Source organism: Nocardia altamirensis NBRC 108246 (genome assembly GCF_001612685.1).
Taxonomy (GTDB): Bacteria; Actinomycetota; Actinomycetes; order Mycobacteriales; family Mycobacteriaceae; genus Nocardia; species Nocardia altamirensis.
This window is the reverse complement of the sequence record NZ_BDAY01000006.1, coordinates 1-46296: the sequence shown is the minus strand read 5'-3', so window position 1 is coordinate 46296 and position 46296 is coordinate 1. Positions and strand designations below refer to the sequence as shown.

At 66.7% G+C, this 46296-nt stretch carries 46 protein-coding genes and 1 tRNA gene; 26 read left to right on the top strand and 21 right to left on the bottom strand.

Annotated features, from left to right (window positions below):
• Nucleotides 1-670: 670 nt before the first annotated feature.
• The 3 genes from NA11_RS03515 to NA11_RS03505 all read right to left on the bottom strand — a co-directional run bounded on the left by NA11_RS03515 (nucleotide 671) and on the right by NA11_RS03505 (nucleotide 2944).
• A complete protein-coding gene (locus NA11_RS03515; protein WP_439957041.1) occupies nucleotides 671-1135 on the bottom strand; it encodes a VOC family protein in 465 nt (154 codons plus the stop codon).
• A 73-nt stretch (nucleotides 1136-1208) separates the two neighbouring features.
• Complete coding sequence (locus NA11_RS03510; protein ID WP_069160262.1) at nucleotides 1209-2291, bottom strand: sensor histidine kinase; 1083 nt, start codon at nucleotides 2289-2291, stop codon at nucleotides 1209-1211.
• Nucleotides 2288-2944 carry a response regulator gene (locus NA11_RS03505; protein WP_069160261.1) on the bottom strand — a complete coding sequence of 219 codons (657 nt, stop codon included), beginning with the start codon at nucleotides 2942-2944 and terminating at the stop codon, nucleotides 2288-2290. Before NA11_RS03505 ends, NA11_RS03510 begins: the two co-directional genes overlap by 4 nt.
• Nucleotides 2945-3146: 202 nt before the next feature.
• Here NA11_RS03505 and NA11_RS03500 point away from each other — a divergent pair, with 202 nt between their 5' ends.
• The 3 genes from NA11_RS03500 to NA11_RS03495 all read left to right on the top strand — a co-directional run bounded on the left by NA11_RS03500 (nucleotide 3147) and on the right by NA11_RS03495 (nucleotide 5835).
• Complete coding sequence (locus NA11_RS03500) at nucleotides 3147-4367, top strand: DUF418 domain-containing protein (RefSeq protein ID WP_069160260.1); 1221 nt, start codon at nucleotides 3147-3149, stop codon at nucleotides 4365-4367.
• Nucleotides 4364-4645, top strand: coding sequence for a hypothetical protein (locus NA11_RS44615; protein ID WP_141717382.1), 282 nt, complete (start codon nucleotides 4364-4366; stop codon nucleotides 4643-4645). Before NA11_RS03500 ends, NA11_RS44615 begins: the two co-directional genes overlap by 4 nt.
• A gap of 77 nt (nucleotides 4646-4722) precedes the next feature.
• Nucleotides 4723-5835 carry an alcohol dehydrogenase catalytic domain-containing protein gene (locus NA11_RS03495; protein WP_069160259.1) on the top strand — a complete coding sequence of 371 codons (1113 nt, stop codon included), beginning with the start codon at nucleotides 4723-4725 and terminating at the stop codon, nucleotides 5833-5835.
• A gap of 11 nt (nucleotides 5836-5846) precedes the next feature.
• Here the strand turns inward: NA11_RS03495 and NA11_RS03490 are convergent, their stop codons facing one another.
• Nucleotides 5847-6293, bottom strand: coding sequence for a MarR family winged helix-turn-helix transcriptional regulator (locus NA11_RS03490; protein WP_069160271.1), 447 nt, complete (start codon nucleotides 6291-6293; stop codon nucleotides 5847-5849).
• Nucleotides 6294-6385: 92 nt separating this feature from the next.
• On the opposite strand from NA11_RS03490, the gene NA11_RS03485 reads away from it, so the two are divergent.
• On the top strand, nucleotides 6386-6826 hold the full coding sequence (locus NA11_RS03485; RefSeq protein WP_069160258.1) for a winged helix DNA-binding protein: 441 nt from the start codon (nucleotides 6386-6388) through the stop codon (nucleotides 6824-6826).
• Here NA11_RS03485 and NA11_RS03480 read toward each other — a convergent pair.
• Nucleotides 6813-7634, bottom strand: a complete 822-nt coding sequence (locus NA11_RS03480; RefSeq protein ID WP_084654039.1) for an alpha/beta fold hydrolase — start codon at nucleotides 7632-7634, stop codon at nucleotides 6813-6815. The two genes, NA11_RS03485 and NA11_RS03480, sit on opposite strands and share 14 nt — an antisense overlap.
• Nucleotides 7635-7786: 152 nt before the next feature.
• On the opposite strand from NA11_RS03480, the gene dapB reads away from it, so the two are divergent.
• The 8 genes from dapB (at nucleotide 7787) to NA11_RS03440 (ending at nucleotide 14791) form a co-directional block, all read left to right on the top strand.
• A complete protein-coding gene (gene dapB, locus NA11_RS03475; RefSeq protein WP_069160256.1) occupies nucleotides 7787-8533 on the top strand; it encodes a 4-hydroxy-tetrahydrodipicolinate reductase in 747 nt (248 codons plus the stop codon).
• A gap of 46 nt (nucleotides 8534-8579) precedes the next feature.
• Nucleotides 8580-9083: a hypothetical protein gene (locus NA11_RS03470; RefSeq protein ID WP_069160270.1), complete on the top strand. Its 504-nt coding sequence runs from the start codon at nucleotides 8580-8582 to the stop codon at nucleotides 9081-9083.
• A gap of 50 nt (nucleotides 9084-9133) precedes the next feature.
• A complete protein-coding gene (locus tag NA11_RS03465) occupies nucleotides 9134-9694 on the top strand; it encodes a hypothetical protein (protein ID WP_069160255.1) in 561 nt (186 codons plus the stop codon).
• Between the two features lie 137 nt (nucleotides 9695-9831).
• A complete protein-coding gene (locus tag NA11_RS03460) occupies nucleotides 9832-10233 on the top strand; it encodes a flavodoxin family protein (RefSeq protein ID WP_069160269.1) in 402 nt (133 codons plus the stop codon).
• 157 nt (nucleotides 10234-10390) lie between these two features.
• Nucleotides 10391-11089 carry a response regulator transcription factor gene (locus tag NA11_RS03455; RefSeq protein ID WP_141717381.1) on the top strand — a complete coding sequence of 233 codons (699 nt, stop codon included), beginning with the start codon at nucleotides 10391-10393 and terminating at the stop codon, nucleotides 11087-11089.
• Nucleotides 11090-11153: 64 nt separating this feature from the next.
• Nucleotides 11154-12443 carry a sensor histidine kinase gene (locus tag NA11_RS03450; RefSeq protein WP_069160254.1) on the top strand — a complete coding sequence of 430 codons (1290 nt, stop codon included), beginning with the start codon at nucleotides 11154-11156 and terminating at the stop codon, nucleotides 12441-12443.
• Nucleotides 12436-13455, top strand: a complete 1020-nt coding sequence (locus NA11_RS03445; RefSeq protein ID WP_069160253.1) for a DUF8320 family protein — start codon at nucleotides 12436-12438, stop codon at nucleotides 13453-13455. The genes NA11_RS03450 and NA11_RS03445 overlap by 8 nt, the downstream gene beginning before the upstream one ends.
• Nucleotides 13456-13591: 136 nt before the next feature.
• Nucleotides 13592-14791, top strand: a complete 1200-nt coding sequence (locus NA11_RS03440) for a winged helix-turn-helix domain-containing protein (protein WP_069160252.1) — start codon at nucleotides 13592-13594, stop codon at nucleotides 14789-14791.
• Between the two features lie 51 nt (nucleotides 14792-14842).
• Here the strand turns inward: NA11_RS03440 and NA11_RS03435 are convergent, their stop codons facing one another.
• On the bottom strand, nucleotides 14843-15289 hold the full coding sequence (locus NA11_RS03435; protein ID WP_069160251.1) for a toxin-antitoxin system HicB family antitoxin: 447 nt from the start codon (nucleotides 15287-15289) through the stop codon (nucleotides 14843-14845).
• A gap of 148 nt (nucleotides 15290-15437) precedes the next feature.
• Here NA11_RS03435 and dapA point away from each other — a divergent pair, with 148 nt between their 5' ends.
• Both dapA and NA11_RS03425 read left to right on the top strand, forming a co-directional pair.
• The gene (gene dapA, locus NA11_RS03430; protein ID WP_069160250.1) at nucleotides 15438-16346 is read left to right on the top strand and encodes a 4-hydroxy-tetrahydrodipicolinate synthase; all 909 of its coding nucleotides are present in this window, start codon (nucleotides 15438-15440) and stop codon (nucleotides 16344-16346) included.
• A 256-nt stretch (nucleotides 16347-16602) separates the two neighbouring features.
• A complete protein-coding gene (locus NA11_RS03425) occupies nucleotides 16603-18456 on the top strand; it encodes a ribonuclease J (protein ID WP_439957040.1) in 1854 nt (617 codons plus the stop codon).
• 60 nt (nucleotides 18457-18516) lie between these two features.
• On the opposite strand, the gene NA11_RS03420 is transcribed toward NA11_RS03425, so the two are convergent.
• Complete coding sequence (locus NA11_RS03420) at nucleotides 18517-19080, bottom strand: WKL family lipoprotein (RefSeq protein WP_069160267.1); 564 nt, start codon at nucleotides 19078-19080, stop codon at nucleotides 18517-18519.
• Nucleotides 19081-19109: 29 nt separating this feature from the next.
• Nucleotides 19110-19514: a DUF4189 domain-containing protein gene (locus tag NA11_RS03415; protein WP_167837553.1), complete on the bottom strand. Its 405-nt coding sequence runs from the start codon at nucleotides 19512-19514 to the stop codon at nucleotides 19110-19112.
• Between the two features lie 249 nt (nucleotides 19515-19763).
• On the opposite strand from NA11_RS03415, the gene NA11_RS03410 reads away from it, so the two are divergent.
• The 3 genes from NA11_RS03410 (at nucleotide 19764) to NA11_RS03400 (ending at nucleotide 25279) form a co-directional block, all read left to right on the top strand.
• Nucleotides 19764-20387, top strand: coding sequence for a TIGR03085 family metal-binding protein (locus NA11_RS03410; RefSeq protein ID WP_069160248.1), 624 nt, complete (start codon nucleotides 19764-19766; stop codon nucleotides 20385-20387).
• A 353-nt stretch (nucleotides 20388-20740) separates the two neighbouring features.
• Nucleotides 20741-23320 (top strand): DNA translocase FtsK, encoded by a 2580-nt coding sequence (locus tag NA11_RS03405; protein ID WP_069160247.1) that lies wholly within the window; start codon nucleotides 20741-20743, stop codon nucleotides 23318-23320.
• 63 nt (nucleotides 23321-23383) lie between these two features.
• A complete protein-coding gene (locus NA11_RS03400; protein WP_069160246.1) occupies nucleotides 23384-25279 on the top strand; it encodes an ABC transporter ATP-binding protein in 1896 nt (631 codons plus the stop codon).
• A gap of 28 nt (nucleotides 25280-25307) precedes the next feature.
• Here NA11_RS03400 and NA11_RS03395 read toward each other — a convergent pair whose 3' ends face one another.
• Nucleotides 25308-25940 (bottom strand): MBL fold metallo-hydrolase, encoded by a 633-nt coding sequence (locus tag NA11_RS03395; protein WP_069160245.1) that lies wholly within the window; start codon nucleotides 25938-25940, stop codon nucleotides 25308-25310.
• Nucleotides 25941-26015: 75 nt separating this feature from the next.
• The gene (locus NA11_RS03390) at nucleotides 26016-29126 is read right to left on the bottom strand and encodes an ATP-binding protein (RefSeq protein WP_167837552.1); all 3111 of its coding nucleotides are present in this window, start codon (nucleotides 29124-29126) and stop codon (nucleotides 26016-26018) included.
• A gap of 109 nt (nucleotides 29127-29235) precedes the next feature.
• Between NA11_RS03390 and NA11_RS03385 the strand changes: the two genes are divergently transcribed.
• Complete coding sequence (locus NA11_RS03385) at nucleotides 29236-29814, top strand: hypothetical protein (protein WP_069160244.1); 579 nt, start codon at nucleotides 29236-29238, stop codon at nucleotides 29812-29814.
• A 14-nt stretch (nucleotides 29815-29828) separates the two neighbouring features.
• Here the strand turns inward: NA11_RS03385 and NA11_RS03380 are convergent, their stop codons facing one another.
• Both NA11_RS03380 and NA11_RS03375 read right to left on the bottom strand, forming a co-directional pair.
• On the bottom strand, nucleotides 29829-30344 hold the full coding sequence (locus NA11_RS03380; RefSeq protein ID WP_069160243.1) for a DUF2165 domain-containing protein: 516 nt from the start codon (nucleotides 30342-30344) through the stop codon (nucleotides 29829-29831).
• A 173-nt stretch (nucleotides 30345-30517) separates the two neighbouring features.
• A complete protein-coding gene (locus NA11_RS03375; RefSeq protein ID WP_141717378.1) occupies nucleotides 30518-31681 on the bottom strand; it encodes an SAM-dependent methyltransferase in 1164 nt (387 codons plus the stop codon).
• 18 nt (nucleotides 31682-31699) lie between these two features.
• On the opposite strand from NA11_RS03375, the gene NA11_RS03370 reads away from it, so the two are divergent.
• Nucleotides 31700-32938, top strand: a complete 1239-nt coding sequence (locus NA11_RS03370; RefSeq protein WP_069160241.1) for an ATP-grasp domain-containing protein — start codon at nucleotides 31700-31702, stop codon at nucleotides 32936-32938.
• A 21-nt stretch (nucleotides 32939-32959) separates the two neighbouring features.
• Here the strand turns inward: NA11_RS03370 and NA11_RS03365 are convergent, their stop codons facing one another.
• From NA11_RS03365 to NA11_RS03345, 6 genes are all read right to left on the bottom strand, one after another.
• Nucleotides 32960-33922: an aldo/keto reductase gene (locus NA11_RS03365; protein ID WP_069160264.1), complete on the bottom strand. Its 963-nt coding sequence runs from the start codon at nucleotides 33920-33922 to the stop codon at nucleotides 32960-32962.
• 209 nt (nucleotides 33923-34131) lie between these two features.
• Entirely contained in the window at nucleotides 34132-34305 is a 174-nt protein-coding gene (locus tag NA11_RS45470; RefSeq protein WP_167837551.1) for a hypothetical protein, read from the bottom strand.
• A gap of 247 nt (nucleotides 34306-34552) precedes the next feature.
• Nucleotides 34553-36463 carry a M61 family metallopeptidase gene (locus NA11_RS03360; RefSeq protein ID WP_069160240.1) on the bottom strand — a complete coding sequence of 637 codons (1911 nt, stop codon included), beginning with the start codon at nucleotides 36461-36463 and terminating at the stop codon, nucleotides 34553-34555.
• A 224-nt stretch (nucleotides 36464-36687) separates the two neighbouring features.
• Nucleotides 36688-36765: transfer RNA gene (locus NA11_RS03355), tRNA-Leu, on the bottom strand.
• A gap of 281 nt (nucleotides 36766-37046) precedes the next feature.
• Complete coding sequence (locus NA11_RS45465; protein ID WP_167837550.1) at nucleotides 37047-37661, bottom strand: hypothetical protein; 615 nt, start codon at nucleotides 37659-37661, stop codon at nucleotides 37047-37049.
• A gap of 35 nt (nucleotides 37662-37696) precedes the next feature.
• Nucleotides 37697-38533, bottom strand: a complete 837-nt coding sequence (locus NA11_RS03345) for a class I SAM-dependent methyltransferase (RefSeq protein ID WP_069160238.1) — start codon at nucleotides 38531-38533, stop codon at nucleotides 37697-37699.
• Between the two features lie 133 nt (nucleotides 38534-38666).
• On the opposite strand from NA11_RS03345, the gene NA11_RS03340 reads away from it, so the two are divergent.
• The gene (locus NA11_RS03340; protein ID WP_069160237.1) at nucleotides 38667-39650 is read left to right on the top strand and encodes a TerC family protein; all 984 of its coding nucleotides are present in this window, start codon (nucleotides 38667-38669) and stop codon (nucleotides 39648-39650) included.
• Between the two features lie 11 nt (nucleotides 39651-39661).
• On the opposite strand, the gene NA11_RS03335 is transcribed toward NA11_RS03340, so the two are convergent.
• From NA11_RS03335 to NA11_RS03325, 3 genes are all read right to left on the bottom strand, one after another.
• Complete coding sequence (locus NA11_RS03335; RefSeq protein WP_141717374.1) at nucleotides 39662-40216, bottom strand: hypothetical protein; 555 nt, start codon at nucleotides 40214-40216, stop codon at nucleotides 39662-39664.
• 157 nt (nucleotides 40217-40373) lie between these two features.
• Nucleotides 40374-40658, bottom strand: coding sequence for a YciI family protein (locus NA11_RS03330; protein ID WP_069160235.1), 285 nt, complete (start codon nucleotides 40656-40658; stop codon nucleotides 40374-40376).
• Nucleotides 40659-40715: 57 nt separating this feature from the next.
• Nucleotides 40716-41282, bottom strand: coding sequence for an amino-acid N-acetyltransferase (locus NA11_RS03325; RefSeq protein WP_218023233.1), 567 nt, complete (start codon nucleotides 41280-41282; stop codon nucleotides 40716-40718).
• 235 nt (nucleotides 41283-41517) lie between these two features.
• On the opposite strand from NA11_RS03325, the gene pgsA reads away from it, so the two are divergent.
• The 6 genes from pgsA to NA11_RS03295 all read left to right on the top strand — a co-directional run bounded on the left by pgsA (nucleotide 41518) and on the right by NA11_RS03295 (nucleotide 45878).
• Nucleotides 41518-42180 (top strand): CDP-diacylglycerol--glycerol-3-phosphate 3-phosphatidyltransferase, encoded by a 663-nt coding sequence (gene pgsA, locus NA11_RS03320; RefSeq protein ID WP_069160233.1) that lies wholly within the window; start codon nucleotides 41518-41520, stop codon nucleotides 42178-42180.
• A gap of 16 nt (nucleotides 42181-42196) precedes the next feature.
• Nucleotides 42197-42739: a CinA family protein gene (locus tag NA11_RS03315; RefSeq protein ID WP_069160232.1), complete on the top strand. Its 543-nt coding sequence runs from the start codon at nucleotides 42197-42199 to the stop codon at nucleotides 42737-42739.
• 123 nt (nucleotides 42740-42862) lie between these two features.
• Nucleotides 42863-43345, top strand: coding sequence for a helix-turn-helix domain-containing protein (locus NA11_RS03310; protein WP_069160231.1), 483 nt, complete (start codon nucleotides 42863-42865; stop codon nucleotides 43343-43345).
• Nucleotides 43346-43546: 201 nt separating this feature from the next.
• Nucleotides 43547-44362, top strand: a complete 816-nt coding sequence (gene pspA, locus NA11_RS03305; protein WP_069160230.1) for a phage shock protein PspA — start codon at nucleotides 43547-43549, stop codon at nucleotides 44360-44362.
• 146 nt (nucleotides 44363-44508) lie between these two features.
• Nucleotides 44509-45399, top strand: a complete 891-nt coding sequence (gene pspM / locus NA11_RS03300) for a phage shock envelope stress response protein PspM (RefSeq protein ID WP_084654035.1) — start codon at nucleotides 44509-44511, stop codon at nucleotides 45397-45399.
• Nucleotides 45400-45602: 203 nt separating this feature from the next.
• The gene (locus NA11_RS03295) at nucleotides 45603-45878 is read left to right on the top strand and encodes a hypothetical protein (RefSeq protein WP_141717373.1); all 276 of its coding nucleotides are present in this window, start codon (nucleotides 45603-45605) and stop codon (nucleotides 45876-45878) included.
• Nucleotides 45879-46296: the final 418 nt, after the last annotated feature.

The following is a 46296-nucleotide window of genomic DNA, read 5'->3' as shown; positions in this document are numbered from 1 at the left end:
GATGTTGAGCGGAGAGAAATGGTGCGTGTCGCGCGGCGTGTTGCAACCATAAGACTCCGGTCAACGGTTGTCAGCAACCATTTCTCTCCGCTCAACGGGTAGCAACCATTTCTCTCCCGTCAACGGGGCGACAACCATCTCTCTCCCGTCAACAGGGCGACAACCATTTTTCTCCCGTCAATGGGGTCGCAACTGCCTCCGGGGCATCGGCCGGTGGTTCGGCTCGGGGACCTTCAAAGCGATCTTGAAGTGTTGGCGTGAGAGGAATGGTGCGTGTCGCGACACGCGTCGCAACCACTTCACTCACGCCAATCAGGTTCAGCAACCATTTCTCTCACGCCAACGAGCCTCTGCAACCACTTCTCTCACGCCAATGACGGTCGGCAACCATTTCTCTCACGCCGAATTGGGATGGCAGTTGATCCAGGGCTCGGGTGTGCGGGTGGGTCGAGAGTTGGTGCAGGTGTGGGCTGTTCGGGGGTGGTCAGCGCTCGAACGGACCACGGTTGCAGGTTGTGGGAGGGGAGAGGCGGCGCCGGGTGGGCACCGCCTCTCGTCCGATACCTGGTCGGCCAGTTGATGTCACCTGGTCTGCCAACCCGTGTCACCTGGTCGGCCACCTGTGTCATCCCGGTCGGCCAGCCTGTTTCGCCTGGTCGGCCAGCCTGGACTACTTACTCGGCCAACCGCCGTACGGGACGGTGATCAACTCCAGGAAGTGACCGTTCGGGTCGAGGAAATAGACGCCGCGGCCGCCATCGTTGTGGTTGATCTCGTTGACGCCTTGTTGGCGCGGGTCGGCCCAATGCTCCAGCTTGTAGCGCTGGATCTTGGCGTATGCCGCGTCGAAGACGTCGTCGGAGACCAGGAAGGCGTAGTGCTGCGGTGCGATTTCGGTGACGTGCGGGGGGATTTTCGCGAAGTCGAAGGTGACTGCGTTATCCATTGGGAGCGGGATGAATGGACCCCACTCCGCCCCGATTTCCGAACCGAGGATGTCCGCCCAGAATTCGGCGGTCACCCGATTGTCGTGACAACCGACAATGGTGTGATTGAACTGTACTGACAGGGGATTTCTCCTTGTGCCGTGACGGTCCCGACCCCGGGCTCGGTACAAGGCGGCCAACGGGAGCACCGTCACGTCGGACGACGCTAGCAAACCTCCGACGGATTTCGCCAGTGCCCCGTGACCGACACCACGATCGACATCATCGCGGCAAGCGCAGTTCGGCGCGGTATCCCCGATCAAGAGTCGGCCCGGATCGGAAAGTGCCGCCGAGCAATTCGGCGCGTTCGGCCAAACCGACCAGGCCGTGGCGCGAACTCGGCAACGCCACCGCAGGCCGGGTCGGCTCGGTATTGGTCACGGTGACACCGAAATGCTCTGTGTCGTGCCACAACTGGACCGTCGCGGTCGCGCCAGGCGCGTGCTTGCGGACGTTGGTGAGCGCTTCCTGCACGGTTCGATAGATCGTGCGCTGCCCGGGCGCACCGAGATCGTCGGGCAACGTGCCGCTGAATTCGACCTCGATTCCGCTGGAGTCGAGCAGCTTTCGCAGGTCGGCGAGCGTCGGTTGCGGGGTGAGCTCCGTGCTCTGCCCGCCTGCCGCACGCAGCAACGTCACCATGTGGCGTAGTTCGTCGAGGGTGTCGACGCTGAGTCGGCGGATGGTGCGGGCGGCGTCGATCGCGTCCGCATCGGCGGCCGCGACCTGCAGTGCGCCCGCGCGCACCGCGATCAGGCTGACCTGATGGGCGACGACATCGTGCATTTCGCGGCCGATCTGGGCGCGTTCGCGGGCCAGCACTGCCTGGGCGTGCAACTGCCGCTCGTGGTCGCGTGCCTCTTCGATCTCGACCAACCTGGCCTTCAGATCACGGCGGGTCTGCATGAGTTGGCCGAGCAGCACCGGGGCACCCGCCCAGGCGAGCGAATAGGCGAAGCTGACGACGGTGCCTGGCCGGTCGTCGACCGCCCCGAGCGGAAACGGCGCGGCGGCGGCGATCGAGGTGGCCAGCACGGCCGCCACCAGCAGTGCGCGGTTCTTGGTTCGCTCCGCGAGCGTGTAGAGCGCGATCGCCGGGGCGGCGAGGTTGGCGAGGATCCAACTCCCCGGCAGCGTCAGCAGATAGGCAGGCAGTGGAAAACGCCTGCGCAGCAACAGCGCCGCGCACGCTATGCCGCCGACGGTGCGTTCGATCAGCGATGTTTCGCCGGTGTCGGCGATCAGGTCCAGCACGGCCACCGCGATCAGCGCGAGGTCGATCAGCCACGGGGTGAACCTGGTCATGGTTGTCCGTCCAGCAGGCCTGCGCGTTGCGCGAGCAGTGCCGCCTGCACCCGGCTGGTCACCCGCAATTTGGTGAAAATCGCGCTGACATGGTCTTTCACCGTGCCGACGCTCAGGTGGATGCGCTGCCCGATCTCGGCGTTGGACAGGCCGGCGGCGACCAGCACGAGGACCGCGCGCTCGCGGTCGGTGAGCCGTTGGATGCGTCCGGCATCCGCATCGATGTCGGCGGTGGCGGCCGGTTCGGCATTGCGCAGCAGGGCCGCCGAGACCTTCGGCGACAGCACGACGCCGCCGGCAACCAGGGTGCGGGTCAGCTGCGCCAGCTGCTCGGGTTCGGTGTCTTTCAAGACGAAACCTGCTGCACCCGAACGCAATGCGGACAGGATGTAGTCGTCGGTGTCGAACGTCGTCAGCATCGCCACCACCGGAGCGCCGGGCATGGCGCGGATCTGGCGCAGCACGGTCAGGCCGTCCACGTCGGGCATTCTGATGTCGAGCAGGACGACGTCGGGGCGTTCCCGTTCGACCGCCGCCACCGCCTCCGACCCGGTTGCCGTGGCGACCACCTCGATGTCGGGGGCCGCGTTCAGGATCAGTTGAAAACCGGAACGCACCAGCGCCTCGTCGTCGACGACCACCACCCGGATCACCCGCCGCACCCCTTTCGCTGTTCCGCCAGTTCCGGGTGTGAGCCTAGAGCGGGATTGCCCGCGGAGCCGTCGACGACCCGGGCGATGGCCGATCGGCGGGGGTGGTCCGGCCGATCGGCGGGGTCGAGGCCGCCGGTCTGCGGAGGTGCTCCGGACACGTGCCGGATACCCGCGCCGTCGTGCCTGCTCAACGCTTAAAGTCATGGCATACAACGCACTTTCGGCCGAACCGGATCGGTTGGTTCGAGGGGACGACACGGGCCGCGTGGCGGCCGCGCGGGCGGGCGCCCGGCTGGTCGGCGTCGACCTCGCCCGTGGCATCGCCGTGCTCGGCATGTTCGCCGCGCACGTGGGGCCGGACCCGGTGCATGGCGGCGTCACCGGGTTCGTCATGGAGGTGGCGCATGGCCGGTCGTCGGCGCTGTTCGCGTTCCTCGCGGGTTTCTCGATCGTGTTGCTGACCGGCCGCCGGGCGCCGAAGACGGGCCGCGACGGCAGGCAGGCGGTGGTGCGGGTGCTGATCCGGGCGGGCATTCTGCTCGTGCTCGGCACCCTGTTGACCGCGCTCGGCACCGAGGTCGAGGTGATCCTGGCCTATTACGGTCTGTACTTCGTTCTGGTCCTGCCGTTGTACCGGCTGCGTGCCGTCACCTTGGCGGTGGTCGCGGCGGTGAGCGCCCTGGTGCTTCCGCAGATCTTGTTCCTGCTGACCGGGTCGAATTCCGACTGGACCGCCGCCGCCGATCGCTTCGACCCGCTCGCCTGGCTGAGCGGCCGCGGCGAGCCGATCGGCAGCCCCGGCGGGATCATGGGTTTGCTGTTCACCGGTAGCTATCCGGCGCTGGCCTGGCTTCCGTTCGTTCTCGCCGGGATGGCGGTGGCGCGATTCGATCTGTCCGCCACCGTGATTCGGATCCGGCTGCTCGCGGTCGGTGTCGGCCTCGCAGTGCTCGGCTACGGCGGTTCGGCCCTGGCAATGCATTTGGTGCCCGGCACGACCAAGTGGTCCGGGATCATGAACGCGCCGTGGTGGTCCGACGTGGCCGAGGTGCCGTCGGGCTGGCGGTCTCAGCTGGTTGCGGTGCCGCACAGTGAAACTACGTTGTCGATCCTCGCGAACGCCGGTGTCGCGCTCACGGTCCTGATCGGCTGCTTGGTGGCTTGCGACAGATCCCTGCGGTTCCGGCGGGTGACTGCGCCGCTCATCGCGGTCGGCAGTATGTCGTTGACCGCCTACGTGTTTCACGTCATCGCGATCGCGGTGCTCGGCTTCGACACCCTCCCGGCCGATTCCCTCCCGGTGCTGCTCGGCCTGAGCGCGATCATCCTGATGTTCGCCTACTGCTGGACCCATTTCTTCCGCCGCGGCCCCTTGGAGTGGTTGCTGAACCGGGCGACGGCAGTGGCCGGGCGAGTGCGATGAGCCATCCGATCACCTCGACCAGGGAGGGCGTGGTGATCGGGGCCGTCGCTGCGGCGCTAGTGCTGACCTTGCTCTTCTGCCCTGGCAGGGTTGCTTGTTCGAGCTACTCCGGTGACCGGCCCTGTGTGGACAGCCGCATCCTGCTCGACGGGATCGCGGTTGTCCACGCGGGTCGTCGTGGTCTGTTGCGGGTGGATGGGCCGAGTGGATGCGGTAGGGCCGCGCGGGTCGTCGTGTCCCTCGGGTGGTGTGGTGCGGGCGCACTGCGGATCCGCTGAGTGTGGTGATTCGGACAGGCGACCCGAGGCACCGCGAGCGCTGTGCCTGGGACAGTTGGGGCGGTAGCGTCGGCGGAATGAAGATTCGTGGGGCGGTCCTGGAACGGATCGCGGCGCCCGTGCCGTTCGCCGAGTCGGCGCCGATCAGGGTGGGTGAGCTGGAGCTCGGTGCGCCGGAAGCCGGTGAGCTGCTTGTTCGGATCGAGGCGGCCGGGCTGTGCCATTCGGACCTGTCGGTGGTGGACGGCAATCGGGTCCGGCCGGTGCCGATGCTGCTCGGGCACGAGGCGGCGGGCCGGATCGAGGCGATCGGGCCGGGTGGCAGCGATCTCGCGGTCGGGCAGCGTGTGGTGATGACCTTCCTGCCGCGCTGCGGCGACTGCGCGGGGTGCGCGACCGACGGGCGGACGCCGTGTGTGCCGGGCAGTGCCGCCAACAATGCCGGTGAACTGCTCGGTGGTGGTCGGCGGCTGCATCGCGACGGCGACGAGGTGCACCACCATCTCGGGGTGTCCGCGTTCGCGACGCACGCGGTGGTGGACCGCAGGTCGGTGGTGCCGGTGGACGACGACGTGCCGCCGGAGGTCGCGGCCGTGCTCGGTTGCGCGGTGCTGACCGGTGGTGGGGCACTGCTGAATTCGGCGAAGCCGGCACCGGGGGACCGGATCATGGTGGTCGGGCTCGGTGGCGTCGGGATGGCCGCGGTGCTCGTCGCGGTGTCGTTGGCGGCCGAGGGGCACGAGATGATCGCCGTCGACACGGTGCCGGAAAAGCTCACTCTCGCAAGGGAGTTGGGCGCGACCGCCGCCTACACTCCGGCGCAGGTCGCCGAGCTCGGCGTGCAGGCGGAGATCGTGGTCGAGGCGGCGGGCAACGTCCGCGCCTTCGAAACCGCCGTTGCCGCAACGGCTGCCGGTGGCACCACGGTGACGGTCGGCCTGCCCGCGCCCGAGGCCCGTGCCGCTATCTCACCCCTCGGTCTGGTTGCCCAGGGACGCTCGATTGTGGGTAGCTACCTGGGTTCGGCGGTGCCCGCCCGCGATATCCCGGCGTATGTCCGGATGTGGCGCGAGGGGCGCCTGCCGGTGGAACGGCTGGTCTCGGCGCATATCGGCCTCGACGACATCAATGCGGCAATGGACGAACTCGCGGCAGGGCACGCGCTGCGACAGGTGATCGTCTTCGATTGAGATTGCACCGACTACTGAGGGTGGCCCCGGCCCTCGTCCATCGCGTCGACGAAACGACTGAGTAGGCGGGCGAATTCGGCGCGTTCGGCGGGGGTCCAGTCGGACATCGCCGCGGCCATGGCGGTGCGGCGGCCGGTCTGGGCGGCCGCCACCGCCTGCTGCCCAGCGCCGGTGAGCCGGAGCATGGCGCGGCGGCCGTCCTGCTGGTCGGCTACTCGTTCCAGGAGCTCGAGGGAAACCGCCTGTGCGACAAGGCGGCTCGCTCGGGGCTGGTCGACGCCAAGCGTCGGGGCGATGGTGCTGACGGTGGTGGACTCGTCGGCGGCCACCGCGTCGAGAACCCGGAATACCGCGACGGGGATCGGTGTGTCGCCGCCGAGTGCACCGCGGGTCTGCCTGCGCCGGATGCGGACCATCGCCGCTTCGACGGTTTCGGTGATCGCCTCGTGCTCGTCCATCGGGTCGTGCCTCCTTGCCCTGCACTCTTCCACCTGCCACCAATACATGTCATAGTACATGTAATTGTTGATTGACATGTTGCGGAGGAACGATGGCCCTACAGCGCCGAATCGGATACTGGCTCGTGGAACTCGATCGCCTGATCAACGAACGTTTCGACGAGGACCTCGCCGCGGGCGAGCTGAGCAGGCGGCACTGGCAGATCCTGCACTCGCTCGCGGACGGACCACAGCGGGCGGACGAGGTACGCGCCGCGCTGGACGCATTCCTGCACGACCCGGCGGAATGGGCGGACGAACTGACAGCACTGCTGGCCAGGGGGCTGCTCGTCGCGGACGCGGACCTGCTCGCACTGACCGATGCAGGGCGCGCGGTCCACGACGCGGCGTGGATTCGAATCGGGGCTCGTCGTCGGCAAATGGCCGAAGGAATCTCCGACGAGCAGTTCGCCGAAACCTTGCGGGTGCTCGAGAAGATGGCAGTCAACATGTCTGCCGGCCCGAGCGCCGCCGCGCCGGTCAGGATGCGGTGAGGAAGTCCGTCACCGTGCTGATGTAGTCGGTGGTCCGGCTGATCAACAAGGAATGGCCACCGTCGGGGAAGGTGCGAAAATCGCAGTCCGGGTGCAGAACTCGCAGCCGCTCGGCGTGAGTGGTGGTGATCAGCGGATCGTCGTCCGCCCGGAAGATCAGCGTCGGCCCCTGCCACGCGGGCTGTCGCATCAGGTCATCGACACCTTCGGCGATCTCGAGTAGTAGTCGATAGGAGCTGGCGGCACCCGCGCTACCCGCCGCATCGCCCGCCGCGATCACCTGCTCGATCCAGAACTCCGCGTCATCGGCGCCCGTCCAGGTGTTCCGCAACCTCGTGCGAATCAGCTCCTGCGTCTCCGACCACGGTGTCGCCAATGTGGATTCGACTGCCGACCGCAGCCGATCGACATCCTCCGGCCCGTACAGCCCGGTGCTGGAGAAAGTCAGCGATCGAACCCGCTCCGGCGCCCGCCGCGACAACAGCTCCGCATACATCCCGCCCGCCGACTGCCCGACCACGTGCGCCCGCTCGATGCCCTCCGCGTCGAGCACCGCAACCAGCCCATCGATCAGCTCGTCACACGAACCGACACTCGACGGATAGTCCGGCGCCACCGTCCGGAACCGCGGCACCAACGCCAGCGCCAAATCCACCCACCCGATCCCGATCCCCGCACCCCCGGTCAGCAACAACACCGGCTCCCCGGCCCCACCGCTGTAGTAATGCCAATCATGCTGCCCGACATCAAGTTTCTTGCTGTCGTGCTCTCGGAGAAAAACCGCTGCCCGCTCACGAATCGAAGTCACCCCCGCGACGTTAGGTCAGTTTCCCACAATGCGCAAACATGCGCATGTAGCAATGTATGGCAGCCCTCGCGCAAGATCGGAGAGGTCGAGGGCCGGGGCCGCGGCGCGGTCGATACGCTGGCTGCGACGGGAAGCGGAAAGAGGGAGATGCGGTGACCATTCGGGTCGGTGTGCTTGGAGCGCGCGGCAAAGTGGGGCAGGCGATCTGTGCTGCTGTGGAGGCGGCTGCCGATCTGGAGTTGGTCGCGGCGGTCGACAAGGACGATGCGCTCGACGCGTTCACGGCCGCGAACACGCAGGTGGTTGTCGACTTCACGCACCCGGATGTGGTGATGGGGAACCTGAAGTTCCTGGTGCAGAACGGCATTCATGCGGTCGTCGGCACCACCGGCTTCGACGCCGCCCGCCTCGACGAGGTGCGCGGCTGGCTGGCCGACCGCCCCGAGACCGGCGTGCTGATCGCCCCGAACTTCGCCATCGGCGCGGTGCTGTCCATGCGCTTCGCCGAACAGGCCGCCAGGTTCTTCGAATCGGTGGAGGTCATCGAACTGCACCACCCGAACAAGGCCGACGCGCCCTCCGGCACGGCCTACCGCACCGCCGGACTGATCGCCGCCGCCCGGGAACAGGCAGGTGTCGGCCGCAGCCCCGATGCCACCACGGCCGAACTCGAGGGCGCCCGCGGCGCCGACGTCGACGGCGTCCGCGTGCACTCGGTGCGACTGGCCGGCCTGGTCGCGCACCAGGAGGTGCTGTTCGGCACCCAGGGCGAAACCCTCACCATCCGGCACGATTCCATCGACCGATCGTCGTTCGCCCCCGGCGTGCTCCTCGGCGTCCGCGAGATCGCCGGCCGCCCCGGCCTGACCGTCGGGCTCGACCCGTTCCTCGATCTGTGAACGAGCGCGGGCGAGTGCGCGTGGGCCGCGCCGCCGAGGCGTGGACGTGAGCGACGCCGAGTCGAACGATGCCGGGCAGAACCGGGAAGTCGTCAAGCTCGTAGCCTTCATCGCGGTCTTGGTGTTGGTGCTCGGCTTCTACTTCCTGCTGCTCGGCCGAATCGCGTTCAGCCTCATCGGTTCCGGCGAGGTCACCGGCATCTTGATCGGCATCGGTGTGCTGCTGTTGCCGCTGGTCGGCGTCTGGGTCGTCGTTGCCACCGTCCGCGCCGCGCTCGCCCATCAGCATCTTGCGCGCCGCATGCACGACGAGGGACGGGAACTCGACACCTCCGACCTGCCGCGCCGTCCCTCCGGCCGCATCGAACGCGAAGCCGCCGACGCCTTGTTCGACCGCGTCAAAGCCGAATGGGAAGCCGACCCCGACAATTGGCGGGTCTCCTATCGTCTTGCCCGCGCCTACGACTATGCCGGTGACCGCGCCCGCGCCCGCGAAACCATGCGCCGCGCCGTCGCGCTGGAAAAGCTCGAACGCGACCAAACACGTTAGCGTGCACCTGTCGCACCATTGCCACTACGTCGAACGAGGTAGGGAGCTCGATGAAACTGCGTCTGCCCGCTCTTGTCGCCGGAATTTCCGTCCTGTTCATTACTTTTGCCGTTCCCGCCCACGCCAGCAGCCCGGCCTCGAGGGCCGAGGAACACTCGGACGAGCAGGCCGAAGCGAACACGAAGACCTGGAGCGAGATCGTGGAGGTGTGGTGCGACAACCCGGCGAATCCGCGAGAAGATCTGACGAAGGCGCGGAAGCAGATGAGTGACAAGAGGCTCATCGCTTATTACGAGGCGTACAAGCTCAGCCCGCTCGACTTCGGCACTTATGATCGGATAAATATCGCCCGCAGCAATCTGTTCCGCCATCGGGCAGATTGGGCGCCGCCGGCCGGATCCGCGGAGCCGGACAACATCCGCATGTGGCGATTCCTGACCTGCACTTCCGCCGAGTCCAGTGCCGAGTGGTCGAACTACCGCAAGCAGGCGAACGAGAAATACGGCACGAAGTTGCGGGAGGGGTTCGAGGACGACGACGCGATCCTCGCGTTGTACGACGAGCAAATGATCGCCATGAAGAAGGCGATGCTGGACACGGCCGAGGACTGATCCGCACAACAGTGAGTTCGTCGCCGGCGCGCTGCCGCGGAACCCATCCACGCGATCGCCACACCCCGCACCACTAGGCTCGTCCCGTGGCGCAGCTGCTGATCATCCATCACACGCCGTCCCCGCACCTGCAGGCGATGTTCGAGGCCGTCGTCGCAGGCGCGACCGACCCGGACATCGAGGGCGTCGAGGTCGTCCGCCGCGCGGCCCTCGCCGTCACCGCCCCCGACGTGCTGGCCGCCGACGGCTACCTGCTCGGCACCCCCGCGAACCTCGGCTACATGTCCGGCGCGCTCAAGCACGCCTTCGACACCTTCTACTACCCGGTCCTCGACTCCACTCGCGGCCGACCTTTCGGTTTCTACCTGCACGGCAACGAGGGCACCGAGGGCGCGGAACGGGCCATCGCGAGCGTGACCACCGGCCTCGGTTGGGTGCAGGCCGCGGCGCCGGTCGTCGTGTCGGGCGCGCCGGGCAAGGACGATATCCAGGGTTGCTGGGAGCTCGGCGCGACGCTCGCTGCCCAGCTGATGGGCTGATGAAGCATGTTTTCTCCCTGAGATAGCTGGGGACGAAAACCTTCCGGTTGACAGGTAATCGAGCGGCCCCGATTTCTGGTGTCTGACCTTTCGAAGCGGCGGCCCGGCATACTGGTTGAACGTTGTTGCGGTGGGGACGTGTACGAGTTGCTCGGGAATGGAGATTGAGGTGACGTTGGCCGAAGGGGGCGAAAACGCACCGCGCCGGATCGGAGTGGTCGAAGACCACGAATCAGTAGCGATCGGACTGGCCGCCATGTTGGCGCCGGAACCCGACCTCGACCTGATGACGACCGCTGGCACAGTGCCGGAACTGCTGGCCGCCGCTCAGAACCTGCCGCAACTGGATCTGGTCGTACTCGATCTGCGTCTGGCCGATGGGTCGACGCCCGAAGACAATGTGCGCATGCTGCGTGACCGCGGCATCGAGGTGCTGATCTTCACCGGCGCGGACAACGCGTTCCTGGTGCGATCCGCCGCGCGTGCAGGTGTGCTCGGCGTGGTGCGCAAGTCCGAGGATGTGCAGACCGTGGTCGCGGCGGTCCGCCGCGCTGCGTCCGGCGAGCAGGTGGTGACCACCGACTGGGCCGCTGCCATCGACGGCGATCCGCAATTGTCCGACGTCGGCCTGAGCCCGCGTCAGGAAGAGGTGCTCACGCTGTATGCGTCCGGGGAGAAGGCGTCCCGGGTCGCACGGTTGACCGGCCTGTCCGAACAGACGGTCAACGACTATCTCGGCCGTATCCGGCAAAAGTATGCCGACGCGGGACGTCCCGCGCCGACCAAGACCGACCTGTACAAGCGGGCGGTGGAGGACGGTTGGCTGCCGGTGCCCGAGCGGCATCCGCGCGCATGAACGAGCACACGACATGCACAGTCGACTACGTGGGCATGCCGGAGTCGAGCAGCGAGCCACACGCATGACCGCGTCCAGCATGCTGGACACCTCGCCGAACTCCCACCCGATGTCGCTAGAGCCCGCCGGAGCGAGCCGTTGGCGACGGCGTCTCGTCGCGGCGACCCAGCGCCGCGGTTACGAGGGCGCCGCCGATCGGATTCTGCGACGGTTCGGGTTGGCGATCGGGATCGCCGGGGTGATCGTCGCGGTGGTGGAACTGCCGGAGATCACGGGTCAGCGCGGGATCATCGATGTCGGCTGGACCGTCGCAACGATGGTGCTCGCGTTCGGGTTGTTCCCGGTGCTCGCGGTCGTGTCGGTCACGTTGAGCAGGCAGGCCACTCAGCTGGTCGCGGGTGCGGCGGCGGTGTGCTTCCTGATCTCGATGGTGGTGATCCCGTTCGCGTATCCGGCTCCGGCGCCCCCCGGCACGGCGGTCTGGCTGTATCGGGTGCTGGCGTTGGGTGTGCTCACGGCCGTGCTGGCGTGGCGGCCTGCGCTGGCGGTCGGCTATCTGGTGCTCGGTTCGGCTGTCGCGGCGATGGCGAACAATCGGGTGCACCCGAGCGTGACGCCGTTGGGATCGGCCGGTGACTTCGTGCAGTCGGCCGCACTGTGCGCGTTGTTCCTCTGGTGCGCGGTGTACGCCAAAGCTGCCGCGGATCGGGTGGATCGGGAGTCGGCAATCGAGAGCAGACGGGCCGCCGCCGTCGCGGGTGCCGCAGCCCGCGATCGAGAGCGGGCCCGCTTCGCGGCGTTGATCCACGACGCGGTGCTGTCCACCTTGCTCGACGCGTCCAGGGCAGGCACCGATTCGCCGGTGCTGCGCCGTCAGGCCGAACGGACGCTCGAACAGCTCGATGAGTGCCGGGTCGGGGAGACGGAACCGAATCGTTTGGATGCGCAGTCTGCCACCGGTTTCCTGCGTTCGGCGGTGCACGAGGTCAACACCGATATCCGGTTCACCGCGCGCCGCTGGTCCGGCATCGATGATCTGCGACTGCCGGTGGACGCCGCGGGCACCATCGCCGCCGCGCTCACCGAGGCCGTGCGCAACAGCCTGCGGCACGCCACCGTGCCCGGCCGCGAGGTGCAGCGCACCGTCACGGTGACCATCAGCGCGGGCGGTATCCGGGTGGTATTCCGTGATGACGGTGCGGGTTTCGACCTGAGTCAGGTGTCCGCCGATCGCCTCGGCATCTCGGTCAGCATTCTCGGCCGGATGCGGCAGCTGGCCGGCGGCGCAGGCTTTGTCGAGTCACAGCCGGGCGAAGGCACGACGGTGACCTTGGTGTGGGGCAGTGATGGCTGAGACCAACGTCGAATTCGGGCTGCGCGATCTGCTCGGCCTGCGGGATCCGGCGGCAGGGCTGTTCCTGCTCATTCTCGAGGCCACCATCGTGCTGTACATGGTGCGCAATTTCGGTGAGTCGCCGTTGATTCCGGCGGTGACGGCTTTGGTGCTGCTTGCCGCGGCCGGGGTGCTGGTGTTGGTGATCCCGGTCGATCCGCTGCCGTGGCCCGCGACCGTGTTCGTGGCCGCGTCCGGACCGGCGGCGACGGCGATCACCGCGTTCAACGCCGAGTCGGGCTGGTCGAAGCAGGTGGTGACGGCGTTCGCGGCGTCGTATGTACTTGCGGTGCTTGTGTTGCGCGGCAGGCTCGGTTCGGCCTGGCTCGGTGTCGGCGGTGTCGCGGCGATCATCGCGTTCGTCGGCGTGGTGAGCGGATTGCGCGGCGCGGTGATCGCCGGATCGTTCGTGCCGATCGCGACGGTGGCCGGGGTGTCGCTCTTCGCGGTGATCATGCGGCCCACCCAGCGTTCGCTGCGGCTGCTGCGCGAGGAGTCGGCGATGCGGGCGGCCGCCGAGGCCACCATGGCCGCGGAGAACGGGGAACGGGACCGGCAGCTGGCTCGCCTCGACAAGGTGGCGCGGCCGATCCTGGAACGCATCGCCGACGGGGTCGAACTCACCGCCACCGAGCGTGAGCAGTGCAGGCTGCTGGAAGCCGAGCTCAGGGACGGATTGCGCGCACCGCAACTCGTCACGGACGAACTCAGCAGTGCGGCCCGTGGTGCCCGATCGCGTGGCGTCGAGGTGGTGCTGCTGGACGACGGTGGTTTCGCCGGGGTGCCCCGGTGGGTGCGTCAGCAGGTAATCGAGGCCGCGACAAAGGAATTGGACGCCGCCAACGCCGGCTCGGTGACCGTCAGGGTGCTTCCGATGGGTCGTCGCATTCTGGCGACGGTCCTCGCCAATGCCCCGACTCAGGACCGTCGCACCGAGATCGATGCGGCGGGCACGGTCACCGTCTCTACATAGTCGCTAGCACACGCAATGCCTCCTTGCCCGCGCAGCGGTTCTCCTGCCCCGTGGGGTGGTGACTCGCTGTGCGTCGTGTGGCCTCCGGCTCGAACGGTGTGAAAAGTTTGTCGGTGGGGCATGGCATTGTTCGGGTATGCGGAAGATCAGTGCCGGGGTAGCGCGGCGGGTGGCGGTGGCGGCCCAAGGCTTTGCGGCGCGCAAGCCTGCTCGGACGACGCGCCGGTCGGTGCTCGGGGTTTTGGAGAAAACCCAACTGCTGCAACTGGATTCGGTATCGGCGGTGGTGCGGGCGCACTACGCGCCGGTGTTCAGCCGGATCGGCGCCTACGATCGCACGCTGCTCGACGAGGCGGTGTGGAGCAATGGCGCGCGCAAGCCGCGGCGGCTGGTGGAGTATTGGGCGCACGAGGCCGCGCTGATTCCGGTCGAGGACTGGCCGCTGATGCGCTGGCGGATGGCGCAATACGAGCACGGGCGCTGGTCCGGCATGCGCAAGGTGGTGGAGCGCAACCCGACCCTGGGCCGGGACATCCTGGACGTGATCACCGAGGCCGGTGCGTGCACTGCCGGTGAAGTGGAACGGCACCTGGAACTGGACAAGCCGCGCGGCAAGGGTTCCTGGTGGAACTTGAGCGACACGAAGATGATCTGTGAGCAGCTGTTCGCGGCGGGCGCACTCTCCGTGGACAAGCGGGTCGCCTTCGCCAGGCACTACGACCTGGCCGAGCGGGTGATCCCGCCGGATATCTTGGCGCGCACCGTCTCCGAGGAAGACGCCGTGCGCGAGCTGGTGCTGCGCGCGGCCACCGCGCACGGCATCGGCACCGAAACCGACCTGCGCGACTACTACCGCCTGCACCGCAAGCAAACCGAACCGGCCATCGCCGACCTCGTCGACGCGGAGGAGCTGATCCCGGTCGAGGTCGAGGGCTGGGACAAACCCGGCTACTTGCGGGCCGGCACCCCGATGCCACGCCGCGTCGAAGGCGCGGCGCTGCTGTGCCCGTTCGACCCGCTGGTCTTCTTCCGCGCCCGCACCGAACGACTCTTCGACTTCCACTACCGCATCGAGATCTACACGCCGGAACCCAAACGGGTACACGGCTATTACGTCTTCCCGTTCCTACTCAACGGCGAGCTCGTCGGCCGCGTCGACCTCCGTGCCGAACGCGCCGCAGGCAGGCTCTCCGTGCCGGGCGCCTTTGCCGAACCCGGCTACGACACCCCCGCCACCGCCGACGCCCTCACCGAGGCACTCCGCGACATGGCCGATTGGCTGGAGCTCGACAAGGTGGTCGTCGGCGCGAAGGGTAATCTGGCTCCGCTTCTCTAGCCGGATATCCCGCTGCGGCGAAACGCGAGAAGCCCTGTGTCGCTTATCAACTCACACGTCGCGCTTGGGTCCGTAACCGCGCATCATCTGATCGCGCAACGCACCGGAGACCGCGCCGGACATCCAGGAATTCAGCGACTGACCGCTCTGCGCGGCCGCCTCTTCCGCCTTCGCCTTCAATTGCTCGACGAGACGCAGGGTGACCCGGCTGATATCGCCGGTCATTTCCTCGAAGGTCGGATTGTCGTCCGATGACGTCTTCTTGCGGAGGTCGACCTTGGCCTCGGTGCCGTCGAAGGACAGGTGCACGGCGCGGTCGGTGAGCTCGGCGTTGACCTCGGTGGCCAGCTCGGACAGCGCGGCGAAGAGCACCAGCCGGGCCGAACTTTCCGTCGCCGCGGCCAGCGCCGCAGCGGTGGCCTGGGTTTTTTCGTCGCCGAGGGCGGCGGCTGCGATGAGGTCCGCGCGCAGGCGGTCGGTGTACTTGTTCAGATCCATGACATCAGTGTGATGCCATACTTGATGTCAGGCAAGGGCGGAGATGACATCATGTTGGCGGCAGTAGCAGGTGGATCACTCGACTGGCCGGTGCGTACGGAGGCGACGGTGTCGAGTGCGTTCCTGCGACCGGGTAGCCTTTCTGACCATGACGAACGGTGAATCGACGCCTGCGGAGCTGAAAGCCTCCGGCACGGTCGGTGTCGCGATGGTGACCCCCTTCAGTGCCGACGGCAAGCTCAACGTCGATGCCGGGGTCGCGCTCGCGGCGCGCCTGGTCGATCGCGGCGTCGATCTGCTCGCGATCTCCGGGACCACCGGCGAGTCGCCGACCACCACCGAATCGGAGAAGGCGGACCTGCTCCGCGCCGTCGTCGACGCGGTCGGCACCAGGGCCACCGTGATCGCGGGCGCAGGCACCTACGACACCGCGCACTCCATCGAACTCGCGCGCAACGCCCAGCGTGCGGGCGCGCACGGCCTGCTCGTGGTGACCCCGTACTACTCGCGCCCGTCCCAGGACGGATTGCTCGCGCACTTCACCGCGGTCGCCGATGCCACCGACCTGCCGGTCACCCTCTACGACATTCCGCCGCGCTCGGTGGTGCCGATCGCCACCGACACCATCCGCCGCCTCGCCGAGCACCCGCGCATCGTCGCGGTGAAGGACGCCAAGGGCGACATCAACGCGGGCGCCGACCTGATCGCGAACACCGGATTGGCCTTCTACTCCGGCGACGACACGCTGAACCTGCCGTGGCTTTCGGTCGGCGCGACCGGATTCATCAGCGTGATCGGCCATCTCGTGCCGGAACGGCTTCGGCAGATGCTCGACGCCTACACCGCGGGCGACGTCGTGCGTGCCAGGGACATCAACGCGAGCCTGGTGCCGTTGAACGCCGCGATGTTCCGCCTCGGCGGCGTCGCGATGAGTAAGGGCGCGCTGCGCCTGCTCGGCATCGAGGCGGGTGAGCCACGGTTGCCGCAGTTGATGCCGGCACCGGAACAACTCGACCTCCTTGCCGCCGACCTACGAGCGGCAGGGGTTAACGCATGAGTGAACGAATTGTTTTACAGCGCGTATCGCGCATGACGGAACTGAGCGTCAGCGAGGTGCAGTCATGAGTGAATCGGCAGCACGTCGTCCTCGTCGTACCGCGTCTCGCACCGCGGGACCGCCCGCTCCGGTCGAGCAGCCGGTGCGCACCGAAAAGCCTGCGGCGTCGGCGCAACACGCGCCCGCGGTGCAGCCAGTCGTGGAGCGATCGGGGGTCCAGCCGGTGTCCTCGGTAGCGACCGACCAGCCTGCCGCGATGCGGACCGCGCAGACGAAGTCGAACGCCGCGAACAAGGCGCCGGCGAAGAAGTCGGGTCCGCGTGCCGAGGCAGCCCAGCCGGCACGGAAGTCCGGCCGAGGCCGCCAGCAGTCCGGCCGAGGCCGCGGCGAACAGTCGGCGCCGCAACCGGATCCGCGGGCCGCGGCCGCAGCGCACGATCGGCTCGGTGCCCCGCCGAAGCTCGCCAAGAACGGCCTGCGCGTGTTCGCGCTCGGCGGCATCGGCGAAATCGGCCGCAACATGACCGTTTTCGAGTACGGCGGCAAGCTGCTCATCGTCGACTGCGGCGTGCTGTTCCCTGAGGACCAGCAGCCCGGCGTCGACCTGATCCTGCCCGACTTCCGGCCCATCGAGCACCGGATCAACGACGTCGTCGCGGTCGTGCTCACGCACGGCCATGAGGACCACATCGGCGCGGTGCCGTTCCTGCTGCGACTGCGCTCCGACATCCCGGTCATCGGTTCGAAGTTCACGCTCGCGCTGGTCGCGGCGAAATGCCGGGAGCACCGCCAGCAGCCGAAGCTGCTCGAGGTCATCGAGGGTCAGCACACCACGCACGGCCCCTTCAGCTGTGAGTACTTCGCCGTCAATCACTCCATCCCGGACGCGCTGGCCGTCGCCATCCGCACCCCGGCGGGCGTGGCGCTGCACACCGGCGACATCAAGCTCGACCAGCTGCCGCTCGACGGTCGCCTCACCGACCTCGCCGGTTTCTCCCGGCTCGGCGACGAGGGTGTCGATCTGTTCCTGGTCGACTCGACCAACGCCGAGGTGCCCGGCTTCGTCACGCCGGAGCGGGAGATCGGCGGCGTGCTCGACACGGTGATCGGCAAGGCGCGCAATCGGGTGATCGTCGCCTCGTTCGCCAGCCACGTGCATCGCATCCAGCAGGTGGTCGACGTCGCCCAGAAGTACGGCAGGCGAGTGTGTTTCGTCGGCCGCTCGATGGTCCGCAACATGCAGATCGCGCAGGATCTCGGCTATCTGACGGTGCCGGACAGCGTGGTCGTCGATCTCGACCAGGCCGCGACGCTGCCCGGTGATCGGCTGGTGCTGATCTCCACCGGTTCGCAGGGCGAGCCGCTGTCGGCGCTGTCCAGGATGGCGCGCGGCGATCATCGCCAAATCAACATCCGCCAGGACGATCTCGTGGTGCTGGCCTCCTCGCTCATCCCCGGCAACGAGAACTCGGTGTTCGCGGTGGTGAACGGACTGGCCAGGCTCGGCGCCACCGTGATCACCCAGCAGAACGCCAAGGTGCACGTCTCGGGGCACGCCTCGGCGGGCGAGCTGCTGTACCTGTACAACGCGGTGCGGCCGACCAATGCCATGCCGGTGCACGGTGAATGGCGGCATCTGCGCGCCAATGCCGCGCTGGCCATCGCGACCGGTGTGCCGGAGGACCGGGTCATGCTCGCCGAGGACGGCGTCGTGGTCGATCTGGTCGACGGCATCGCCTCGATCGTCGGACGGGTGCCGGTCGGGCACGTGTATGTCGACGGGCTCTCGGTCGGCGACGTCGGCGAATCGACGCTGTCGGATCGGCTGGTGCTCGGCGAGGGCGGCTTCATCTCGATCACCGTCGCGATCGACGAGACCACCGGCAAGGCGGTCAGCGCGCCGGAGGTCAGCGGGCGCGGCTTCTCCGATGATCCGACGGCGCTCAGTGACGCGGCCGAGTTGGTCGAAGCGGAACTGCTGCGGTTGGCGACCGAGGGCGTCACCGATACGCATCGGATCGCGCAGAGCGTGCGGCGCGTGGTCGGTCGCTGGGTCGCCGATACCTACCGGCGGCGCCCGATGATCGTGCCGACCGTCATCGGCGTCTGATACCGGATACACGAAAGCGCCGGATGCCCTTGGCATCCGGCGCTTGTCGTACGGGCTAGCTCACTCCTGGCAGGCCGCGGATTCGATCTTCGCGCTCTTGACGATGTTGCACGCGAAGGTGTGGTCGACCTTCCACTCGCCGCCCTCGGAGACGAACGAGATGAAGGCGTTCTGCACCGGGGTGCCCGCGATGGTGACGTCGGCGTCGGCCTTCAGCTTGCCGTCCGCCGGGTCGCCGACCTTGGTGACCTTGACCTTGACGTCCTGCTTCTTGGCGGCGTCGACCAGGTTCGCGACCAGGTACGGATCCTGCTCGGCGGCCTGGATCCAGCTGATCTTCTCCTTGTTCGGCACAGCCGGATCGAACGCCTTGCTCAGGCGCTCGTTCAGCTGCTCCACCGAGGGCTTGGCCAGCGAAGGCGAGGACGGAGTGGTCGGCACAGCGCCGGTCTCCTTCTCGCCCTTGTCGCTGCCGCCCTGCAGTTCACCGGGTGCGGTGTCGGCTTTGGCGGTGCTGCTCGGCGAGTCGGTCTTCTTGTCGTCGCCCGAGGCGCAGGCGGTGAGTGTGCACGCGGCGGCGGTCAGGACGACGGCCACGGCGGTCCGGAAAGTGCGGTGTTTCACGATGTTTCCCCTGAATCGAAGCGCGGACATCAGCCGTGGTTGGACGTGCAGTTCCAGTGCACGATGTACGCGTCGGAGTAGTTGTTCGACAGTGCCTTGCTCTGGGCACGGCTACGCGACGCGGCGTACGACCAGCTGTAGGTGCCGGTGCGGCTGGAATACGCCACGGCGCCACAGCCATTGGCGAACCAGACCACCGACTGGCAGTCGCCTGCGCCGCACTGGCGGACGGCACGTGACTGTGCCGCAGCGGAATCCGGGTAATCGTAGGAATAACCGATCAAACCGGTGGAGGTGGAAAGCGCGATGGCGCCGTAGTTGTACGGCGCGGCTTGTGCGGCAGGAGCGCTGAAAGCGAGCGCGCAACCGGCCGCAACCAGAACAGCTGCGCCGGAAACAAACTTCTTCACAGGGAATTTGCCCTTCTTGTTCAAGAGTCCACGACCCGATGGACCGAGTGACAAGGTACATAGCGAACACCCATTGCGCTACCCGACAAATCGGGGCCTGGCGTGTCGACATGTCCTGGTGTCGTCCGGGATTGCGGAAGATCGGCGTTGCATCGGCCGAGTGAACTGGCGTGTCGCTGGGACTGTCAACCCGGGTATTCGCAGCAGTGGGAAGCGTCCGGAATGGGGTGGTCGGTGCGTTCCGCGGAATGGGGTGGTCGGTATGTTCAATGGATGAGCATGGCGCAGCGCGAACGACAGCAACTGGTCGAGGCGATGACGGCCGCCGGCCCGGAGGCGCCGACCCTCTGCGGAGAATGGACGGTGCGAGACCTCGCCGCGCACTTGGTGGTTCGTGAGCGACGGCCCGACGCCTCGCCCGGCATCATGCTGAAGCCGTTCGCCGGCTATCTCGATGGGGTGCAGTCGAAAACGGCCCGCAAGCCGTTCCCTGAGCTGCTCGAGGAAATCCGCACCGGGCCGCCGTGGTGGTCGCCGCTGCGACCGGTCGACGCGATCGTGAACCTGACCGAGATGTTCGTCCACCACGAAGACATCCGCCGCGGCACCCCCGGCTGGGAGCCACGTGAGCTGCCCGCCGCCGACGAAGATGCCCTCTGGTCCTTCGCTCGCCGGATGGGCCGCCGGGCCTACCGCCGCTCGCCGGTGACGGTCGTCCTGGCGACGTCGGACGGCAAACGCGCGGTGGTGCACTCGAAGCCGGGCGGCGAAGTGACGCTCACCGGCAAACCCTCGGAGTTGCTCCTGCACGCGTTCGGCCGGGACGAGGTCCGGCTGGAAACGTCTGGTGACCCGGAAGCAGTGCGTGCCGTTCTCGGCCTCGACCGTTCGGTGTGAACCGGCGCGATCTCGGTGACGAGCGGTCGTTGACCGCCGGCCGCCGATGTCACTGTCTCCGGGCATGAGTCTGGCCAGAAAATACGCGGAGAGGCGGGGCAGCTCGTCGGGCAGTGCCTGCGGTCAGTGTGGCGGTGTGTTGTTCGTCCGCGTGGCGCGGGCGGGGATTGCCCACACCGTTGCGGGCCCCAAAGGCGCTGGCAACACGCGGAAGGTGGCTCTGAGCTCGGCGAGTTCGGGTAAGTGTCGGCATTATCGCCTACCTGGGCGTCTGCATAGTTGAGGCTTGCTGAGGCGCGCGAGACCAGTGTTGCGGATGGTCTGGATGGGGCGTTTGCGGCTAGCCTGGGGGAATGGCAGGTAAGTCCCGCAGCACCTCGACTACTCGGGCGCGGGCGGGATCGGCGCGGGGGAGGACCACCACGGCACGATCCCGTTCGGCGACGCCCCGTGCGACGCCGGCGCCGCGCGGTCGCCGTCAACCCGCGCGCAGGCCGGTTCGGCGCACGTCGAACACCGCGCCGCTCGCGGTATTCAGCCGCGGCATCAGCAGCGGCTGGAACATGCTCGCGCGCGGCCTAGGCGCGACGACGCGGACGCTGAGCCGGGCGGGCGAGATCGAGCACGGCCATCGCCGGGACGGCATTGCGCTGGCCCTGATCGCCCTCAGCGCGGTGATCGCCGCCGCGGTGTGGCTGTCGGCGGGCGGGCCGGTGGGGCACTGGGTCGGCGAGGCCATTCGCGCGGTCGGCGGTTCCGCGTCCGCCGGGCTGCCGTTCGTGGCCACCATGATCGCCGTCATTCTCATGCGCACCGAGCCGCATCCGGAGATCCGGCCGCGGCTGGTGCTCGGCGGGCTATTGGTCGGCCTGCCGATCCTCGGACTCTGGCATATCGCCGCCGGTGCGCCGACCGATCCGCACGGGCGTTCGCGCGCCGCGGGTTTCGTCGGCTTCGTGGTGGGCGGGCCGCTCACCGATGGGCTCACCGCCTGGCTGTCGGTGCCGATTCTGTTGCTGGCCATCATCTTCGGCGTGCTGCTGCTGACCGGAACCACGGTGCGCGAAGTGCCGACCAAACTGCGGGAATACTTCGGCACCGGTAGCCGCGGCGACGAATACGGTGAGTACAACGGCGAATTCGGCGAGTACGACCCCGCTAAGTACGACGCCGACGGCTTCCCGCTGCACGGCTCGGCCCGGTCGAAGCGCCGCGGTCGCACCCCGGCGGAGAACTATCCGCCGGACGAGTTCGGCGACGGCGATGCGGTGACCGAGGTGATCGGCGAGCCGCCGCTGCGCGACGCCAAGCCGATCGCGTCCGAAGAGCCTGCGCCCGCACCGAAGCCGAAGAAGCAGCGCCCGGCGAAGGTGGTCGAGGACCAGACCCCACCGCCGCCCAAGCAGCTCGAGTTCGTCACCGACCGCGAGGTCGAGGGCGACTACGTGCTGCCGCCGATGTCGCTGCTGACCGACGGCGATCCGCCCAAGAAGCGCAGTGCCGCCAACGAATCGATGATCGAGGCGATCACCGAGGTGCTGGTGCAGTTCAAGATCGACGCCGCCGTCACCGGTTTCGTGCGCGGCCCGACGGTCACCCGCTACGAGGTCGAGCTCGGACCCGGCGTCAAGGTCGAGAAGATCACCGCGCTGGCCCGCAACATCGCGTATGCCGTTGCGACGGAGAATGTCCGGCTGCTCGCGCCGATCCCCGGCAAGTCCGCCGTCGGCATCGAGGTGCCCAACGCCGACCGCGAGCTGGTCCGGCTCGCCGACGTGCTCAAGGCGCCGTCGACCCGAAACGACCACCACCCGTTGGTGATCGGGCTCGGCAAGAACATCGAGGGCGACTATCTCGCCGCGAACCTGGCCAAGATGCCGCACCTGCTGGTCGCGGGCTCCACCGGCTCCGGTAAGTCGAGTTTCGTGAACTCGATGCTGGTTTCGCTGCTGCACCGGGCGACACCGGAGGAGGTCAGGATGATCCTGATCGACCCGAAGATGGTGGAACTCACTCCCTACGAGGGCATTCCGCACCTGATCACGCCCATCATCACCCAGCCGAAGAAGGCGGCCGCCGCGCTGGCCTGGCTGGTCGAGGAGATGGAACAGCGCTATCAGGACATGCAGGCCAACAAGGTTCGCCACATCGACGACTTCAACAAGAAGGTCAAGTCGGGCGCGATCACCGCGCCGCTCGGCAGCGAACGGGTGTACCGCCCCTACCCGTACATCCTCGCCATCGTCGACGAGCTCGCCGATCTGATGATGACCGCGCCGCGCGACGTCGAGGACGCGATCGTGCGGATCACCCAGAAGGCCCGTGCCGCAGGCATTCACCTGGTGCTTGCGACGCAGCGTCCGTCCGTCGACGTGGTGACCGGTCTGATCAAGACCAATGTGCCGTCCCGGCTGGCGTTCGCCACGTCGTCGTTGACCGACTCGCGGGTCATCCTGGATCAGCCGGGCGCCGAGAAGTTGATCGGCATGGGCGACGGGCTGTTCCTGCCGATGGGTGCGAACAAGCCGATCCGTCTGCAGGGCGCGTTCATCAGCGACGAAGAGATCCACGCGGTCGTCGATTTCGCCAAGAACCAGGCCGAGCCGGAGTACCAGGAGGGCGTCACCGCCGCCAAAGCGGGGGAGAAGAAGGATGTCGACCCCGACATCGGCGACGACCTCGATGTCTTCATTCAGGCCGTCGAGCTGGTCGTCACCTCGCAATTCGGCTCCACCTCGATGCTGCAGCGCAAACTGCGGGTCGGCTTCGCCAAAGCGGGTCGCCTGATGGACCTGATGGAGACCCGCGGTGTCGTCGGACCCAGCGAGGGCTCCAAGGCGCGCGACGTGCTCATCAAGCCCGATGAGCTGGATGGGTTGCTGTACACGATCCGGGGCGGGGACGATACCGGCCCGACGGACGAGGACGACTGAGCTCGTCACCGGTGTGCCGGAAATCCGGTTTCCTGATCGAGCCGCCGTTCGTACCGTTGGCGGATGCCCCTCGATGACCTAGCGGTAGATCTGGACAAGACGGCAGACCCGTGGACCGCGCACGACGCGACCGTGGCTGCCGCAGGGTTCTGGGCGATGGCGCGTGGGCTGCCTGCCACCTTCACGCGGGTGTTGCGGGAATGCTGGCAGGTCAGCCGCGCCGACACGGCGGCCTTGGTGCTGTGCACCCTGCTCGCCGAACTCGGCACGGCGGTCGGACTGCTCGCCACCACCTCGGTGCTCGAGCGGCTGCTGGCAGCCGGGCCGACGCCGGATCGCATTCGGGCGGCGGCGCCTGCGTTGCTCCTGATCGCCGCCATGGTGGTGGTCCGCGGTGCGCTGCGAGAGGCGGCGGTCTGGGCCAAGTCGCGGATCGATCCGCAGTTGCGGCGCAGCCTGCAGACCGGTCTGCTGCAGCTGACCACCAATGCCGAGCTGGTGGCCTTCGACAACGATGTCTTCCACAACACGCTGCACCGGATCAGGGAGCGCGCGCCACATGCGGTCGCGGCGCTGGTCGACGGCGTGCTGCGGTTGTTGTCGGGGGTGGTCGGACTGCTGGTGGTGGCAGGCGTGCTCGGCGTGCTGCACCCGGTGCTGTTGCCGTTGCTGGTGATCGCGCTGGTCCCGACCTGGTGGGCCGCAGTGCATTCGGCCAGGATGAGCTACGAGATGTACGCGGCGACCAGCGGCGCCGAGCGCCGGATGGAGACACTGACCAATCTGATGGCCGATCGGGTCCCGGCCGCCGAGATCCGCGCGTACACCATGCGTTCGTTTCTGCTCGCCGAGTTCACCAGGTTGTCCGGCTTCGTCCAGGCCAGGGCGTTGCGGCTGGAACGTCGGCAGGCCGTAAGCCGTTCGCTCGGCGCCGCTCTCGCTGGGCTCGGGATCGCCGTGGTCTATCTGGTCCTCGGTCTGCTGCTGTTCACCGCGGTGATGCCGCTGGCCGTCGCCGGAACCGCGGTGGTCGCGTTGCGCACCGCGATGACCGCCTTGAGCGAACTGGTCAACAGCATGAACTGGAGTTATGAGAACGCCCTGTTCTATCAGGACTATCTCGATTTCTGTGCCGATGCCGGGAAGCGTCAGGAGCGAGTCGGTGGTGTCGCTGTGCCCGCCGAGGTGGACCGGATCAGCGCGCGGGATCTCACGTTCACCTATCCGAGCGGGCAGCGTCCGGCCTTGTGCGGGCTCGACATCGACATCGCGCCCGGGGAGATCATCGCCATCGTCGGTGCGAACGGCTCCGGCAAAACAACTCTCGCGAAGGTCCTCAGCGGCCTGTATCAACCCGATTCCGGCACAGTGACTTACGGCGGCGTCCGACTCGAGGACATCGACCTGACCCAGTTGCGTAGTCGAATCGCGGTGGTGGCGCAGGACTTTACTCACTGGCCCTTCTCGGCCAGGCAGAACATCACCATCGGCCGCCACGATCATCCGGAGTCCGACGCCGCGTTCGCCGCGGCCGCTCAGGCGGCGGGAGCAGATCAGGTCCTTGCCGCACTGCCCGCCGGGCCGGACACACTGCTCGACCCCACCTACCGTGGTGGGGTCGAGCTGTCGGGTGGGCAATGGCAGCGCATCGCGGTGGCCCGCGGCCTGTATCGCGATGCGCCGCTACTGATCTGCGACGAGCCGACCGCGGCGCTGGACGCACGTACCGAGCATGCCGTCTTCGAGACGATCCGCAAGCATGCCGCGCAGCGCACCGTCGTGCTGATCACCCATCGGCTGGCCAGCGTCCGCTACGCCGACCGGATCTATGTGCTCGAGCAGGGCCGCGTGGTCGAGCACGGCACCCACGAGGAACTGATGGCCCGCAACGGCCTCTACCGCGAGTTCTACACCCTGCAGGCGCAGGCATATCAAGAACCGGCGGCTGCCGTCGAATAGTGCGTGACGCCGCGGCTGTCGTGCTTGGTCACCCGCCGAGCAAACCTTTGCGCGCCTCCTCGACGCAGTCGGCCCACTTGCGGTCGCCGAGTTCGGTGACGCCGGAGTCGCTCATGAAGGCGCTGGACACGATGACGTCGGGGGTGAGGGTGGCGAGGAAATCCAGTGTGGCGAGCAGGGTTTCGCGGTTGCTGTGGCCCTCGATGTAGCCTGCCCACCACTGCCCGTTGCCGCCGAGAACGAGGGTGTCGCCGGTGAACAGGTGCTGCTTGCCGGAAATGGTGGCGAGATAGACGGCACTGCCCGCGGTGTGGCCGGGCGCCGGGATCACCTCGATGCCGCCGAACGCGGTGTGCCTGGTGTCGAAGGCGTCGTCGACGCTGGTCTGCGTGACCAGTTCCGCGTCGTCGCGATGAATGTGCAGCCGAGAACCGAAGCGCTCCTTGATGGTCGACAGTGAGGGCGCGATTTCGTCACGGTGGCTGAGGTAGTGATGGGTGACGCCGCCGAGCTCGGCGATCCTGTCCAGTTCGCCGGGCTTGTTCGTGTTGTAGAACAGCACGTTTCCCTCGGGAGTCGTCCACAGATAGGCGTTGACGGTCAGTCCCTCGAACGGGCTCTCGGTCTCGGTCTGCCACAGGTCGGCGGAGATCTGCTTCATGATGTGCTCCTCGGTGCGTTGGTGTCTTCACCCAGGAGGCGCGAGATCCGATCTCGCGCCGCTAGATCTCGGCCGTCACAACCGCCACTGCCTCTCGCGCTGCGGTTGATAGCGGCACGCGATGCCGAGCGAGATGCAGGCGCGCAGGTGCTCGGCGAGCTCGGGGTGGATCCGATCGATGCGCCGCAGCGTGTCCCTGACCCGCGCGGACACCGTTTTGCGGGCGCGCTCGGCATCGTCGCCGAGGTGCCGGGTGCGCCCGGCCAGGCCTGCGGTGCGGCGCAGTTCGTCGAGCAATGCGGCGCGCTCCCGGTCGAGTTCGGCGGCCCGATCGTCGGCGCCGAGGTCGACCGCCCGATCGATCTCGGTATCGAGGGTGTCCAGGCGGCGGCGGTAGGCGGCCTTCGCGGTCTCGTCGAGCACCGGATCGGTGCCCAGTGATCCTGCCGCGCGAAGCGTGTCGCCGGAACCGGGTGCGCCGAACAGTTCCAGGGACGGGATCTCGTGACCGGGATGACCGATCAGCGCGTGCAGATCGCGCAGTCCCTTGGCGTCGGGTAAGCGTGCGGTGCGGCCCGCGAACCGCAAGGTCCACACCGCGCCGTCGCGTCGGAACTCGTTGTCCGGCAGCGTGGTCGGTGCGGCTGGTGGCCTGCGGTCGTGCGAGAGCAGCCGCAGCTGGTGCTCGGCCGCATCGAGCCAAGGACGGGCGCGCATGCGGCGCGCGGACTCCGCGGCGGCATGCAGCTCGCGCGCCGCGGTGTCGCGGTCGCCTGCTGCTGCCGCGAGCCTGCCGAGCCAGTAACCGTACGGCCCGTAGCTGGCTCCGCCGCCCGCGACAACGGCCCACAATCCTTGCAGTGGAACAAGTTTCGCTCGCACCGTGGTGCGCAGCTCCGCATCGTCCAGTACCAGCGCGGCATGCGCAAGCGCCACCAGGATGGCGGCGTGGAAGTGCGTCGGGTATCCGTCGTAGAGCGCCTGCACTTCGGCGACCCTGCGGCGGGCGCGGTCCTTGTCGCCGAGCTGGGCGGCGGTGATGAGATCGGTGATGATCGTGTAGTTCGCGCCCGCTGCGCGATAGCGGTCGACGAAGGCGTCCGCCTCGGCCAGATCGCCCGCGACCAACGCCAGCGACCACCGCTGTTCGAGCCACAACGGCGCTCGGTCCACCTCGCCGAGTCGCTCACCCAACGCATAAGCGCCATCGATGGCATCGCGGGCTTCCTGAAATCGACCGGCCAGCGTGGCGAGCGCACCACCACGCGACAGCGCGACAAACCGGAAGCGCGGCAGGTTCGCCCGGTCCGCGTGTGCGCGCAGCGCGGCCATCTCGGTGTGCGCCCGCGGATCACCCAGCTCCAGCAACGCGGCGAAACGTAAAAGGGCGCCTTGTAATTCGGTCTCGTCGCGATGTGTTCGACGACCGGTGGCGATCAGTTCCTCGGCCAACTCGAGCCGATCGGGTGCGGTGCCAGGCCGCCAGATCGCGTCGTGCCTGGCGAGCAGCCCGAGTTCGAGCGCCGTGTCGTCCTCGGATTCCCTGGCCAGCCGCACCGCCTCGGCGCTCATCTGCTCGGCGGCCGCGCGTTGTCCGGACACGGTGTGCACGCGCACCCGAGTCGCCGCGGCGAGCACGCGCACGGCCAGCGGATCACTGCGCGGACGCTCGCGCAGCAGCATGGCGTGCGCCTGATCGATGAGCGCGATCTCCCGCTCGGAATCGCGCTCCGGGCTCGGCATTCCGAGCTCGTGCAGGCCGAGCGCGGCCCGTGCGAAGAGCTCCGGCGACTCGTGCTGTCCGGCCAGTTCGAGCAGTGTCTCGAAGGTGCGGCGGGCGGCAGCCAGTTCGCCGGCCGCGGCCTCGGCGCTTGCCAGATCGAGCCCAACGGTGCCACGGAACTCGTGCCGCTCCTCAGGGATCAGCGTCAGTGCCCGCCGATAGTGTTGCGCGACTTCGCCCGCGGCCAACCTGCCGCAGGCATCGAGCGCCGCGTCCAGCAGATACCGCAGTGCGCGCTCGGCATCGATGGCGTCGCCTGCCAGATACGCGTGATGCGCGAGCTCACTCGGCGTCGCACCGGACCGCTCGCCCGGCAGCTGCTCGAGTGCGGAAACAATGGCGGCGTGGCGTTTTCGGGGTTCGGTCGCACCGAGCCGTGCGATCAGCGTCTCCCGGATCAGATCGTGCACGAAAGTGAATCGTGCGTCGTCGAGCCTGGCGACCAAGCGGGCGCGGACCGCGGTCGCCACCAGCTCGGCCACCGCGGCGTCCGCGCGCCCGGTGGCGGCGGCGACCACCACGAGCGCGAATTCGCGGCCGACCAGCGCTGCGGTGGTGAGCGTGTCGATCGCGGCAGAGGAGAGCGGTGCCACGCGCGCGTCGAGCGTCTCCTGCACGCCCGGCGTCAACGTATCGATGGCACTACCCGAATGCCACAGTCGCGCAGCCTGTTCGGCGAGGAACGGGTTGCCGCCGGTGAGCGCGTGCAACCGGCGCACCACGTCCTCGGGTGGCTGTACACCCGTCATCCTGGTGACGACGGCGCCGACGTCGTCCACGGAGAGCCCGGTCAGTTCGATCGTCCGTGCGGCAGTCAGCAAGTCACCGAACAGGTTTCGCAGCGGATGGGCGTCGGCCTGCACCTCCGTGTCGCGCACGGTGCCCACGATCGCGAGCCGCTCGAACCAGGAATGCCTGGCCACGAACGCGAGCAATGTGATCGACTCGGGGTCGGCCCGATGCAGATCATCGATCACCACGAACACCGGCCGCACGGCACACGCGGCGACCAGCGCCTCGGTCACCGCGTCGCCGATACGGAACAGCGCGGCGCCGTCCGTCCGCGGCTGCGCCTGCTGCGCTTCACCGATCAGAATCGACAACGCATTGCCCGCGGCATCGTCCACGGCCGCCCACTGCTCGGGTGCGGCGGCACGGCGCAGATTGCGCACAATCTGTACCCACGGCCAGAATCCGGGCGTGCCGTCGCCGCTCCACGCGGTCGCCGCGAGCACGAGCACCTCGTCGAACTCGTCGACCACCTCGGTGACGAGCGCGGTCTTGCCGATCCCCGCCTCACCGGACACCAGGACGAAGCCGCCGTGACTGGACACCGTGCGCCGCAACTCGTCCCGCAACAGCGATGCGGGATGGTCCCGGCCGATCAGGGGTGTCACCGCCACGCGTCCCTCCTCGCTGCTACCCCTTCGCAGCTTAGTTCGCGCAGGCCAACCCCTATGGTGGTAGGCGCGTGACCTGGGTGGATCCGCTACCGGGAGATCGGAGGGTGACATGCTGATCGAGAAGCAGCGCTGGGCGGGCATTCGCGACGGCTCGGTCACGGTGCTGTTCCGCCGCTGGCGGCATCGCCAGGCCAGCGCGGGCAAGATCTATCGCACCGCCGCGGGCCGAATCATGGTGGAGCAGGCCGATATCGTCGCTCCGTCCCGCATCCGTGCCATGGATGCCCGCGCCGCCGGTTACGGCTCGATCGCGCAGGTGCTCGCGGATCTGCGTGGCGCGGAAGGTGATCCGATCTACCTGCTGCGTATCCGGCTGGTCGACGAGCCGGATCCGCGCACGGAATTGGCGAACACCGATCAGCTCTCCGACGGCGACATCGCAAGAATCACAACACGTTTGGCGCGCATGGACGCCGTGAGCCCGATCGGCCCGTGGACCATACCGACCCTGCGCCTCATCGAAGAACTTCCCGCAACCCGCGCCCCCGACCTGGCGGCCCGCCTCGGTCGCGAACCGGACCGCTTCAAAGTCGATGTGCGCAAACTCAAGGCCCTCGGTCTCACCCTCAGCCTCGACGTCGGCTACCAGCTCTCGCCTCGCGGCGTCGCGTACCTCCGCACCCGCTGACCGGTTTCCCCGAGTTACTCGGCGGCGCGTTCCGGCAGGTGGGCCAGGACCAGGCCGACGGACGCGATCAGCACGTTCTGCAGCGCGGGTTGCAGCCCGTTCCACGTCTTGGATTGCCACATCACGAACCATTCGCCGCCGATCGCGATGAACCCGCCGCCGAACAGCACGATCACCATGAGCCAGCCCACTGTGCTGAGCCTGCGGGCGCGTTCGACGTCGGCTCGCCCGGCCAGCGTGCGGAGCCAGCTGATCAGCGCGACGATCAGCACGAGCGCGGTGAGCGTCTCCCAGGTGATGATCGCGATATAGGCGATGTTGGCCAGGGTGGGGTCGGTGATCGCCCGCCACATGACGTCGTCGTCATGAAAAGTGGTGTCCATGGCGAGCACATGCTGCACGAACTGCTGATTGGTGCCGAAGTCGGTGATGTTGTTCAACGCGACCACCGCCACATAGGCGGCCGTGACGGCAGTGAAAACGGTGAGTGCCATGCGGAGAGAGCCGAGTACGGCCAGCAAGCGCGTCATTGTCTACTCATCCTTTATGCAGGTCGACAGGATGTTCGGAGTGTAGGGCGACCCACCGCGCCAGGGGCCGCGTCAGCTCGAGAGTGGCCAACTGGCTGACAAGTCGGCGCTCGATCATGGCCAACTGGCTGGAGTGCGAGCATTAACCCGCATCTGGTTCCAGGTGGGCAGGCTTATCTGGTCGCCGTCATCAGAGTCTGACTGTTGATTTCCTGCGCCGCGCCAGGAACTTCGCGGCCGCACCCGGTCAGGACGGATGCCAAGTCGGTGGGCACGACCCTCCAGCCGCGCCGGGCAAACCATTCGCGCGGATCGTTACGCCCTGCCATCGGGTACATGAGGCTTTCGAGTTCGAGTCCCGTGACCTCCGTCATCCGTGCCCGTGCGGCAACAAGTTTCGCCGACTGCCTGGCATTGGGGAATTGCAGCGCCACCGTGCTGCCCGGTGCGCTGAGTGCGTCGATCTCGTCGAAGAGCCGGTTCTGAGCGTCGGCCGGAAGGTAGTGCAGCAGCGCCTCCGCCAGCCAGGCCGTCGCAGAGCTCGGATCGAAACCCGTGTCGTGTAAGGCCTTCGGCCAATCCTGACGAAGGTCCCCGACAACCTGACGGCGCGTCCCGGCAGGCTCGGCATCCGCCAGGGTTGCCGCCTTGAACTCCAGCACTTTCGGCAGATCCAGCTCGAAGACCGTGGTGCCCGAAGGAAAGTCCAACCGGTACGCCCGCGCATCGAGACCGGCCGCCAGAATCACCATCTGCTGGATTCCGTCGGCCGCCGCAGCCTCGAAATATCGGTCGAAATACCAGGTTCGCGCGGCCACGGACTGGAGGACGAGCTCGAAGCCAGGTGCGGCGGACTCGTCGAGTTCGGGCAGCTCACCGCGCAAGATCCGATCCCACACAGGCAAACCGGCTGCCGCCACCAGTTTCTCCGCGAATGGATCGCGGAAAAGCGCATCCGGGCGGCGGTTTTCGACCGCGCGCATAGCGGTGGCAACGAGCGCAGTGGCGCCCACGCTCGTGGTGATGTCCCAGCTGTCGTTGTCGGTCCGCACCACAACTCCTTTCGGCGACTGCGCTGCCAGCGAAGCGTAGTCCAGACCTGCTCGGCCGTTGCTTGCCACCAGAGAGAATTGGCGCGTCCCCTCAGTCCACTCTGCTGCGCAATTAACCTGCCGCCAAGCGGATTTCGTCAGCGGGTCGACAGGCAAGCCCGGCTTGGAGGACAGCCGGCGGTATAACCACCAGTGGGAGCTGAGACCTCGACCGATATGGAACAGTTCGGCCTGATACGTGGCTGTACGCATGGTGCTGCGGTGAAACTTGCCTGCACAGCGCACAATCGGAGGGTTGGTTGGATGACTTGCGTTGCGATCGTCGATGCGTACCGGGAAGAGCCGATCTATGAATTCCTCGGTGCCGGAGCGACAGTGGTACGGGTACAGAGCACGGTCGAAGTTCCGAAGGTCTACGCCGGGCCGTTGGACCTTTCCCAATTCGCCGGCAGCGTCGTCCATGCCGGAGACCTGGTAGCGACCGCCGCGGCGGTCAGCAGGTATCGACCGGCGGCAGTGGTAGCAGGACGTGAATCCGGAGTGGAGCTGGCGGATGCGCTTGCTGACGAACTCGGTTGCGCCGGGAACGGCACCGCCCTCAGTGCCGCACGCCGGGACAAACATCTCATGATCGAGACGGTGCGGCAGGCCGGGTTGGCCGCTGCTCGACAAATTCGCGTCGACTCGGCAGCAGCGCTGGCGAAGTGGCATACGGACATCGGCGGCCGTGTCGTGGTGAAGCCGATTCGAAGTGCGGGCAACGACGGTGTCTACTTCTGCGACACCGTTGCAGATTCTGTTGCCGCATTCAGCGCCATCGACGGCGCCGAGAACGTCTTCTCGGATATCAACGTCGGCGCCGTCGCACAGGAGTATCTGCATGGCGCAGAATATATGGTGAACACGGTGAGCCGCGACGGATGTCATCGTATCTGCGAAACGTGGAGCACAACGCGGATCACCGCGAACGGAGCGCCTGAATACGCCGACGCCTTTCACCTGATGCCACGGTCTGGCGCTGTACAGGACGCGTTGGCGTCCTACGCGAAACTGGTGCTGGACGCGCTCGGAATCAAGCACGGACCAGCGCACACGGAGATCAGGATGACCGACCGCGGACCGGTCCTGATCGAATGCGGCGCACGAATGGCCGGCGACGGACTTCCCTACTACGTCAAAATCGCTCAGGGGAATTCTCAACTCGACTGGACCGTCCGGGCTTATCTCGATCCTGCCCGATTCCTTGTGACCTATGCGGACCCGTGCTATCCGGAGCGCCTCTGTAGCGCTGTCCGACTGATCTCGCCAGCTGCCGGAACCCTACGGCAGTATCGCAATATTGCGGCCTTACACAGTCTGGAGAGCTTCTATTGCACGCAATTCCGCGTGCACCCGGGCGATTCGATTGCGCAGACCGTGGATAACGTTACCTGCCCCGCGATCGTTATTCTCATGCATCGAGACGAAGAAGTCTTGCGACGAGACGCATTCGAGATCCGCCGCCTCGGCGATGCCTACTTCTTCGACATCGAGCCGACGTAGGCGCGGCGGCGGATCTGATCGTCAGCTGCCGACGTAGCGGACCAGCCGATCTGGGAACCTGGCACCGGCAACCGCATCGGATGGGCTGACGGCCTCGATCTTCTCGATTTCTGCCGCCGACAGATCGATGTCAACCGAGGCGATGTTTTCTTCCAGATGGTTTCGGGACTTGGTACCCGGAATGGGTACGACATCGACGCCGCGGTGCTGCACCCAGGCCAGTGCCAATTGTCCGACGGTTATCGACTTCTCAGCGGCCAATGCCCGCAGCGCATCGACGATCGTGAGGTTGCGCTGCAGATTCTTCGCGGAAAATCGTGGTAGCGAGCGGCGCAGGTCGTCGTCGGGAAGTGTGTCGGCGGACGCTATGGTCCCGGTCAACAGTCCGCGGCCCAGAGGAGCAAACGGCACGATCCCTATGCTGAGCTGTCGGCAGGTCGGGATGATCTCTGCCTCGAGGTCGCGCCACCACAGCGACCACTCGCTCTGCAGGGCGGTGACGGGGTGGATCGCGTGCGCACGGCGGAGTGTCGTAGCGGAAACTTCGGAGATACTGAGATATCGGACTTTGCCTGCGGTGACCAACTCCGACATCGCACCCCAGGTCTCCTCGATCGGTACGTCCGGGTCCACCCTGTGCAAATCGTAGAGGTCGATGTGATCAACCCCGAGCCTTTGTAGCGATCCATCGCAACTGTCTCGCACATGGTTCGTGTCGCCCCGGGCACGCAGGTAGCCGTTTTCGTAGTAGATGCCGAACTTCGTCGAGATGGTCAGCTGATCGCGGTGGCCGGCGATCGCCTGCCCGAGCAGCTGCTCGTTGATGTAGGGCCCGTAGCTGTCGGCCGTGTCGAACAGCGTCACGCCCAGGTCGATCGCGCGATGGATCACCTCGGCGAACTCGGCCCGTGCGAGTCCACCCATCCGGCTGCACCCGAGGCCTTGCGCGCTGACCTCCAGCTGACCGAGTTTCCTGGTCGTCATCATGAGGATTTCCCCGGAATGTACACACAGTTAGCGTACCGTCATATAGCGGCACTTTCTCTGTGTTTCTATATTTCCGGTCAGTCGAAGCCGCGCAACTGCTTCGCCATCTCAGGAGGCGGTTGGCGAGCGGGGTGATGCCGGAATTCGGCAGGGCTGCCGCGCATCTCGTCGATCGTGCGAGTGGAAGGGCTGAAGTGCGCCGCAGGTCAGAGGCAGATGCTCACGGTGGCCGGGCCGAGGGGAAGGGAAAGGCACAATGTCACCGACCCGGAGACAGCGGTGGCCTCGGGGGTTGCCGCGGCGGCGGTTCCGGCGCTCAGCGCGATGGCGGACAGAGCGAATGCGCTGATCATCAGCGTACGAGCGGTTTTGACGATCATGTAACTTCCTAGCTTGTCGATGGAACCTCGCACGTTCGGTTGGTTCCATTCGCGAAATCTCCTATGGACCATCCGTACGCCGACGCCCATGAGCAAGTCAACTGTGTTGTGAAGTGCCACAGCGGATTCTCGCTGGATTGCGGAGTTCCGGTTCGTCGCGGCGCGCATGGTGGTGCGCTGGTCGATCAGTTCGAGGACCAGGCAACCAACTGCGCGCCGCGACGTTCCGATGCTTGACCGTGCGGCGCTAGTTCCGCGCGGCCAGGATCTGGGTGAGGTAGTCCGGGGTGCCCTCGATGCGTTGCAGATGCGGGAAACGGAGTCCGTCGTGATAGTTCAGTTCAATGGTCCGCGTCTGATCGAAGTCCTTGACCTGCAATCGGATCGGCGCGGGATCTGTCTTGGCCGCCTCGATCGCGGCCTCCATCGTGGCTTGGGAATAGGGGGCGTCGTTGACCGAAACCACCGTCATACCGGAGCCGACTTTCGCCTTGTGCGCGGGTCCGTCCCAGCGCACGTCGGTGATCTTGCCTTCACCGGATACGTTGATACCGATCGAGTAGGTGTAGTTGACGGCGCCCTTGGCGTCTTTCAGCTGAGCGGTGAGGAAGGGGCCCGGGTTGTTGTCGTAGACCAACTTCCACCCCGTCTTCTCGACACTCGCGGCGAACGGTTCCTTGCCGTCGAGGCGATCGCGCAGGTACTTCGCCCAATCGTCGGCGACAACGCCATTCAGCGTCGAGACGACCTGGTCGAAGTCGTAGGTGTTCTCTGACTCCCACTTACCGTCGTCGACACCGAAGAACGCGCGAGCGAAATCATCGAGTGACTTTGTGTTCCCGGACAGTTCGCGGATACGCGCGTCCACTCCGAGCCACACCAGTTGCCCGCCCTGGTAGTAATCCTCGCTGAGCTGCCACGACCGATACGGCTTCGGACGCCGCTGCGCGATGATGGGATCGTTGGTGGTGTCCTGCAGAGTGCGCCAGGTCAGTCCTGGCCGGTTTTCGGTGTATGCGGCGACTACCGAAGCCAACGCATCACGAGAGACGTCCGGAGGGCGCAAGCCGGACCGGCCGGTGAGCACGTTGCCCCAATACTGCGTCTGTCCCTCGTAGACCCACAACAAGCTGTCTTGCATCGGGGTGTTGTAGTTGGGTGTCCACAGGTCTGCCGGGCGTCGGAACTTGCCGTTCCAGGAATGGGTGTACTCGTGCCCGAGCAGATCGGCGCTGCCGACCGCGGGGTTCCACCCGGTGAAATAGTCGACGGGCTGGCCGTTCTCGCTGGATCGCTGGTGTTCCAATCCGTTGGAGCTGAGCTGATCCGACAACGACAGCAGGAAGTCGTAGTGGTCATAGTGTTGTGCGCCGTACAGTGCCAAAGCCTGTTTCACCAGTGCCCTGTGCAGCTCGATGTGTTCGGGCTTGGCTGCGAGCTGCTCCGGTGCGTCTGCGAATACTTGCAGCCGCACAGGGGTTTTCGCGCCAGGAGCCAGGTCGAACTCCTTGTGATAGCGCCCCGCGTAGACGGGCGAGTCGACGAGGATGTCCAACGGGACCGGCTTGTAATTCACGGTGTCGCCGTCTTTGCCTGCGACGTCCAGCGCGGTTCCGGCCTCGAATCCCGGCGGGTAGGTCACGCTCGCGACGAAGGGAATCTCGCTGGCGGGAACACCAGCTGGGTAGAGGACCACGGCATTCCACTGCAAGTTCAACATATTCGGCGTCATCACGACGCGCCCCTGAGCGGAATCGGTGGGGGTGAAGTACTGGAAGCTCGCGTCGATTGATTCCACGCCGTCGGGCACAGTAACTTTGAACTTGTACACGTTCAGCGGATCACGCTTCCACTCCAGCTTGTTCCCGGCGCCGGTGAAGGTGATGCCCGCGATCTTGTCGATCGGGCCGGACGGAGAGTGGTTGCCGGGCAGCCACTGCGGAAAAAGCAAATCTATCTCGCCCGACTGAGCGGGGATCGTCTGTTTCACCTGAATCACGCGTTGCGGCAGATTGGTCATGTCGACCGCCACCGAGATCGCTTTCTGATTCGCCGGAGCATCCGACTTGTCGCGCAAGCCGAAGTAGAGCGAGCCTGCCAGGATAAGAAGAACGACGACGCCAACAGCGCCAAAAATACGAACTTTAGACAACGGCACTCCCCAAATCACGCAGACGATCTTGTCGACACTACAAAATCGACGGCATGCCCGCCCCCGGCTGGTGCGAGCGTCCCTTAGTTGCTGAACCAGTGATTCATCCTACGAGTGTTGGTATCGCAGCGTGCGAGGAGTGAGTGTGGGCTGCGTCATACCTGTCGTGCGGTGTGTCGTCGACTGGCTTCGGGGGCTGTCGAACGGTGTGGGGGTCGGCGGGTTGACCGTGGTTCCCTCGGCGAGATTCGAACTCGCACCTTGCCGGAATCTAGGTCCGGTGCCTCTACCGATTGGGCTACGAGGGAGTGTCGACCCACGAAAAAGGGGTCACTCCTTGGCGATTGCCACGGAGTGACCCCTTTGCCGGGTCTATGCAGACACGGGTCAGGGGCGGCTCCGGACGCTCATCCGAGGATGGGTGAGGACAGCGGTCGGTAGCGCAGCGTTGGCGTGCGAGTACCGGGCAGCGCGCAGCGAGCGCATTAGCTGCTGGGTCCCGGCCATCGTCCTTCGCCTTTCCTGGTCGTGTGAGTTGCTTGCCTCGACGCTAACATCCGGATTTCGCGTTGGGAACCGATTTGGTGTGTCAGAAGGTTCGGTTCATTTCGCGCGCGATCTGAAATCCGTTGCCCGTGCTGTCGTTTGTGCAGGTCACGCCGTTCTCGGCGGAGGAGCAGGTGAACGGGCCCACGGTAATACTTGCGCCATATGGAAGTACCCGACCGCCGCCTCGGTTTCCGCCGTCGATCGGCTCGCCGACGAACACACCCTGGTTCAGGCACAGCGTCCGCGCGCGCTTGCCGACGGCCAAGCTGCTCGCGTTCGGATTCTTTGCCCAGCAGTCCTTCTGATCCGCGGGGGCCGGTGTCGTCGGCCCTTGGCAGCCGGCCTGGGCGTTCTCGTCGATCGGCTGGTCGAGGATCGCGCACAGGAACGTTCCGCTCGGTGATTGGAAGTAGTAGCCCATCTGCTGGCGATACTGCGCCGGATCGACCTCGCCGAGCGCGGGCGGCCGCGTGGTCGTCGGTGCGCTCGACGACGGCGGCGCGGTAGGTGCCGCAGAGGAACTCGGCGCGGCCGAGGTCGGCGCCGCCGAGCTCGTGGTCGGTGTCGCCGTATCTTTGTCGTCCCCGCACCCGGTCAGCAAAGCCAGCGCGACGGCGCACGGCGGCACGACGATACGAGCTCCTCGGATTTGCATGACGGCATTGTGGTACCGCTGTGCCCGGCTTTCGGCTAAGACGCGCCCGCGTCGCGTGTCGCCAGCAGGGTGTAGCTGAGTGGGCAGCGTTCCTGGTGTTCGGTGAGCTGCCATTCGCCACCGGTGCCGAGCGTCATCTGGCCGGGCAGCGCCTCCCACGGCACGCTTCGATGCTCGGTGAACCCGGTGACGGTGAGTCCTGCGTCGAGCAGTGCGGTGAGGATCTCGCCGAGGCCGTGATTCCACTCGTGGGTGGTCGTCTGGACGAATTCGGCGTCGGTCTCGACATAGGTGCCGCCGTCGGAAAACACCATGGGTTCGGGCGTTTCGAAGTAGGGGTAGCCGACAACCAGCCGGTCCGTATGGTTTTCGTCCAGCGCCCACAGCACCGGATGGCTCTCCCGCATGAACAGCCGCCCGCCGGGGCGCAGCAGCCCGGCGACGGTGCGTGCCCACCGGTCGATGCTCGGAAGCCAGCACAGCGCACCGATTCCGGTGTACACCAGGTCGAATTGTGCTCCGCCGAGCGCGGATACCGCGTTGTAGACGTCTGATTCGACGAAAGTTAGGTCGGTGCTGGTCTTTTCAGCGAGCGACCGGGCTCGAGCCAGCGACGCGGCGGAGAAATCGAGTCCGGTCATGTGGGCGCCGAGCCGGGACAGCGAGAGCGTGTCGGTGCCGATGTGGCACTGCAGATGCACGCCGCGCAGTCCGCTGATGTCGCCGAGCAGGGGCAGATCGAAGCGCACCACGTCGCTGAGGAAGTCCGGCTCGGCGAGGAAGCGATGCACCGCGTACTCGCGTGCTGCGGCGTGTACTGGCGCCCGCTCGTCCCAGTTCGCCTTGTTCAGCAGCAGGTAGTCGTCGGTCACAGCGGCCACTCTGGCATGCGCGGCCAGGTGAACGCATGTGAAATTATGGTCAGCAATCACCCCGCTAGCCGACCGGAACGGACAAATCGGGCATTATGGACGCCATGACCTTCGCTATCGATAGACACACCGCATGCAGGTAACCGCACTCGAGTGGGTGATCACCATCGTGGTGATCCTCGGACTGTTCGTCTTCGACTTCTTCGCCCACGTGCGCACGCCGCACGAGCCGACCTTCCGGGAATCTGCGTTCTGGTCCGCGGTGTACATCGGACTCGCCCTCGTTTTCGGCGGCATCGTCGCCTGGCAATGGGGTTCGACGTTCGCGGGGGAGTACTACGCGGGCTTCGTCACCGAGAAGGCACTCTCGGTGGACAACCTGTTCGTCTTCCTGATCATCATGTCCAGCTTCGCGGTGCCGCGGATGTACCAGCAGAAGGCGCTGCTGATCGGCATCGTCATCGCGCTGGTGATGCGCGGCGCGTTCATCGCCGTCGGCGCGGCCGCGATCAGCGCGTTCAGCTGGGTGTTCTACCTGTTCGGGTTCTTCCTCGTCTACACGGCCATCAAGCTGATCAAGGAGAGCGGTCACGAAGTCGAGCACGAAGAGCAGCGCGACAGCAAGATCGTCGCGCTGACCAAGCGACTGCTGCCGACCACGGACAGCTACGACGGCGACAAGCTGATCACGCGCGTCGACGGACGTCGCGCGGTGACCCCGCTGCTGCTGGCGCTGCTGGCGATCGGCTTCGCCGACCTGTTGTTCGCCCTGGACTCGATCCCGGCGATCTACGGTCTGACGAGCGAGCCGTACCTGGTATTCACCGCAAACGCGTTCGCGCTCATGGGTTTGCGGCAGTTGTACTTCCTGATCGGTGGACTCCTCGATCGTCTGGTCTATCTGTCCTACGGTCTGTCGGCGATCCTCGCGTTCATCGGCGTCAAGCTGGTGCTGCACGCGCTGCACGAGAACACGCTGCCGTTCATCAATGGCGGCGAGCCCGTCAGCGTGCCGGAAATCTCCACCCCGGTCTCACTGGGCGTGATCCTCGGCATCCTGGTCATTGCGACGGTCGCCAGTCTGCTGCGCACCCGCGCCCGCACGAGTCGGGTCTGAGCGGGGAGCGGTCAGAACACCCGGTTGCTGTCCGGCGTGATCTCGAACCCGTGCCCGTCGTCATCGTTGCGACAGACGACGCTGAAAGTGTCGGCCTGGCAGGTGATTCCGTGTGCGTGCAGGGTAGATCCGGCGGGCAGCACCGGCCCTGGTCCGACGACCGTGTCGCCGCTACCCGGTGTGGTTTGCCGCGCGGTGTAGAAGCCCTGGTTCACGCACAGGTAGCCGGCGTCCTCGCCGACGGCGAGCGCCGCGGCGGCCGGGTCGGTGCTCCAGCACTTCTCCATGTGCGGCGGCGCGGGCCCGGTCGCGCCCTGGCATCCCGCGATGCGGCGTGGCCTGCCGACGGGCTCATCGAGGATGCCGCAGGTGATGTGGCGATCCGGGGTCTGGAAGTAGTACCCGTCGGCGGATCGGTACTGCACCGGGTCGACGACACCGGGTCGGATCAGCGGATGGGCCGAGGAAGAAGTTGCTGGGTCCGATTTGTCCGGAGTGCCCAGGTACACGTACAACAGCCCCGCCGTGGCAGCCGTCGACGCGAAAACCGCTACGTAAGTGCGCATGGCCGCGAGTCTGCCGTGTGAGATGCGTGGTACGTCCGCATCGAGCCCGGTGTGTCGCCGGAAGTTAGCTGCTTCGCCAAAAAATAGTGGGACCTGCGTTGATCCCCGCGCGTCGATACAACGCGCGGGGATCAACGACAATCGCGCGTGGCGCCGGTCAGGACGCGAAAGCGCCGAGCACCGGGACCCATTCGAGGACGGCCACGTGATCGATCAACTTCTCCCGCGCGAACGGGTCGTCGGCGAGCAACGCGCTCAGTGCGTCGGCATCCTCGGTCTGGAAGACGAGCAGCGCACCGGACCCGTCCGCGAACGGCCCGCTGCTCAGCAGCGTGCCCGCCGCGAGATGGTCGCCGAGCCAGGCGCGATGCTCGGGCCGATAGGTGTCGCGGCCAGGGACAGTGGCCTCGGAGTACGAGTAGTGAACGGCGAAGATCGGCACGTGATCGATTCCTTACAGTCGAGATTCATCAGAGGGACGGCAGCCTGTGGGGGCGACTCACAGAGTGAGCAGCATTCGCGTATTGCCGAGCGTATTCGGCTTCACGTAGCTCAGATCGAGGAATTCGGCGACACCGGTGTCGTAAGACCGGCACATCTCCGCGTAGACCTCGGCCGTGACCGGGGTGCCCTCTATCTCGACGAACCCGTGCCTCGCGAAGAAATCCACCTCGAACGTGAGCACGAAGACCCGCCGCAACTCCAGCTCCCTGGCCACCGCGATCAGGTGCTCCACCATCACCCTGCCGACCCCGCCGCCCTTGACATCCGGATGCACCGCGACCGTGCGCACCTCACCGAGGTCGGCCCACAGCACATGCAGCGCGCCACAGCCGACGATGCGGCCGTCGAGCTCGGCGACCCAGAACTCCTGCACCGCTTCGTACAGCGTGACCAGGTTCTTTTCCAGCAGTATCCGACCGGCGTAGACATCGACGAGGCGTTTGATCTCGGGCACATCGGAGGTTCGAGCGCGTCGCACTACCGGTGTGGAGCTCTGCGCGCCTAGAGGCACGCCCGGATGTGCGTCGCTGGTCGAACCACCTAGTGGTCCCCGAGAGTTCATGGGGTGCACAGTAGTCGGGTGGGTTACCGATAGGCTGAACGTGTGCCACACATCCAGTCGCCCCGCTCGCCGCATCGCGTCGAGCAGCGGGTCCGGCAAGACATGCGCCGTGTCGATGGCCGATGTCGTCGTGCCGGTGTGAATGCGGTGCTGGCATGAGGGAGCGTAGCGAGCGAGCAATCGACACAACTGCCCGAGCGCTCATGCCGGAACCGAGCGCTAGCGAGGTGCAGGCATGAGTGCTCAGCCGGAGGAGATCGAACGGCGTTGGGCGGCCGCCAGCCCGATCCGCTCCGGATTCGTTCCCGCGGCGTCCGAACCAGCTGCCGTGCCGTTGATGAACATCGCGAACATCCTCACCATGCTGCGGATCGCGCTGGTGCCGTTGTTCGTGGTCGCGCTGTTCGTCGACGGCGGGCACGAGACCGGCTGGCGGATGGTCGCGGCCGCACTGTTCGGCCTCGCCGCGATCACCGACCGCTTCGACGGGCAACTGGCGCGCAAATACGGTTTGGTCACCGACTTCGGCAAGCTCGCCGACCCGATTGCGGACAAGGCGCTGATCGGTTCCGCCGTGATCGGGTTGTCCGTGCTCGGCGACCTCGCGTGGTGGATCACCCTGGTCATCTGCGGCCGCGAGATCGGCGTCACTCTGCTGCGCTTGGCCGTGGTGCGCCGCGGCGTGATCCCGGCCGGACGCGGCGGGAAGTTGAAGACCCTCATGCAGTCGATCGCGATCGCGGTGCTGCTGCTGCCGCTGTCGGGCTGGTTGGCAGGCGCGGGCATGGTGCTGATGTATGTGGCTGTCGCATTGACCGTGATCACCGGGCTCGATTACGTCGGCCAGGCGGCGCGGGTGTGGTTCGCGGGCGGACCGAGCCGGGCGCGCGGCGCATGAACGCGGCGAGCCTGCGATGACCACCGCGGCCTACGACGGTCCCGCATCCGTGCGCACCGATCCGTTGGTCGTCGATGCGCCCGTCGCTGAGCTGGTTCAGGCACTCGGCCTGGCCGGGCAGACCGTCGCGACCGCCGAATCACTCACCGCAGGACTGTTGAGTGCGACGATCGCAGGCGTGCCCGGTGCCAGCGCGGTCCTGCGCGGCGGCGTCGTGGTGTACGCCACAGAGCTCAAACACAGCCTCGGCGGCGTCAGCGCCGAAGTACTTCAGACGGAAGGTCCCGTCGCGGCGAGCACCGCCGAACAGCTTGCGGTCGGTGCGCGCACCCGCTGCGGCGCGGACTGGGGCGTCGCGCTGACCGGTGTCGCCGGGCCGGATACGCAGGACGGACACCCGGTCGGCACGGTCTTCCTCGGCCTGGCCGGGCCGGGGCACACCGAGGTGATGCGGTTGAAACTCCTCGGTGACCGGTGGACTATCAGAATCAGTGCGACCCACATTGCGGTGCAGGAACTGCTGCGATGTGTGCAAGGTCCGGCCGAAGCGGGCGGGTAAGGAAGTGATTTGCGCCGGGCGGGAACCAACCGGGCCTCGTCCGACGTTGTGCCAGAAAGAACGGCGTGCGTGGCACTCGTGAGTGTCATGCGGGTCCCCTGACAGGGAGCGAAGGAGAACGAGATGACGCTGCTGCGAGAGGCCATCGGGGACAGTCTGCGGCGTGCTCGTCTCGCCCAGAACCGAACCCTGCGCGAGGTGTCCACCTCGGCGCGCGTGAGCCTGGGATACCTGTCCGAGGTCGAACGAGGCCGTAAAGAAGCTTCCAGTGAATTGCTCGCCGCCATTTGCGCGGCACTCGATGTCCCATTGTCGCGGGTGTTGTGGGACGTGAGCACGATCATGGCAGGTGCCGACGGCCTGCCGACCCGCACACCGGCCGACACCGCCGCCGCTCCGGTACCCACCGAAGCGGAGCAGGCTGCCGAGGCCGCGCCCGCCGCGCCGGCCGAGGCGGCACCCGTTGCCGAACCCGTGCTCACCCCGGCGAGCGCGACCATGTCCGTGGCCGCAGCAGGTACCCGCCCGCTGCCGCTGGCTATGGACACCCGGATTGTCATTCCCGCACCGAAGGCCGACATGTTGGTCCTGGTGAAGGGCGTGTGACACACAACGAGAGGTGACGGCCGCGGCAAGGCTGCGGTCCGGTGCCGAAACCGGATAGATTCTCTACTAGGCGTCGGTTGGGCCGGGTTTGCCCGGCTCACCTGCCGCATGGTGGAGGATAGGACCATATCGGGTGCGTGACGGTCGCGCACTGGAGTCGCGTCGAACGCGCGGCACGTCAGATGGAGGCGGGATCAATCGATGGCTAATCCGTTCGTCAAGGCCTGGAAATACCTGATGGCCCTGTTCGATTCGAAGATCGAAGAGCATGCGGATCCGAAGGTCCAGATTCAGCAGGCTATCGAGGAAGCCCAGCGTCAGCACCAGGCCCTCTCACAGCAAGCCGCGTCGGTCATCGGCAATCAGCGTCAGCTGGAAATGAAGTTGAACAGGCAGCTCGACGAGGTCGAGAAGCTCAATGCCAACGCGCGCCAAGCGGTCATGCTCGCCGACCAGGCCAGTGCCGCGGGCGACACCGAGAAGGCGATCCAGTACACCAATGCTGCCGAGGCTTTCGCGGCGCAGCTGGTTACCGCCGAGCAGTCCGTCGAGGACCTGAAGGTGCTGCACGATCAGTCGCTGCAGGCCGCAACCCAGGCCAAGAAGGCGGTCGAGCAGAACGCGATGCTGTTGCAGCAGAAGGTCGCCGAGCGCACCAAGCTGCTCAGCCAGCTGGAGCAGGCGAAGATGCAGGAGCAGGTCTCCGCATCGCTGCAGCAGATGGACTCGACGCTGTCGGCGCCGGGCACCACGCCGAGCCTGGACGCGGTGCGCGAGAAGATCGAGCGCCGCTACGCGAACGCACTCGGTTCGGCCGAGCTCGCGCAGAACACGGTGCAGGGGCGGATGCTGGAAGTGCAGCAGGCCAGCATTCAGATGGCGGGGCACAGCAAGCTGGAACAGATTCGTGCGTCCATGCGCGGCGAGCAGCTGCCCGCGGGTGGTGCGGCCCAGCCTGCCGTCAATCCCGCACCGGCGCAGGCCAATCCGGCGCAGCCGCAGATGGACAAGAACTAGCCGCACTGCGGTAGCAGTTAGTCGCGCGGGGAAGACTTTGTCGGTGGTGACTGGTTCACTGGACGACATCACGGCACCCGGCGGGCCGGCCGTCGGCCCGCCGGGACCGTGCAGGTCCGATCCGCGCAATCAGTGGGAGAAAAGGCATGACTGAGCGAACCGGCGGTCAGTCCGGTAAGGCGCGGCCCGTCCGCAAGCGAGAAGCGGCGATCATCCGGGCACAGGCCGCGCTCGCTCCACAGCCCGGCAGCCTGCCCGACAGTCTGCGTGAGGTCGGCGAACACGCACTGTTCGCGGTGCGCCGCTGGGCCGATCCGCGCGAACGGGAACTGCGCCGCCGCCGCCGAGCCCGCCGCCGCAGCTTCCAGCTCGGCACCGCCACCGGCCTCACCACCGCAGGAGCCGTTGGGCTCGCGGTCATTTCGGCACCGGCCTGGATCGTCGTCGTCATCGGCGGCGGCGCGGTCGCCCTGGTCACCGGCACCGCCCTCAGCGCCCGCCGCTACCTGCGCCTGCGCAACACCCCGCTGCCGCAAGGCGCCTTCGTACCCCGCAAACAACCACCCATCTGGTCACGCGCTCGCGGCCCGATCGCCAACCTGGTTCGCGCCGAACGCGCCCTGCACGGCCTCGGCGCCCAAATCGCCAAGGGCAACCGCCTGCCCGACGACGAACTCGTCGACATGCTCGAGACCGCAGGCTCCGGCTCCGCCGCCCTACACGCCCTCGCCGCCGACGTCACCGCCATGGAACAAGCACTCGGCGCCATGGGCCGCACCCCGTCCCCCGCCGCCGCAGCCCTCACCGACAACCTCCAGTTCGCCCTCAACCGCCTCGACACCGGTGTAGCTGAATACGAACAGGTAGTCGCCGCAGCGGGGCGCATCCTCGCGGTGCCGGAAAGTGCTGTTCTCCGCCACAACTTCGACGCGATCGTCGCAGACCTTCGGCACGCGGCCGACCGGCTCGACGGGTGGGCACAGGCGTTGACGGAGGTTGCGGATCGGCAGGTTCCGATTGCGGGGCAGGGGCAGTGAGAGTTGGGGTGTGCTGGTTGGGGCGCGGAGGTAAGTAGTTGAGGGTGGGATGGGGTCGGTCTTGGTTGGGTGGCAGGGGTAGGGGGCAGTGCGAGTTTCGGGTTGTTGGGGTGGGCGAGTAGTTGTCGCGTGGTCGTGTGGCAGGGCGGTAGTGAGGGGTTGGGGTTGTCGGGGACGGAAGTGGTTGCCGAGCCCTCATCGGCGTGAGTGAAATGGTTGCCAGCCTCATCGGCGTGAGTGAAATGGTTGCCAGCCTCATCGGCGTGAGTGAAATGGTTGCCGACCGTCATTGGCGTGAGAGGAATGGTTGCAACACGCACCTCCGACACCCGCCTTTTCTCTCGCGCCAACGCTTCAAGATCGCTGTGAAGGTCGCCGAGCCAGACACCCGGCCGATGACTCGGGGGACGGTTGCCGACCCCATCGGCGGAAGTCGAATGGCTGTCAGCCTCATCGGCGTGAGCGAAGTGGCTACCTAGCTCGTTGGGCGGTAGTCGAATGGCCGCAGAGCCTCATCGCGTGAGTGAAATGGTGGCGACACGTGTTGCGACACGCGCCTTTTCTCTCACGCCAACACTTCGAGACCTTTGGACCGGACCGCAGCCAGATGGTCGGGCAGAAACCTGGTGACGGTGTGGTGGTGGGGTCGGGCTGACCTGACGGACGCTGGGTGCGCGCAGTTGGAGTCGTCGTTGTTGCCTCCGGATGGCTTGGCCCGGCCCAGTTGACGGGAGACAAATGGTTGATGGGAGAGAAATGGTTGCTCACCGCAGTTGAGCGGAGTCTTATGGTTGCAACACGCCGTGCGACACGCACCATTTCTCTCCGCTCAACATCCCTCAAGATCACTTCCTCGAAAGATCTTTGAACCGGACCACAGCCAAGTGACCCGGCTGG

Bases quoted from the DNA above. Each gene is read 5' to 3' on its own strand.
- NA11_RS03370 (WP_069160241.1), top strand. From the start codon at position 31,700: ATGACTTGCGTTGCGATCGTCGATGCGTACCGGGAAGAGCCGATCTAT.
- NA11_RS03450 (WP_069160254.1), top strand. From the start codon at position 11,154: ATGACCGCGTCCAGCATGCTGGACACCTCGCCGAACTCCCACCCGATG.
- NA11_RS03455 (WP_141717381.1), top strand. From the start codon at position 10,391: ATGGAGATTGAGGTGACGTTGGCCGAAGGGGGCGAAAACGCACCGCGC.
- NA11_RS03405 (WP_069160247.1), top strand. From the start codon at position 20,741: ATGGCAGGTAAGTCCCGCAGCACCTCGACTACTCGGGCGCGGGCGGGA.
- NA11_RS03395 (WP_069160245.1), bottom strand. From the start codon at position 25,940: ATGAAGCAGATCTCCGCCGACCTGTGGCAGACCGAGACCGAGAGCCCG.
- dapA (WP_069160250.1), top strand. From the start codon at position 15,438: ATGACGAACGGTGAATCGACGCCTGCGGAGCTGAAAGCCTCCGGCACG.
- pspM (WP_084654035.1), top strand. From the start codon at position 44,509: ATGACTGAGCGAACCGGCGGTCAGTCCGGTAAGGCGCGGCCCGTCCGC.
- NA11_RS03400 (WP_069160246.1), top strand. From the start codon at position 23,384: ATGCCCCTCGATGACCTAGCGGTAGATCTGGACAAGACGGCAGACCCG.
- NA11_RS03465 (WP_069160255.1), top strand. From the start codon at position 9,134: ATGAAACTGCGTCTGCCCGCTCTTGTCGCCGGAATTTCCGTCCTGTTC.
- NA11_RS03325 (WP_218023233.1), bottom strand. From the start codon at position 41,282: ATGAACTCTCGGGGACCACTAGGTGGTTCGACCAGCGACGCACATCCG.
- NA11_RS45470 (WP_167837551.1), bottom strand. From the start codon at position 34,305: ATGATCGTCAAAACCGCTCGTACGCTGATGATCAGCGCATTCGCTCTG.
- pgsA (WP_069160233.1), top strand. From the start codon at position 41,518: ATGAGTGCTCAGCCGGAGGAGATCGAACGGCGTTGGGCGGCCGCCAGC.
- NA11_RS03495 (WP_069160259.1), top strand. From the start codon at position 4,723: ATGAAGATTCGTGGGGCGGTCCTGGAACGGATCGCGGCGCCCGTGCCG.
- pspA (WP_069160230.1), top strand. From the start codon at position 43,547: ATGGCTAATCCGTTCGTCAAGGCCTGGAAATACCTGATGGCCCTGTTC.
- NA11_RS03410 (WP_069160248.1), top strand. From the start codon at position 19,764: ATGAGCATGGCGCAGCGCGAACGACAGCAACTGGTCGAGGCGATGACG.
- NA11_RS03460 (WP_069160269.1), top strand. From the start codon at position 9,832: ATGTTCGAGGCCGTCGTCGCAGGCGCGACCGACCCGGACATCGAGGGC.
- NA11_RS03510 (WP_069160262.1), bottom strand. From the start codon at position 2,291: ATGACCAGGTTCACCCCGTGGCTGATCGACCTCGCGCTGATCGCGGTG.
- NA11_RS03380 (WP_069160243.1), bottom strand. From the start codon at position 30,344: ATGACGCGCTTGCTGGCCGTACTCGGCTCTCTCCGCATGGCACTCACC.
- NA11_RS44615 (WP_141717382.1), top strand. From the start codon at position 4,364: ATGAGCCATCCGATCACCTCGACCAGGGAGGGCGTGGTGATCGGGGCC.
- NA11_RS03490 (WP_069160271.1), bottom strand. From the start codon at position 6,293: ATGGACGAGCACGAGGCGATCACCGAAACCGTCGAAGCGGCGATGGTC.
- NA11_RS03435 (WP_069160251.1), bottom strand. From the start codon at position 15,289: ATGGATCTGAACAAGTACACCGACCGCCTGCGCGCGGACCTCATCGCA.
- NA11_RS03425 (WP_439957040.1), top strand. From the start codon at position 16,603: ATGCGGACCGCGCAGACGAAGTCGAACGCCGCGAACAAGGCGCCGGCG.
- NA11_RS03440 (WP_069160252.1), top strand. From the start codon at position 13,592: ATGCGGAAGATCAGTGCCGGGGTAGCGCGGCGGGTGGCGGTGGCGGCC.
- NA11_RS03310 (WP_069160231.1), top strand. From the start codon at position 42,863: ATGACGCTGCTGCGAGAGGCCATCGGGGACAGTCTGCGGCGTGCTCGT.
- NA11_RS45465 (WP_167837550.1), bottom strand. From the start codon at position 37,661: ATGCAAATCCGAGGAGCTCGTATCGTCGTGCCGCCGTGCGCCGTCGCG.
- NA11_RS03445 (WP_069160253.1), top strand. From the start codon at position 12,436: ATGGCTGAGACCAACGTCGAATTCGGGCTGCGCGATCTGCTCGGCCTG.
- NA11_RS03485 (WP_069160258.1), top strand. From the start codon at position 6,386: ATGGCCCTACAGCGCCGAATCGGATACTGGCTCGTGGAACTCGATCGC.
- NA11_RS03500 (WP_069160260.1), top strand. From the start codon at position 3,147: ATGGCATACAACGCACTTTCGGCCGAACCGGATCGGTTGGTTCGAGGG.
- NA11_RS03315 (WP_069160232.1), top strand. From the start codon at position 42,197: ATGACCACCGCGGCCTACGACGGTCCCGCATCCGTGCGCACCGATCCG.
- NA11_RS03335 (WP_141717374.1), bottom strand. From the start codon at position 40,216: ATGCGCACTTACGTAGCGGTTTTCGCGTCGACGGCTGCCACGGCGGGG.
- NA11_RS03385 (WP_069160244.1), top strand. From the start codon at position 29,236: ATGCTGATCGAGAAGCAGCGCTGGGCGGGCATTCGCGACGGCTCGGTC.
- NA11_RS03365 (WP_069160264.1), bottom strand. From the start codon at position 33,922: ATGACGACCAGGAAACTCGGTCAGCTGGAGGTCAGCGCGCAAGGCCTC.
- NA11_RS03340 (WP_069160237.1), top strand. From the start codon at position 38,667: ATGCAGGTAACCGCACTCGAGTGGGTGATCACCATCGTGGTGATCCTC.